This window comes from Brevundimonas sp., assembly GCF_036402095.1.
GTDB lineage: Bacteria > Pseudomonadota > Alphaproteobacteria > Caulobacterales > Caulobacteraceae > Brevundimonas.
This window is the reverse complement of sequence record NZ_DASWTO010000017.1, coordinates 1-55025: the sequence shown is the minus strand read 5'-3', so window position 1 is coordinate 55025 and position 55025 is coordinate 1. Positions and strand designations below refer to the sequence as shown.

Annotated in this window: 56 protein-coding genes and 2 pseudogenes; 32 read left to right on the top strand and 26 right to left on the bottom strand. The window is 69.7% G+C overall.

Features of this window, described 5'->3' with window-relative positions:
* Positions 1-18: 18 nt before the first annotated feature.
* The 6 genes from rplK (at position 19) to VGD32_RS01390 (ending at position 4035) form a co-directional block, all read left to right on the top strand.
* Positions 19-450, top strand: a complete 432-nt coding sequence (rplK, locus tag VGD32_RS01415; RefSeq protein ID WP_324777633.1) for a 50S ribosomal protein L11 — start codon at positions 19-21, stop codon at positions 448-450.
* 4 nt (positions 451-454) lie between these two features.
* A complete protein-coding gene (rplA, locus tag VGD32_RS01410; RefSeq protein WP_331030115.1) occupies positions 455-1144 on the top strand; it encodes a 50S ribosomal protein L1 in 690 nt (229 codons plus the stop codon).
* A gap of 108 nt (positions 1145-1252) precedes the next feature.
* Positions 1253-1756, top strand: a complete 504-nt coding sequence (locus VGD32_RS01405) for a DUF2059 domain-containing protein (protein ID WP_331030114.1) — start codon at positions 1253-1255, stop codon at positions 1754-1756.
* 90 nt (positions 1757-1846) lie between these two features.
* Entirely contained in the window at positions 1847-2491 is a 645-nt protein-coding gene (locus VGD32_RS01400; RefSeq protein ID WP_331030113.1) for a DUF47 domain-containing protein, read from the top strand.
* 9 nt (positions 2492-2500) lie between these two features.
* On the top strand, positions 2501-3502 hold the full coding sequence (locus VGD32_RS01395) for an inorganic phosphate transporter (protein ID WP_331030112.1): 1002 nt from the start codon (positions 2501-2503) through the stop codon (positions 3500-3502).
* Entirely contained in the window at positions 3499-4035 is a 537-nt protein-coding gene (locus VGD32_RS01390; protein WP_331030111.1) for an NUDIX hydrolase, read from the top strand. The genes VGD32_RS01395 and VGD32_RS01390 overlap by 4 nt, the downstream gene beginning before the upstream one ends.
* 5 nt (positions 4036-4040) lie before the next feature.
* Here the strand turns inward: VGD32_RS01390 and VGD32_RS01385 are convergent, their stop codons facing one another.
* Positions 4041-4511 (bottom strand): DUF1203 domain-containing protein, encoded by a 471-nt coding sequence (locus VGD32_RS01385; protein WP_331030110.1) that lies wholly within the window; start codon positions 4509-4511, stop codon positions 4041-4043.
* A 98-nt stretch (positions 4512-4609) separates the two neighbouring features.
* Here VGD32_RS01385 and VGD32_RS01380 point away from each other — a divergent pair, with 98 nt between their 5' ends.
* The 10 genes from VGD32_RS01380 to VGD32_RS01335 all read left to right on the top strand — a co-directional run bounded on the left by VGD32_RS01380 (position 4610) and on the right by VGD32_RS01335 (position 12689).
* Entirely contained in the window at positions 4610-6412 is a 1803-nt protein-coding gene (locus VGD32_RS01380; protein ID WP_331030109.1) for a M3 family oligoendopeptidase, read from the top strand.
* Positions 6413-6449: 37 nt separating this feature from the next.
* The gene (locus tag VGD32_RS01375; RefSeq protein WP_331030108.1) at positions 6450-7787 is read left to right on the top strand and encodes a serine hydrolase; all 1338 of its coding nucleotides are present in this window, start codon (positions 6450-6452) and stop codon (positions 7785-7787) included.
* A 90-nt stretch (positions 7788-7877) separates the two neighbouring features.
* Positions 7878-8132 (top strand): aa3-type cytochrome c oxidase subunit IV, encoded by a 255-nt coding sequence (locus tag VGD32_RS01370; RefSeq protein ID WP_331030107.1) that lies wholly within the window; start codon positions 7878-7880, stop codon positions 8130-8132.
* A gap of 105 nt (positions 8133-8237) precedes the next feature.
* Positions 8238-9371, top strand: coding sequence for a Re/Si-specific NAD(P)(+) transhydrogenase subunit alpha (locus VGD32_RS01365; RefSeq protein ID WP_331030106.1), 1134 nt, complete (start codon positions 8238-8240; stop codon positions 9369-9371).
* Positions 9371-9697 (top strand): NAD(P) transhydrogenase subunit alpha, encoded by a 327-nt coding sequence (locus VGD32_RS01360; RefSeq protein WP_331030105.1) that lies wholly within the window; start codon positions 9371-9373, stop codon positions 9695-9697. The genes VGD32_RS01365 and VGD32_RS01360 overlap by 1 nt, the downstream gene beginning before the upstream one ends.
* On the top strand, positions 9694-9996 hold the full coding sequence (locus VGD32_RS01355) for a hypothetical protein (RefSeq protein WP_331030104.1): 303 nt from the start codon (positions 9694-9696) through the stop codon (positions 9994-9996). The genes VGD32_RS01360 and VGD32_RS01355 overlap by 4 nt, the downstream gene beginning before the upstream one ends.
* Entirely contained in the window at positions 9993-10280 is a 288-nt protein-coding gene (locus tag VGD32_RS01350) for a hypothetical protein (RefSeq protein WP_331030103.1), read from the top strand. Before VGD32_RS01355 ends, VGD32_RS01350 begins: the two co-directional genes overlap by 4 nt.
* Positions 10281-10307: 27 nt before the next feature.
* Positions 10308-11735 carry an NAD(P)(+) transhydrogenase (Re/Si-specific) subunit beta gene (locus VGD32_RS01345; RefSeq protein ID WP_331030102.1) on the top strand — a complete coding sequence of 476 codons (1428 nt, stop codon included), beginning with the start codon at positions 10308-10310 and terminating at the stop codon, positions 11733-11735.
* Between the two features lie 2 nt (positions 11736-11737).
* Entirely contained in the window at positions 11738-12262 is a 525-nt protein-coding gene (locus VGD32_RS01340; protein ID WP_331030101.1) for a hypothetical protein, read from the top strand.
* A 4-nt stretch (positions 12263-12266) separates the two neighbouring features.
* A complete protein-coding gene (locus VGD32_RS01335) occupies positions 12267-12689 on the top strand; it encodes a DUF1801 domain-containing protein (protein ID WP_331030124.1) in 423 nt (140 codons plus the stop codon).
* A 151-nt stretch (positions 12690-12840) separates the two neighbouring features.
* On the opposite strand, the pseudogene VGD32_RS01330 reads toward VGD32_RS01335, so the two are convergent.
* Both VGD32_RS01330 and VGD32_RS01325 read right to left on the bottom strand, forming a co-directional pair.
* Positions 12841-14163: pseudogene (locus VGD32_RS01330) on the bottom strand (tetratricopeptide repeat-containing sulfotransferase family protein); the annotation flags it as partial.
* Between the two features lie 70 nt (positions 14164-14233).
* Positions 14234-14464 (bottom strand): hypothetical protein, encoded by a 231-nt coding sequence (locus tag VGD32_RS01325; RefSeq protein WP_331030100.1) that lies wholly within the window; start codon positions 14462-14464, stop codon positions 14234-14236.
* Positions 14465-14553: 89 nt separating this feature from the next.
* On the opposite strand from VGD32_RS01325, the gene VGD32_RS01320 reads away from it, so the two are divergent.
* The 3 genes from VGD32_RS01320 to VGD32_RS01310 all read left to right on the top strand — a co-directional run bounded on the left by VGD32_RS01320 (position 14554) and on the right by VGD32_RS01310 (position 19060).
* Positions 14554-15543 (top strand): WYL domain-containing protein, encoded by a 990-nt coding sequence (locus VGD32_RS01320; protein ID WP_331030099.1) that lies wholly within the window; start codon positions 14554-14556, stop codon positions 15541-15543.
* 78 nt (positions 15544-15621) lie between these two features.
* Positions 15622-17049, top strand: a complete 1428-nt coding sequence (locus tag VGD32_RS01315; RefSeq protein WP_331030098.1) for a hypothetical protein — start codon at positions 15622-15624, stop codon at positions 17047-17049.
* Positions 17050-17116: 67 nt separating this feature from the next.
* A complete protein-coding gene (locus VGD32_RS01310; protein WP_331030097.1) occupies positions 17117-19060 on the top strand; it encodes a PAS domain S-box protein in 1944 nt (647 codons plus the stop codon).
* A 2-nt stretch (positions 19061-19062) separates the two neighbouring features.
* On the opposite strand, the gene VGD32_RS01305 is transcribed toward VGD32_RS01310, so the two are convergent.
* Positions 19063-20508 carry a helix-turn-helix domain-containing protein gene (locus VGD32_RS01305; protein WP_331030096.1) on the bottom strand — a complete coding sequence of 482 codons (1446 nt, stop codon included), beginning with the start codon at positions 20506-20508 and terminating at the stop codon, positions 19063-19065.
* Positions 20509-20660: 152 nt separating this feature from the next.
* Here VGD32_RS01305 and aceA point away from each other — a divergent pair, with 152 nt between their 5' ends.
* Positions 20661-21941, top strand: a complete 1281-nt coding sequence (gene aceA / locus VGD32_RS01300) for an isocitrate lyase (RefSeq protein ID WP_331030095.1) — start codon at positions 20661-20663, stop codon at positions 21939-21941.
* A gap of 14 nt (positions 21942-21955) precedes the next feature.
* Entirely contained in the window at positions 21956-22165 is a 210-nt protein-coding gene (locus tag VGD32_RS01295) for a hypothetical protein (RefSeq protein ID WP_331030094.1), read from the top strand.
* A gap of 15 nt (positions 22166-22180) precedes the next feature.
* Here the strand turns inward: VGD32_RS01295 and VGD32_RS01290 are convergent, their stop codons facing one another.
* The 6 genes and pseudogenes from VGD32_RS01290 to VGD32_RS01265 all read right to left on the bottom strand — a co-directional run bounded on the left by VGD32_RS01290 (position 22181) and on the right by VGD32_RS01265 (position 31081).
* Positions 22181-24481 (bottom strand): hybrid sensor histidine kinase/response regulator, encoded by a 2301-nt coding sequence (locus tag VGD32_RS01290; RefSeq protein ID WP_331030093.1) that lies wholly within the window; start codon positions 24479-24481, stop codon positions 22181-22183.
* Positions 24482-24547: 66 nt separating this feature from the next.
* Positions 24548-25174, bottom strand: coding sequence for a M23 family metallopeptidase (locus VGD32_RS01285; protein ID WP_331030092.1), 627 nt, complete (start codon positions 25172-25174; stop codon positions 24548-24550).
* Between the two features lie 267 nt (positions 25175-25441).
* Positions 25442-27271: an autotransporter domain-containing protein gene (locus tag VGD32_RS01280; protein ID WP_331030091.1), complete on the bottom strand. Its 1830-nt coding sequence runs from the start codon at positions 27269-27271 to the stop codon at positions 25442-25444.
* An 89-nt stretch (positions 27272-27360) separates the two neighbouring features.
* Positions 27361-28590 carry a phosphoglycerate dehydrogenase gene (gene serA / locus VGD32_RS01275; RefSeq protein WP_331030123.1) on the bottom strand — a complete coding sequence of 410 codons (1230 nt, stop codon included), beginning with the start codon at positions 28588-28590 and terminating at the stop codon, positions 27361-27363.
* A gap of 135 nt (positions 28591-28725) precedes the next feature.
* Positions 28726-29244 (bottom strand): annotated as a pseudogene (locus tag VGD32_RS01270) (HAD family hydrolase); the annotation flags it as partial.
* Positions 29245-29674: 430 nt separating this feature from the next.
* Positions 29675-31081, bottom strand: a complete 1407-nt coding sequence (locus VGD32_RS01265; protein WP_331030090.1) for an SDR family oxidoreductase — start codon at positions 31079-31081, stop codon at positions 29675-29677.
* 150 nt (positions 31082-31231) lie between these two features.
* Here VGD32_RS01265 and VGD32_RS01260 point away from each other — a divergent pair, with 150 nt between their 5' ends.
* The 3 genes from VGD32_RS01260 (at position 31232) to VGD32_RS01250 (ending at position 35304) form a co-directional block, all read left to right on the top strand.
* Positions 31232-32158, top strand: a complete 927-nt coding sequence (locus tag VGD32_RS01260; RefSeq protein WP_331030089.1) for an Hsp33 family molecular chaperone — start codon at positions 31232-31234, stop codon at positions 32156-32158.
* 237 nt (positions 32159-32395) lie between these two features.
* Positions 32396-33970 carry a type II secretion system protein GspD gene (locus tag VGD32_RS01255; RefSeq protein ID WP_331030088.1) on the top strand — a complete coding sequence of 525 codons (1575 nt, stop codon included), beginning with the start codon at positions 32396-32398 and terminating at the stop codon, positions 33968-33970.
* Positions 33971-34185: 215 nt separating this feature from the next.
* Complete coding sequence (locus tag VGD32_RS01250) at positions 34186-35304, top strand: S8 family serine peptidase (protein ID WP_331030087.1); 1119 nt, start codon at positions 34186-34188, stop codon at positions 35302-35304.
* Between the two features lie 72 nt (positions 35305-35376).
* Here VGD32_RS01250 and phoB read toward each other — a convergent pair whose 3' ends face one another.
* From phoB to VGD32_RS01220, 6 genes are all read right to left on the bottom strand, one after another.
* A complete protein-coding gene (gene phoB / locus VGD32_RS01245; protein WP_331030086.1) occupies positions 35377-36066 on the bottom strand; it encodes a phosphate regulon transcriptional regulator PhoB in 690 nt (229 codons plus the stop codon).
* 16 nt (positions 36067-36082) lie between these two features.
* Positions 36083-36805, bottom strand: a complete 723-nt coding sequence (gene phoU, locus VGD32_RS01240) for a phosphate signaling complex protein PhoU (RefSeq protein ID WP_331030085.1) — start codon at positions 36803-36805, stop codon at positions 36083-36085.
* A 9-nt stretch (positions 36806-36814) separates the two neighbouring features.
* Positions 36815-37678, bottom strand: a complete 864-nt coding sequence (gene pstB / locus VGD32_RS01235) for a phosphate ABC transporter ATP-binding protein PstB (protein WP_331030084.1) — start codon at positions 37676-37678, stop codon at positions 36815-36817.
* Between the two features lie 4 nt (positions 37679-37682).
* Positions 37683-38993: a phosphate ABC transporter permease PstA gene (gene pstA / locus VGD32_RS01230; protein WP_331030083.1), complete on the bottom strand. Its 1311-nt coding sequence runs from the start codon at positions 38991-38993 to the stop codon at positions 37683-37685.
* The gene (gene pstC / locus VGD32_RS01225) at positions 38986-40230 is read right to left on the bottom strand and encodes a phosphate ABC transporter permease subunit PstC (protein ID WP_331030082.1); all 1245 of its coding nucleotides are present in this window, start codon (positions 40228-40230) and stop codon (positions 38986-38988) included. The genes pstA and pstC overlap by 8 nt, the downstream gene beginning before the upstream one ends.
* Positions 40231-40368: 138 nt before the next feature.
* Positions 40369-41787, bottom strand: a complete 1419-nt coding sequence (locus VGD32_RS01220; protein WP_331030122.1) for a sensor histidine kinase — start codon at positions 41785-41787, stop codon at positions 40369-40371.
* Between the two features lie 157 nt (positions 41788-41944).
* Here VGD32_RS01220 and VGD32_RS01215 point away from each other — a divergent pair, with 157 nt between their 5' ends.
* Together VGD32_RS01215 and VGD32_RS01210 are read left to right on the top strand one after the other, a co-directional pair.
* The gene (locus VGD32_RS01215) at positions 41945-42901 is read left to right on the top strand and encodes an ABC transporter ATP-binding protein (protein ID WP_331030081.1); all 957 of its coding nucleotides are present in this window, start codon (positions 41945-41947) and stop codon (positions 42899-42901) included.
* Entirely contained in the window at positions 42898-44289 is a 1392-nt protein-coding gene (locus VGD32_RS01210) for an ABC transporter permease (RefSeq protein ID WP_331030080.1), read from the top strand. The genes VGD32_RS01215 and VGD32_RS01210 overlap by 4 nt, the downstream gene beginning before the upstream one ends.
* A 23-nt stretch (positions 44290-44312) precedes the next feature.
* Here the strand turns inward: VGD32_RS01210 and VGD32_RS01205 are convergent, their stop codons facing one another.
* A complete protein-coding gene (locus tag VGD32_RS01205) occupies positions 44313-44708 on the bottom strand; it encodes a hypothetical protein (RefSeq protein ID WP_331030079.1) in 396 nt (131 codons plus the stop codon).
* 141 nt (positions 44709-44849) lie between these two features.
* Complete coding sequence (gene rpsU / locus VGD32_RS01200; RefSeq protein ID WP_168049186.1) at positions 44850-45104, bottom strand: 30S ribosomal protein S21; 255 nt, start codon at positions 45102-45104, stop codon at positions 44850-44852.
* Between the two features lie 188 nt (positions 45105-45292).
* Between rpsU and VGD32_RS01195 the strand changes: the two genes are divergently transcribed.
* Positions 45293-45988 carry a COQ9 family protein gene (locus VGD32_RS01195; RefSeq protein WP_331030078.1) on the top strand — a complete coding sequence of 232 codons (696 nt, stop codon included), beginning with the start codon at positions 45293-45295 and terminating at the stop codon, positions 45986-45988.
* A gap of 36 nt (positions 45989-46024) precedes the next feature.
* Here VGD32_RS01195 and VGD32_RS01190 read toward each other — a convergent pair whose 3' ends face one another.
* On the bottom strand, positions 46025-47104 hold the full coding sequence (locus VGD32_RS01190) for a 5-(carboxyamino)imidazole ribonucleotide synthase (protein WP_331030077.1): 1080 nt from the start codon (positions 47102-47104) through the stop codon (positions 46025-46027).
* A complete protein-coding gene (purE, locus tag VGD32_RS01185) occupies positions 47105-47608 on the bottom strand; it encodes a 5-(carboxyamino)imidazole ribonucleotide mutase (RefSeq protein WP_331030076.1) in 504 nt (167 codons plus the stop codon). It lies immediately after the preceding gene.
* A 122-nt stretch (positions 47609-47730) separates the two neighbouring features.
* On the opposite strand from purE, the gene VGD32_RS01180 reads away from it, so the two are divergent.
* Complete coding sequence (locus tag VGD32_RS01180) at positions 47731-48294, top strand: GGDEF domain-containing protein (RefSeq protein ID WP_331030075.1); 564 nt, start codon at positions 47731-47733, stop codon at positions 48292-48294.
* A gap of 3 nt (positions 48295-48297) precedes the next feature.
* On the opposite strand, the gene VGD32_RS01175 is transcribed toward VGD32_RS01180, so the two are convergent.
* From VGD32_RS01175 to VGD32_RS01165, 3 genes are read right to left on the bottom strand one after another with little or no spacing between them, the layout of a single operon-like run.
* Positions 48298-48522, bottom strand: coding sequence for a YdcH family protein (locus VGD32_RS01175; RefSeq protein WP_331030074.1), 225 nt, complete (start codon positions 48520-48522; stop codon positions 48298-48300).
* A gap of 38 nt (positions 48523-48560) precedes the next feature.
* Entirely contained in the window at positions 48561-49037 is a 477-nt protein-coding gene (locus VGD32_RS01170) for a TIGR02444 family protein (RefSeq protein ID WP_331030073.1), read from the bottom strand.
* Positions 49034-49648, bottom strand: a complete 615-nt coding sequence (locus tag VGD32_RS01165) for a UbiX family flavin prenyltransferase (protein WP_331030072.1) — start codon at positions 49646-49648, stop codon at positions 49034-49036. Before VGD32_RS01165 ends, VGD32_RS01170 begins: the two co-directional genes overlap by 4 nt.
* A 116-nt stretch (positions 49649-49764) precedes the next feature.
* Between VGD32_RS01165 and VGD32_RS01160 the strand changes: the two genes are divergently transcribed.
* The gene (locus VGD32_RS01160; protein WP_331030071.1) at positions 49765-49938 is read left to right on the top strand and encodes a YdcH family protein; all 174 of its coding nucleotides are present in this window, start codon (positions 49765-49767) and stop codon (positions 49936-49938) included.
* Between the two features lie 57 nt (positions 49939-49995).
* Here VGD32_RS01160 and VGD32_RS01155 read toward each other — a convergent pair whose 3' ends face one another.
* Positions 49996-50664 carry a DUF1013 domain-containing protein gene (locus VGD32_RS01155; RefSeq protein WP_331030070.1) on the bottom strand — a complete coding sequence of 223 codons (669 nt, stop codon included), beginning with the start codon at positions 50662-50664 and terminating at the stop codon, positions 49996-49998.
* A gap of 226 nt (positions 50665-50890) precedes the next feature.
* Here VGD32_RS01155 and VGD32_RS01150 point away from each other — a divergent pair, with 226 nt between their 5' ends.
* Positions 50891-51472: a beta/gamma crystallin-related protein gene (locus tag VGD32_RS01150; RefSeq protein WP_331030069.1), complete on the top strand. Its 582-nt coding sequence runs from the start codon at positions 50891-50893 to the stop codon at positions 51470-51472.
* On the opposite strand, the gene VGD32_RS01145 is transcribed toward VGD32_RS01150, so the two are convergent.
* Positions 51473-52444 (bottom strand): NAD(P)H-quinone oxidoreductase, encoded by a 972-nt coding sequence (locus VGD32_RS01145; protein ID WP_331030068.1) that lies wholly within the window; start codon positions 52442-52444, stop codon positions 51473-51475.
* Between the two features lie 81 nt (positions 52445-52525).
* On the opposite strand from VGD32_RS01145, the gene VGD32_RS01140 reads away from it, so the two are divergent.
* Both VGD32_RS01140 and VGD32_RS01135 read left to right on the top strand, forming a co-directional pair.
* Positions 52526-52729, top strand: coding sequence for a DUF1192 domain-containing protein (locus VGD32_RS01140; protein ID WP_324812194.1), 204 nt, complete (start codon positions 52526-52528; stop codon positions 52727-52729).
* A gap of 100 nt (positions 52730-52829) precedes the next feature.
* Entirely contained in the window at positions 52830-53348 is a 519-nt protein-coding gene (locus tag VGD32_RS01135; protein WP_331030121.1) for a DUF1465 family protein, read from the top strand.
* A gap of 4 nt (positions 53349-53352) precedes the next feature.
* Here VGD32_RS01135 and VGD32_RS01130 read toward each other — a convergent pair whose 3' ends face one another.
* Positions 53353-54915 carry a L,D-transpeptidase family protein gene (locus VGD32_RS01130; RefSeq protein WP_331030067.1) on the bottom strand — a complete coding sequence of 521 codons (1563 nt, stop codon included), beginning with the start codon at positions 54913-54915 and terminating at the stop codon, positions 53353-53355.
* Between the last annotated feature and the right edge of the window lie 110 nt (positions 54916-55025).

Below are 55025 nucleotides of genomic sequence, written 5' to 3'. Positions count from 1 at the left end.
CATTGTAAGGAGAGACCAATGGCCAAGAAGATTCTCGGCTACATCAAGCTGCAGGTGCCGGCCGGCAACGCCACGCCGTCGCCCCCGATCGGCCCGGCCCTGGGTCAGCGCGGCGTCAACATCATGGGCTTCGTCAAGGAGTTCAACGCGCGCACCGAGAAGGAAGTGAAGGGCACGCCCCTGCCGACGGTGATCACCGTCTATCAGGACAAGAGCTTCACCTTCGTCACCAAGACCCCGCCCGCGACCCACTACATCAAGCAGGCCGCCGGCATCACCTCGGGCTCGAAGATGACGGGCCGCGAAGTGGCCGGCAAGATCACGCGCGGCCAGCTGCGCGAGATCGCCGAAAAGAAGATGAAGGATCTGAACGCCAACGACCTGGACGCGGCGACCAAGATCATCGAAGGCTCGGCTCGCGCCATGGGCCTCAACGTCGTGGAGGGCTAAGCACATGGCCAAGCAAACCAAGCGCTTCAAGGCTCGCACCGGCGACGTCACCACGCCGCTGCCGTTCACCGACGCCATCGCCGCGGTGAAGTCCAACGCCTCGGCCAAGTTCGACGAGTCGATCGAGATCGCCGTCAACCTCGGCGTCGACCCGCGTCACGCCGACCAGCAGGTCCGCGGCGTGGTCAACCTGCCGTCGGGCACGGGCCGCGACGTTCGCGTCGCCGTCTTCGCCAAGGACGCCAAGGCGGCCGAGGCCCTCGCGGCCGGCGCCGACCTGGTGGGCGCCGAGGATCTGTACGAGAAGATCAACGGCGGCTTCATGGACTTCGACCGCGTCATCGCGTCCCCGGACATGATGGCCCTGGTCGGCCGTCTGGGTAAGGTGCTGGGCCCGCGCGGCCTGATGCCCAACCCCAAGGTCGGCACCGTGACCCCGAACGTCGCCCAGGCCGTCAAGGACGCCAAGGGCGGCGCGGTCGAGTTCCGCGTCGAGAAGGCCGGCATCGCCCACGGCGGCATCGGCAAGGCCTCCTTCACCCAGGAAGCCCTCGAAGCCAACGTGAAGGCCTATGTCGACGCCCTCAGCAAGGCCCGTCCGGCCGGCGCCAAGGGTACCTACATCAAGCGCATCACCCTGTCCTCGACCATGGGACCGGGCTTCAAGGTCGATCCGGCGTCGCTGAACGTCTGAACGGGCTGATCCCAAAGCGACAGCGGCGGCGGAGAGCGATCTCCGCCGCCGTTTTCGTTTGCACCCTGCCGTTGCAAGGGGGAGAGTGGCGGCTGAGGGGGGCGGACCATGCGGATCATCGCCATCATAGCGGCCGCGCTGGCCGTCGCGGCCGGACCGGCTTTCGCGCAGAGCGTCCCGGACGCCGCGCGGCAGAACCATCTCGACCTGGCCGAACGCTACCTGGTCCTCACCCAGGGCGGCGATCTGGTGAAGCAGATGCGCGGCCAGCTCGAGGAAAGCTACAACGCCTCGGGCATGCCCGCCGAACAGCGCGCCTGGCTGATCGAGACCGTGAGCGAGACGCTCGCCGAAGTGATGGACGCCACGGTGCAGGAGTTCCGCGACGACGTGGCCGACAGCTTCACCGTCCCGGAGCTGGAGAGCGCCATCGCCTTCTACGAGTCGCCGGTCGGCCGCTCGATCGTGCGCAAGCAGGTCGACATGAGCATGGAGATGCAGGAGACCATGTCGGCGCTGCTGATGCCCCGGCTGGAGGGGCTGACCGAGAAATTCTGCATCCGTTTCGACTGTTCCGCACTGGGCGGGGCGGCGCAGAAAGAGGCGCGCTGAGCGCCAGGCGAACCGTCAGCCTTCTGACGGGTTGACGCACCCGGGCGGACGCGGGAGTGACCGCACACGGAATTCTGCGGGAGATTCGCGATGCTGGGCTGGTTTCAGGCGCTGCTGCCCAAGGAAGACAATTTCTTCCGGCTGTTCGACGCGCACGCGGCGACGCTGATCAAGGGCGCCGAGGCGCTGCGCAAGGTGCTGGAGGGCGGCGACGAGACGCCGCGCTGGTGCCAGAGGATCGTCGATCACGAGCATGAGGCCGACGCCGTGGCCCGCGAGGTGCTGTTCGCGGTGCGCCGCAGCTTCATCACCCCGTTCGACCGGTCGGACATCCGCGGCCTGACCAACTCGCTCGACGACTCCATCGACCAGATGCAGAAGACGGCCAAGGTCATCACCCTGTACGAAATCCGCGACTTCGCCCCGCACATGCGCCAGCTGGGCGACATCGCGGTGGAGGCGGCGGCGCTCACGGTCGAGGCGGTGAGCCTGTTGCCCGATATGCGCAAGCACCGGGCGCGCCTGAACGAATTGACCGAGCAGATCGCGCGGCTGGAGAGCGACAGCGACACCCTGTACGACGCCGGCATGAAGGCGCTGTACGAGGCCCACCGGGACGGCGACGCCATGGCGTTCCTGATCGGCGGCGAGGTCTACGACCACCTCGAGAAGGTCGTCGACCGGTTCGAGGACGTGGCCAACCGCATCAGCGGCATTCTGGTCGAGCACCTGTAGGAGCGCCCCATGGACGGCGCCCTGCTGATCCTGATCTTCCTGATCGCCGTCGCCCTGCTGTTCGACTTCCTGAATGGCCTGCACGACGCGGCCAATTCGATCGCCACCATCGTGGCGACGCGGGTGCTGCCGCCGATCTACGCCGTCGGCTGGGCCGCGTTCTTCAACTTCATCGCCTTCCTGTTCTTCGGCCTGCATGTGGCCAACACCATCGGCAAGGGCATCATCGACCCGGCCATCATCTCCGATCAGGTGATCTTCGGGGCACTGATGGGGGCGATCAGCTGGAACGTGATCACCTGGCTGGCCGGAATTCCGTCGTCCAGCTCGCACGCCCTGATCGGCGGCCTGCTGGGCGCGGGCGTGGCCAAGGCCGGCACGGCCGCGATCGTCGTGGCCGGGGTGACCAAGACCGTGAGCGCCATCTTCCTGTCGCCGGCCGTCGGCTTCACCCTCGCCCTGTTGCTGGTCCTGATCGTGTCATGGGTCTTCGTAAGGGTGAATCCGTCGACGGCGGACAAGGTGTTCCGGCGGGCGCAGTTCGTCTCGGCCTCGGCCTATTCGCTGGGGCACGGCGGCAATGACGCGCAGAAGACGATGGGCATCATCGCCGTGCTGCTGTTCTCAAGGGCGCCGGCGGGGACGGAGTTCTCGGTGCCCTTCTGGGTGGTCATCACCTGTCAGGCGGCGATCGCCCTCGGCACGCTGTTCGGCGGCTGGCGCATCGTCCACACCATGGGCTCGCGAATCACGCGGCTGAGCCCGCAGCAGGGCTTCTGCGCCGAGACCGGCGGGGCCATCACCCTGTTCATGGCCACGGGCCTGGGCATACCGGTCTCCACGACCCACACCATCACCGGAGCCATCGTCGGCGTCGGCGCGGCCCGGCGGGCCTCGGCGGTGCGCTGGGGCGTCGCGCGCAGCATCGTCACGGCCTGGTTCATCACCATGCCGGCGGCGGCGGCCATCGGGGCCCTGTTCTACTGGGTGGGCGGAGCCTTCCTGACGTGACCGCGACGGCCGCCCCTCGCCCCGAACAGGCCGAGCGCCGCCAGGTCGCCGCCCTGCCGTGGCGTCGCGGGCAAGACGGCGTGGAAGTCCTGCTGATCACCTCGCGCGAGACCCGGCGCTGGGTCACGCCCAAGGGCGGCCGCATGTCCGGCAAGACCGACGCCGAAGCCGCCGCACAGGAGGCGCTGGAGGAGGCGGGCGTCGAGGGCGCGATCAGCGAACGGCCACTAGGCAGCTTCCACTATCTGAAGGTGCTGAAGCGGCGGGCGTCGCGCTGGTGCACCGTGGACCTCTACGGGCTGGAGGTGACCCTCGAACACCCGGACTGGCAGGAGCGGGACGAGCGGGAGCGCGTCTGGTTGACGCGCGAGGAGGCGGCGCGGCGCGTCGACGAGCCCGATCTGCGGGCGCTGATCGCCGGCTTCGAACCGGGGGTCGATCCGGCCTCTTCGCCGTCTGGGGGAACAGTCGCGAAGGGGGCTGCGCGGACCGGCTCAGGATGGCGGTCCTGGCGGCGGTGGCTGGGTCTCTGACCTGGTCAGGCCCTTTCCGCCGTCGCCATGAAGCAGCCGCGGCGCGCGGTATGCAGATGGATGATCGAGACGGCCGGGTCGGCGAACCAGTCCGACAGCCTGGCCGCAAGATCGCGCCCCTCGACCACATCGCCGTGGGTCATCATCCAGTCGGCGTCGTAGGCCCGCACCGAAAGCAGGCGGCGGCCCAGCATGTCCGGAACCTCGTCGGCCGAGAGCGCCGCCCCGACGGCCGCTTCGCGCACGAAGACCGGGCCTTCCGAGCGGTACGGGCTTTCCGGTGCGTCGAGGTGACGGTGGTTCAGCAGGATCAGCCGCTCGCCCGGTTCAGCGTCGTCGAGGCTGACCCGGCACGGAGCGGCGTGAGGGGCGTCGGCGATCATGCGGCGCGCGCCGAGCGCGGCCAGGGCGGCGTCGTCCATCGCGAACAGCGGACGGAACGGCGCCAGCGGCAGGGCGTGGATGCGAAAACTCATCGGGCTCTCCTTCGCCCTCCATCTGACAGGCGCAGCCGTGGACGTCTGGCGGTTTTCGGGCGTTGCGCACGGCGAGCCGCATCCCCAAAAGGAAAGCCATGAACGCGCCCTTCCAGACCCCCGCCGACCCCGCCGAAGCGCCGCTTTGGGACCTGACCGACCTTTACGCCTCGCGTGAGGACGCCCGTATCGAGGCGGACCTGGAGAGGGCCCGCGGCCTTGTCGCCGAGCTCACCGCCCTGCAGGGCCGGCTGGTCGGGGCGAGGGCGGACGCGGCCCTGCTGGGCGAACGGCTGGACCGGGCGGTGACGCTGTACGAGCAGGCGTCGGACCTGCTGGGCGCGCTGGGGGCCTACGCCTTCCTCGCCGCCTCGACCGATCGCAATGACGCCGGCGCCCAGGGCTTCGAGGCGACGGTGCGCGAGAGAGTCACCGCCATCGCCACCCCGGCCGTCTGGGTGACGCTGGAGATCAACCAGCTGGAGGAGGCGGAGATCGACGCCGCCCTCGCCGCCTCGTCGGCCGCCGCCCGCTGGCGACCGTGGCTGCGGCGGGTGCGGGCGATGAAGCCGCATGAGCTGTCGCACGACCTGGAGACCTTCCTCGCCGAGCGCGCCCCGATCAGCGCCCAGTGGCCGCGCCTGTTCGACGAGACCATGGCGGCGATGAAGGTGAAGGCGGGCAAGGACGAGCTGACCCTGTCCGAGGCGCTGAACCGGCTGGCCGATCCCAAGGCTGCGCGGCGCAAGGCGGCGGCCGAGGGGCTGAACGAGGCGCTCGGCGCCCGCAGCAAGACCATGGCCCTGGTACTCAACACCGTCGCCGCCGACAAGGCGCTGGAAGACAAATGGCGCGGCTTCAAACGTCCCGCCGACAGTCGCCATCTGGCCAATGAGGTGGATGGGGACGCCGTCGACGCCATGGCCGAGGCGGTGGCGGCGGCCTATCCGCGCCTGTCGCACCGCTATTACGCGCTCAAGGCCCGGGCCATGGGCAAGGCGAAGCTGGACCAGTGGGACCGCAACGCCCCGATCGAAACCAGCGCCCCCCGGGGTTATGACTGGACGCAGGGGCGCGAACTGGTGCTGGAGAGCTTCGGCGATCTGGGCGGCGAGTTCGCCGAACGGGCGCGGGGCTTCTTCGAGCGGCCGTGGATCGACGGACGGGCGCGGCCCGGGAAACAGTCGGGGGCCTATGCGCACCCGGTAACCTCAGACCGCCATCCCTATGTGTTCCTGAACTGGATGGGCGAGCGGCGTGACGTGCTGACCCTGGCGCACGAGCTGGGCCATGGGGTTCACCAGACGCTGGCGGCGGGGCAGGGCAGTCTGCTTGCCGACACGCCGCTGACCCTGGCCGAGACGGCTTCGATCTTCGCCGAGGGCCTGACCTTCGACCGGCTGCTGAAGACGGCTCCCCGGGCGGAGCAGCGCGGCCTGCTGGCCGGGCGGATCGAGGACGGGCTGAACACGGTGATCCGGCAGATCGCCTTCCACCGCTTCGAGACGCGGTTCCACGACGAGCGGGCGAGAGGCGAGCTGGCGGTCGACCGGATCAGCGAGATCTGGATGGAGGAGATGGGCGGCTCGCTGGGGCCGGCCGTGACCCTGAACCCCGGCTATGAGCACTGGTGGAGCTATGTCAGCCACTTCGTGCATTCGCCCTTCTACGTCTACGCCTATGCGTTCGGGGACCTGCTGGTGGCGGCGTTGATGGAGACGCGGGCGAAGGACCCCGAGGGGTTCACGCCGCTGTATCGCGAGCTGCTCGCGGGCGGAGGATCGAAGGGCTACGTCGAGGCGCTGGCGCCGTTCGGGCTGAACCCGCGCGACCCGGCCTTCTGGACCATCGGCACGAAGCGGCTGGAGGGGCTGATCGACCAGTTCGAGGCGCTGGCGTGAGTTGACGGAGCCGCGAGGGCGGGCGAGCGTCCGCCCCATGCGCATCCTGATCCTCGCCACCGCCGTGGTTCTCGCCGGCCCGTCATTCGCCCAGACGCCGCCGACGCCGCCGACGCCCGCCACGCGCGCCATGGCGGCGGGCTACAAGGCGCTGATGGTCTGCGGGGCGGTCAAGAACGCCGAGGCCGCGGGCGGCTCGCGCACCGTCGAGAGCGTCGAGGCCAACGAATTGGTCGGCGTCTATCCGGAACTGGACCCGCTGGTCCGCGAGATGCCGGTCGAGATGGGGGAGCGCACCGTCTCGGTGGCGTGGAATGATGCGATGCCGCCGCGGGTGGCGGTGTGGAGCCCCGGCCGGGGCTGCGCGATCATGCCGGTCGGCTGGTCCGGCGAGGTCGACGAGATTCTGCGGCCGGGTCTGCGGGTCAATGCGGAATTGCCGGCGGGCCAGATCGTGGACCAGGACTCCGCCCTCAGGGACGCGGTCGAGAGGGCGTTCGGGGATGGTTATGGCGAGGGCGCGAACACCACGGCGGTGGTGGTGCTCAAGGACGGCCTGCTGCTCAGCGAAAGGTATGCGCAGGGCTTCGACGTCGACACGCCCCAGCGGACCTGGTCAGTGGCCAAGTCACTCGCGGGCACGGTGATCGGCGCCGCCGTTCAGCGGGGAGACGTGGACGTGAACGGCCCGGCGGCGATCGCGGACTGGGCGACGCCCGGCGACCCGCGCGCGGCCATCACGCTGGACCAGCTGCTGCGCATGGCCTCGGGCCTGACCAGCGACACGGCGGGCAACCGCACCGACGCCCTGTATTTCGGCGGAGTCGGGGTGGACGAGCAGGCCACGACATGGCCGCTGATCGCGTCGCCGGGCAGCCGCTACCGCTACGCCAACAATGACATCCTGCTGGCTATCCTGAGCATCGCCCCGACCTTTCGGGAACACCCGCCTGCGGACCTGTTCCGGACCCTGGGCATGTACGATACCTGGGCCGAGACCGACTGGCGCGGGAACTACATGCTGTCGAGCCAGGTGTGGTCGACGGCGCGGGACCTGGCTCGCTTCGGGCAGCTGTACGTCGACGACGGGGTGGTCGACGGGGTCCGCGTCCTGCCCGAGGGCTGGCGCGACTACGTCTCGCGGCCGTCGGGACCGCAGCCGAGCGGGGAACAGGGCTACGGCGCCACCTTCTGGCTGTTCGACAAGTCGGAAGGCATCCCGGCCGATGCGATCTCCGCCAACGGCAACCGCGGCCAGTATGTGATCATCGTGCCGGGCCGGAGGGTCGTCATCGTGCGGCGGGGCGAGGATCCGGCGGGGCGCCGCTTCGATCACATCGCCTTCACCCGCGACGTGCTGGCGGCGCTGGACTGAGCGGGGCGCGAATTGTCGCCGCCCGCTTGAGCGCGCGCGCCGCGCCGCTATAAGGGCGCCAACGTCTCTTGCAGATTCCCGGACCCGACCATGGCCGACCCGCACCACGCCTCCGACGCGCACGACGACTACGTCCGGGGTTCGCAGCACATTGAGGAACAGTCAGCGACGTTCACGCTGTTCATCAACCTGGCCAAGTGGGGCTCGCTGCTGACCGCGGCGGTGCTGACCTTCCTGGTGCTGTGGTTCCAGCCGGACGGCAGCTTCATCGGTGGCGCCATCACGGCGGCGGTGGTCCTGATCGCCGGCTTCTTCTTCCTGAAGTCGGGCAAGAAGTCTCACTGAAGACTGCGGTCCTCCGCCCCGCAGGGGCGGGAAGGACTTCCTCTTTTGACGGGCTGTCCCGGATAAGCCTAACGTTCCCCGTCCAGTTCTGACGGAGGGATTCGCTTGGCCGTCGCCATCGCCGTGACCCGCGAACGCCGAGACGGCGAGACGCGCTGCGCCGTCACCCCGGAAACGGTGAAGAAGCTCATCGCGCTCGGCGCGACCGTCGCCATCGAGGCCGGAACCGGCGCGGGCTCGTCCATTCCGGACGCGGACTATGCGGCGGCCGGCGCGACGGTGGCCAAGGACATCAAGGCGGTGCTGGCCGGAGCCGACATCCTGCTGAAGGTGCGGGGCCCGACGGCGCAGGAGACCAGCGCCCTCAAGCCCGGCGCCGTGGTCGTGGCCCTGCTGGATGCGTATCGCGACAAGGAGACGGTGACGGCCCTGTCCGGACAGGGCGTCACCGCTTTCGCCATGGAGTTCGTGCCGCGGATCACCCGGGCGCAGGTCATGGACGCCCTGTCGTCGCAGGCCAATCTGGCCGGCTACCGGGCGGTGATCGAGGCGGCGTACGCCTTCGGCAAGGGCTTCCCGATGATGATGACGGCGGCGGGCACGGTGGCTCCGGCCAAGGTCTTCGTCATGGGCGCGGGCGTGGCCGGGCTGCAGGCCATCGCCACCGCCCGGCGGCTGGGAGCGGTGGTCACGGCCACCGACGTGCGACCGGCGTCGAAGGAGCAGGTCGAGAGCCTCGGAGCCAAATTCGTGGCCGTCGAGGACGAGGAGTTCAAGGCCGCCGAGACCGCCGCCGGCTACGCCAAGCCGATGTCGCCGGAATATCAGGCCAAGCAGGCCGAGCTGACCGCCTCGCACATCGTCAAGCAGGACATCGTCATCACCACCGCCCTGATCCCCGGCCGTCCCGCGCCGCGGCTGGTCACGGCGGCGCATGTGGCCTCGATGAAGCCCGGCAGCGTGCTGGTCGATCTCGCCATCGACAACGGCGGCAACGTCGAGGGGGCGAAGGCCGGCGAGGTGGTGACGACGGCGAACGGGGTGCAGATCGTCGGCTGGACGAACATGGCTGGCCGGATCGCGGCGGACGCCTCGGCCCTGTATGCGCGCAACCTCGCCGCCTTCGTCGGGCTGATGGTCAGGGACGGGGCGCTGGCGGTCGACCTCGAGGACGAGATTCTCAAGGCGGCGGCGGTGACCCACGGCGGGGCCGTGGTGCACGAAGGAGTCAAAGGCTGATGGAACACGTGGACCCCACCATCTTCCGCCTCGCCATCTTCGTGCTGGCGATCTTCGTCGGCTACTACGTCGTCTGGTCGGTGACTCCGGCGCTGCACACGCCGTTGATGGCGGTGACCAACGCCATTTCGTCGGTGATCGTGGTCGGCGGGCTGATCGCGGCGGCGGCGGCGAGCGGCGACGACGGCTGGATCGCCAAGGGCGCCGGCGTCGCGGCCGTGACCCTGGCCAGCGTCAATATCTTCGGCGGCTTCATGGTCACCCGGCGCATGCTGGCCATGTACCGCAAGAAGGAGAAGCCCAAGGCAGGGGAGTCCGTGTCGTGATCCAGGGACTTCTCTTCATGGCGATCGTGCCCTTCGCCCTGGCGATGGTGCTGGCCTTCGCGCACATCAGCGGCCGCATGAGCCAACGCCTGCGCACCCGTGTGGAGTGGGCCATGATGGCGACGCTCTATCCGCTGATGATTCTGTATTTCTTCTGGCGGGCGTGGGGAGCCTGGCAACGGGCGGACTGGATCGAGTTCAGCCTGCCTCTCGTTGCGGCTGTCATCCTCTCAGCCCAGTTCGTCCTGTCGCTTCGCTCAGGCTCCTTCTTCCCGAGAGTCCGGAACCAGAAGGGATGACCTTCGACCCGCAGCAGTTCGCGGTCGGCGCGTCCTGGATCGCCACGGCGATCGGGGCCGGGCTGTGGCTGTGGAGCTGGCTCGGCGAGAAGGACGCCATTCGCAAGCTGCGCTTCCTCGACTGCGGCGTGGTGCTGCTGTTTTCGTCGGTGCTTCTGCGCATCGTGGCGCAGGAGAAGACCATGGGCGTCTGGGACTGGGCGATGGCGTTGCTGGCCCCGCTGTTCATCGCCGCCGCCCTGTGGCGGCTGGCGCGGACGGCGTGTCCGCCGTCGGGGAATTGAACGCGACGATGAGGGGAAACTGACCGCATGAACGCATCGATCGCCGCCCTGGCCTATCTGGTCTCGGGCGTCCTGTTCATCCTCAGCCTGCGCGGGTTGTCGAGCCCGGAGACGAGCCGGCGCGGCAACACACTCGGCATGACCGGCATGGCCCTGGCGGTCGGTGTGACGCTGGCGACCCTGTGGTCGAGCGGGACGCTGGATCCGCTGACGCTGGCCCTGATCGGCGGCGGGGTGGTGGTCGGCGGTGGGGCCGGGGCCCTGATCGCGGCGCGGGTGCAGATGACCCAGATGCCGCAACTGGTCGCCGCCTTCCACAGCCTCGTCGGGATGGCCGCCTGTCTGGTTGCGGTGGGAGCGGTCTACGCGCCCGGCTCGTTCGGCATCCTCAACGACCCGCTGGACCTCGCCAGCGGCATCAAGACGATCTCGATCATCGAGCTCAGCCTCGGCGTGGCGATCGGGGCGATCACCTTCACCGGCTCGGTGATCGCCTTCGCCAAGCTGAACGGCAATATGAGCGGGGCGCCGATCATCCTGCCGGCCCGGCACCTGATCAACATCGCCCTGGCCCTGGGACTGGTGCTGCTGATCGGGGTGATGATCGGCTCGGGCGGGACGGCGGTCTGGGCCTTCTGGGGCGTGTTCATCATCGCCCTGATCCTGGGCGCGACCCTGATCATCCCCATCGGCGGGGCGGATATGCCGGTCGTGGTGTCGATGCTCAACTCCTACTCGGGCTGGGCCGCGGCGGCGCTCGGCTTCACGCTGGAGAACATCGCCCTGATCATCACCGGGGCGCTGGTCGGCAGCTCGGGCGCGATCCTGAGCTACATCATGTGCAAGGGGATGAACCGCAGCTTCATCTCGGTGATCCTGGGCGGCTTCGGCGGCGAGACCGCCGCGGCTGGCGGCGGCGCGGTTGAGACCCGGCCGGTCAAGCAGGGCTCGGCCGAGGATGCGGCCTTCATCATGAAGAACGCCTCGAAGGTGATCATCGTCCCCGGCTACGGCATGGCCGTGGCCCAGGCCCAGCATGCGCTGCGCGAGATGGCCGACAAGCTCAAGGAGGAGGGGGTCGAGGTGAAATACGCCATCCACCCCGTCGCCGGGCGGATGCCGGGGCACATGAACGTCCTGCTGGCCGAGGCCAACGTCCCCTATGACGAGGTGTTCGAGCTGGAGGACATCAACAGCGAGTTCTCGAGCTGCGACGTGGCCTTCGTCATCGGGGCCAACGACGTCACCAACCCGGCCGCCAAGACCGACCCGCAGAGCCCGATCTACGGCATGCCGGTGCTGGACGTGGAGAAGGCGGGGACGGTGCTGTTCATCAAGCGCGGCATGGGCAGCGGCTATGCCGGCGTGGAGAACGAGCTGTTCTTCCGCGACAACACCATGATGCTGTTCGCCGACGCCAAGAAGATGGTCGAGGGAATCGTGAAGGCGCTCTAGCCGTGACCACCGCCGCCGCCCTCGGTTTCCTCAAGCCGGAGAAATACGCCGCCGTCGAGCGGGAGCGGCGCTGGCTGTGCGCGGGCTTGCCGGATCTGCCGGTGCTGCGGGCCGAGGCGATCGAGGATCTGTATGTCGACAGTTCGCGGCTGCGGCTGAGGCGGGCGACGCCGATAGGCGGCGGGGAGCCGATCCTGAGGCTGTCGAAGAAGGCCGACCTGGCGCCGGACCGGCGGCTGATCACCACCCTGTATCTGAGTCCGGCGGAATACGCGCTGTTCGCGGGCCTGCCGGGGCGGATGTTGCGCAAGACGCGGCACTACTATGGAGCCGAAGGAGCGACCCTGTCGGTCGACCGGTTCGAGGGAGCGCTGGCGGGGTTGTTCCTGGCCGAGGCGGAGTTCGCCGACGACGCGGCCATGGCGGCCTTCCCCGATCCGGGCTTCGCCGTGCGTGAGGTCACGGGCGATCCGCGCTATACTGGCGGCGAACTGGTCAGGTCAGGCGCTCCTGACGAGGAGGGGTGAGGCGATGGCGTATGAACAGAAGACCAGGCCGGGCGCCACGTCCGCCGCTGACTTCATCGCCACCGTCGAGGATCCCAAGCGCCGGGCCGACGCCGAGGCGGCCTGCGCCTTGCTGGCCGAGGCGACCGGAGAGCCTCCGGTGATGTGGGGGCCGTCGATCGTCGGCTTCGGCGCATACCACTACCGCTACGCCAGCGGGCACGAGGGCGACGCGCCGCTGGTCGGCTTCTCGCCGCGCAAGGCCAATCTGGTCTTCTACCTGTCCGGCTGCGAGGAGCGGCGGGATGAGTTTCTGAGCCGGCTGGGCAAGCACAAGGCCGGCAAGGGCTGCGTCTATGTAAGCCGGCTGGGCGACGTTGACGCCGGGGTGCTGAAGGAGATGGCGGCGGCGTCCGCGGCCTCGCTGCGGACGCGCTATCCGGCCTGACGACCGTAGGCGTCGAAGAACGGCTTGAGCTGCGCCTCATACCGTTTCCACGCCTCCTTCGACGAGGCGTACATCGGCTTGCGGACCTGGGCGAAGCTGGCGGTGGTGACGGCGCGCTCGGTCTTGTGGAAGTCGGGACGCCGTCCTCCCATTCCAGCCCGGCGTGCTCGATGATGCGCCGCATCCAGGTCTCGGGATCGTCGACCAGCGCCTCGTAGGGCACGGTCAGCAGGCTGTCGCCCAGCACCGCCGACCAGTGGGCGTGCAGCCGGTCCTCGCCCTTGAAATAGGCGGCGATGTCCGTCAGCGAGCGGGTCCAGTCGACGCCCTTGGCGAAGCGGGTGCGGTAGCAGGACCAGGCGATGCCGGCCGGGTCGCGGCGCAGCCAGATCAGCTTCGCCTTCGGCAGCACCTGATGGATCAGGCCGAGGTAGCGGGTCTGGTTCAGGGTCTTGTCGACCACCCGCCCGGTCTTGCCGAAGCGCTCGTCGACCAGGTGCAGGTAGGCGCGGCCGATCCGGGTCGGCAGCGCAGCCGCGTCCGCCCGGTCGAACGAGGCGCGCACCTCGTCCGGCGTATAGCCCTTGATGGCCATGGCCGCGGGGCGGAACAGATTGGCCTCGGCGCCGTCGACGACCTGGGAATGGCTGACCAGTATCTGCTCGACGAGGGTCGTGCCGGAGCGCGGCAGGCCGAGCACGAAGATCGGCCGGTCGCTGTCGACGGTGCTCTTCGGCAGGCTGTCGATGAAGGCGCGGTCGTAGCCGCCGACCACGGCGTCGACGAAGGCGTCGGCCTGGCCGGCGTCGAAGGTGCTGTCGATCTTCTGCAGCTTCGCCGCCTCGTCGAAGCAGGCGAAGGCGCGGTCGACCTGGCCGGCGTCGTCCAGCGCCTTTCCCAGCGCATAGAGCATGACGATGCGGCTCTGGCGGTTGGCGTCCGAGGCGCCGATCCGATCCAGCATCGCCTCCATCTGCGCGATGTCGGGGTCGTCGGGAGAGAATTTCTTGATGTCGGCGAGCACGTGCCAGGCGTTCTCAGCCCCCAGCGCCACGGTCGGCAGGGCGATGATCCGGCGCAGATTGGCGATGGCCGCGTCGTGATCGCCCAGTTGCACCTGGCAGGTGGCGAGGAAATGCAGGGCGGCCGGATCATTGGGTCGTTCGCGGGCGAGGGCCGCGCCCTCGCGCAGGGCATCCTGCGTCCGCCCGCTCTGGATCAGCAGCTGGGCGTAGGCCAGCCGGGCCTCGGCGGTCGGACTGGCGGCGACGTGCTTGCGCGCCGCCGCCAGCGCCAGGGTGATTTCCCCAAGAGTGGCGGCGAGCCGCGAGACCGAGGCCCAGCGCGCGCCGAGCGGCGGGTTGGCCTGCACGGCCTTGGCCAGCAGATAGGCGGCGTCATCGCGCTCGCGGGCCTGGAATGCGGCCAGCGCGCCGTTGACCAGCTGCGCTCCATCCACCGTCTGCGTCGTCATCGTCCTGCATCCTCCCGAGCCAGAGGAGGGCTAGCCGCCCATGGCCGTCGCCGCAAGCCGGACGGGGCGTTCAGGCGGCGATGCGGAAGTCTTCGGCCGGGTCGAAGGCCGGGCGGGCCTCGTCCCACAGGGCGTCCTCATCGGCGTAGCGGGTCGACAGGCCGGCGTCGATGACGTCGATCACCTGTTCCTCGAGCCGGTCCCAGATCACGGCCAGGTCGCCGCAGCCCTCGGCCTCGCAGGGAACGATCAGATAGCGGGAGGCGGCGACGGCGGCTTGGGGGACGAAAGCGCGGGCCATGGAAGGAACTCCTGAAGCGGTGTTTCTGTCGATGATGGGACTGTGAGGCAGCGTTGCGTCAAAATCGGACGTATGCTTCAGTGGCGGGCATGAGACATGACAAGGCGGCCCTCGTCATCGACCTCGCCCGGCGCATGGCGGCCAGCGCCGAGGGGCTGACGCTGGGCGAGATCGAGCGTGAACTCGACGTCGGCCGGCGCACCGCCGAACGGCTGCGCGACGCGGTGATCATGCTGTTCCCGCAGACGGAGGAGGTGTCGGACCCGCCGAACAAGCGCTGGCGCATCCGCGGCGGCCTCTCCGCCTTCGAACAGGCGCCCACGACCGAGGAACTGGTCGAACTGACCAAGGCGGCGCAGGGATTGCGGGCCAGTGGCGAACCGGGGCGCGCGGCGGCGCTGGAGGGGCTGGAACGCAAGCTGAAGTCGGCCATGCGCTCGACGACGCTGAACCGGCTGGCTCCCGACCTGGAGGCGCTGGTCCGGGCCGAAACCATCGCGGTGCAGGCCGGGCCGCGTCCGTCGGCGGACGAGGCCGTGCTGGCCCAAATCCGTCAGGCCATTCTGGCGGGACGGCCGCTGGGCTTTATCTACAGCCGGCCGGGGGCCGAGGCGCGCCGGCGCAGCGTGGCCCCGTGCGGCGTCATGTTCGGCCGAGCCAACTATCTGGTCGCCGCCGACCGCGAGAGCGGCCGCATCCAGACCTTTCGCCTCGATCGCATGAGCGCCGTGCGGGCCGAGCAGGGGATGGCGCCGCCTCCGGCGGACTTCGACCTGCAGTCCTTCGCCAGCCAGTCCTTTGGCATCTATCAGGACGAGATCGAGGACGTGGTGCTGAAAGTCTCTCCAGACGGGGCGGCGGAGGCCCGGGCCTGGCGCTGGCACCCGACCCAGAGCCTTGAAGACCAGCCGGACGGGGGCGTTGTCGTCCGGTTCCGCGCCTCGGGCATGCGCGAACTGGCCTGGCACCTGTTCACCTGGGGGAGGCAGGTCCAGATCGTGGCCCCCGAACGGTTGAAGGCCGTCATGGCGGGAGAACTGGAGGCGGCGCGCCAGGCGCTTGAGGCGGCGCGCCTTTGATCCGGCTGAAGCCTGACCAAAGCTTAAGCTGACCCCGGCGATCCGGTCGCGCTATGGCGCGGTGGAAGGGGACTTCTGATGTTCAGACCAGGAATGGCCGCGCTGGCGGCCTTGACGCTCACGCTCGGCGCCTGCGCCGCGGGCCAGCCGGTCGAACCGGCCGGGGTGGCGGCGGCGTCGCGGCCGGCGGTGGCCGTCACGCGCGATGGAGATCGCTGGACCGCGGACTACAGCCTCGACCGGGACGCTCCCGTCTGGGCCTTCTTCCGCTCGTCGCTGATCCAGGAGACCCGGCGTCCGTGGCGGCTCGAGCAATGGCGCGTGCTGACGCCGGGCGTGGTGCTGGAGCGGGTGGGCAGTTACGACATCCTGCGCGCCGCCGACGGCGGACCGGTCCCCCGCCGGGTCCAGATCGCCTTCACGCCGCGGGGCGAAAACCTCGAGGCCGACTATGGCGTGCTGGTGTTCACCGACGGCTCCGTGGCCCTGCCCAGCGCACAGTTCGACGTCTTCCCCCTGCCGTCGCCGGAAGCGGCGGCGGCGGTTCCGAACGACCTGAACGGTTATCCACTCGAGGCGGGGCCGGCGCTGGTCACCTGGCGGGACGCCGGCGGACCGATCCTGTTCCGCGGCCGCCGCCTGCCTGAGGTCACGGAGGCTGAAGCCGACACCTATGTGCTGTTCGGCCGGGCCAGCATCGTGGAGGGCGCGCGGCTGACCACGGTGGCCGATCCTCAGCTGCCCGGCTGGATCGGCGAGGCGATCGAGGACTTCGCCCCGCGCGTGGCCGACTACTACACGCGCCGGCTTGGAGCCGGACAGACCGAACACCCGACAATCATGATGAGCTGGGCCGGCCCGACGCGCGGACTCACCTCCATGGGCGGCAGCGTGATGCCCGGGCTGGTGGTGATGGCGTTCGAGGGCGAGGGCGTGGTCGAACCGTCGGCTCAGGTCCTCGGCATGGCGCGCTGGTTCATTGGCCACGAGAGCGCCCATTTCTGGCTGGGGCAGACCGTCCGCTACGAGCGCGAGCGCGACGCCTGGATCACCGAGGGCGGGGCCGACCTGATGGCCATCCGGGCCCTGACGTTCATCGACGACGCATGGGACGAGCGCCGCGAGCTGCAGAAGGAAGTCGACGACTGCGTCCGTCTGGCCGGTCAACCCGTGGCTGAAGCGGGCGGCCGCGGCGAGCACCGTGCCTATTACGCCTGCGGCGCGGTCTTCGCCCTCGCGGCCGAGGCGGCGCAGAAGCGCGCGACCGGCGGGGACTGGTTCGACTTTCTCCAGCCGCTGATCGCCGCCAACCGCGCCGACGGCGTGCTCACCGGCGATGAATGGCTGACCGCCCTCGACGTGACATCGGGCGACCCCGCCCTGCGGCGGGACATCGAACGGCTGCTGGACGAGGGGGCGACCGACCCCGCCGCCGCGATCGCCGGCTTGCTGGAGCGCGCCGGCGTGGCCTGCACACGGGAAGGTTCGCGCGTCATTCTCGCCTGACGGAACCGCTACGGTTCTTCCGGCGTTATCGGCAGTTCCCTGACATACGGGGCCGGGGGGCGGACGCATGGATGTCGCCGAAGTGTCGGGTTCGGTACCTGTCGTGGAGGATCGTTACCGGCTGCTGGTCGACGCGATCACCGACTACGCCATCTACATGCTCGACCCGCAGGGCCACATCACCAGCTGGAACGCCGGAGCGCAGCGATTCAAGGGGTATGAGCCGGCGGAGATCCTCGGCGAGCATTTCTCGCGTTTCTATACCGAACGGGAGCGGGCCGCCGGCACGCCGGAGCGGGCGCTGCGGACGGCCGCGGAGGAGGGCCGGTTCGAGCAGGAGGGCTGGCGGGTTCGCAAGGACGGCGGCCAGTTCTGGGCCCATGTCGTCATCGATCCGGTGCGCTCGCCCACCGGTGAGCTGGTCGGTTTCGCCAAGATCACGCGCGACCTGACCGAACGAAAGGCCGCGGAGGAGTCGCTGCGCCGCAGTCAGGAGCAGTTCCGGCTGCTGGTCCAGGGCGTGACGGATTACGCCATCTACATGCTTGACCCGTCGGGGCGGGTGAGCAGCTGGAACGCCGGAGCCGCCCGGATCAAGGGCTACGCGCCGGAGGAGATCATCGGCGAGCACTTCTCCCGCTTCTACACCGAAGAAGACAGGGCGGCCGGCGAGCCGGCGAAGGCCCTCGAAACGGCCGCCCGCACCGGCCGGTTCGAAAAGGAGGCCTGGCGCGTCCGCAAGGACGGCAGCCGCTTCATGGCCCATGTGGTGCTCGACGCCATCCGCGACGACGACGGTCAGGTGATCGGCTTCGCCAAGGTGACCCGCGACGTCACCGAACGCATGGAGGCCCAGCGGGCGCTGGAGGAAGCCCGCGAGGCCCTGTTCCAGTCCCAGAAAATGGAGGCGATCGGCCAGCTCACCGGCGGCATCGCCCACGACTTCAACAACCTGCTGATGGCGGTGCTGGGGAGCCTCGAACTGGTCAGGAAGCGGGTTCCCTACGACCCGCGCATCACCCCCCTGATCGACAACGCCATGCAGGGGGCGCAGCGGGGAGCGGTCCTGACTCAGCGAATGCTGGCCTTCGCGCGCAAGCAGGAGCTGAAGATGGAGGCGGTCGACGTGCCGTCGCTGGTCCGTGGCCTGATGAATTTCCTCGACCGGACCATCGGGCCGAACATCGAGGTCAACATGCGCTTTTCCGGCGAACTGCCCCGGGCGCACACCGATCCCTGGCAGCTCGAGGCCGCCCTGATGAATCTGGCGGTCAACGCGCGTGACGCCATGCCTCGCGGCGGAGCCATCACCATCAGCGCCACGCCCGAACGGATCCGGGATCACGCAACGCTCGCGCCCGGCGACTACATCCGGCTCGTGGTGTCCGACACCGGCGAGGGTATGGACGAAGAGACGCTGGCCCGCGCGACCGAGCCCTTTTTCACCACCAAGGGCGTCGGCAAGGGGACGGGGCTGGGTCTGTCGATGGTGCACGGCCTCGCGGCTCAATCGGGGGGCTGGCTGTCCATGAAGAGCCGTCCGGGAGCCGGCACGCAGGTGGAGCTCTGGCTGCCGGTGGTCGCCCGGGAAACTTTGCAGGCGGCGGCCAACGACGGCGATCGGCTGGCGGAGACCGGCCGGCGGCTGCTTATCCTCGCCGTGGACGACGACAATCTGGTTCTGACCAACACCGCCGCCATGCTCGACGACCTGGGCCACGAGGTCATCGTCGCCTCGTCGGGCAAGGAAGGACTTGAGGCGCTGCGCAGCCGGCCCGATGTCGATCTGATCATCAGCGACGAGGTGATGCCCAATATGACGGGTTCCCAGTTCGCCGGAGCGGTGCGGCGCAGCCACCCGGATCTGCCGGTGATCATCACCTCCGGCTACGCGGAGCACGCATCCGGTTCAGCCGGCGCCGGCGTGCTGCGTCTGGCCAAGCCCTTCACCCAGAACGACCTGGCGCTGTTTGTCCACGAAGCCGTCGAGGGGGCGGCGCCCGCCGCCTGAGGTCAGGTCCGCGGGACATCCTCGAACGGGTAGGGGCTGACCGACTTCGACCAGTCGTCGACCTTCAGCGGCCGGTCAACCGGCGGCGCGGCCCGTTCGGCGCAGGGGTGGCGGTGGCACAGACGACAGGCGGGCCCGATCGGCGTGACCTCGGGCGCGGCGAGGTCGAGGCCGCGGGCGTAGACCAGCCGATGGGCGTGCCTCAACTCACAGCCGAGGCCGATGGCGAGGTCATGCCCCTCGGTGTAGGCGCCAGAGGAGGATTCCGCGCCCTGACGGTCAACGGTGCGGGCGAGCGTGAACCAGCGCTGGCTGTCCGGGGTCTCGATGATCTGGGTCACGATGCGTCCCGGAGTGCGAAAGGCGCTGTGAAGACGCCAGCGCGGGCAGGCCCCGCCGAAGCGCGAGAAGGGGAAGGCGCCCGACGCGAACCGCTTGGAGATGTTCCCCGCCTGATCGACCCGCATCAGGAAGAAGGGCACGCCTCTGGCTGTCGGCCGCGAAAGGGTGGTCAGCCGGTGGGCCGCCTGCTCGAATGAGACGCCGAACCGGGCCTGCAGCCGGGCCAGATCGTAATGGGCGGCCTCGGCCGTGCTGTGGAAAGCGCCGTAGGGCATCACCATGGCGGCCGCGAGGGTGTTGGTCAGGGAGACCTTGAGCAGGCGGCGGGTCGGCTCGTCGGGCGGGGCAGCGGCGTCGGTGAGGGCGGTCAGTTCGGCGTCATGTTCGGACAAGGCCAGCTGGAAGGCGACGGCGAAGGCGCGGGACGACGGGCCGAGCGCTTCCGACAGCAGCAATCTCTTGCGATGGGGATCGTAGCGGCGGGTCCATTCGACCATGACCTCGGCCGGGAGGGTGCGGACCGTGAGACCGTGTCGGACCAGCAGCCGCGCCCGCGCGCGGGTCTCGAAGGTCTCTCCCGGCGACGCGGCCTCGAGGACCCCGGACAGCGCCTCGCCCAAGGCGTCCAGTTCCGGGAAGTGGTTGCGTCGGCCCTGCACGTATTCACGGACCCAGTCGGCGGGCGTCTCGTCGCCCGCGCCCCCGGACAGGTCGGCCTCGGCCTGGTCGCGGGCGCGGCGGTCGGCGAAGGCCCGGTAGAGCTTCAGCAGGGCGTCAGCGGCGGCGGGCTGGTCCTCGGCCAGCTGGACGATTTCGTGGCGCGGAACGGTCAGGCCCTGGAACAGGGGATCGGCGAAAGCTTCGGCCAGCTCCGACTCCGTCGCCGGCCCCCCCGTTTGGCCAAGGGTGCGCAGGTCGACGTCGTAGGTGTCGGCCAGCCGCAACAGCAGCTGCGCCGACACCGGCCGCTGGTTGCGCTCTATGTGGTTGAGATAGCTGGGAGACACGCCGAGGTCAGCGGCCATCGCCGTCTGCGTCAGGCCCAAGTCCCGCCGCAGCCGCTTGAGGCGGCCTCCGAGAAACAGTTTGCGGTCAGCGGCTTCCATTTTGACAGGATGTCACAAACCGACTTAACAACAAGTGTCATTATGTGACTTCACGACACGAAACGTAGTGTCGTGGCTGTATCAGTTATGACTGCTGCGTGTTCTTCTGCACATCACGGCGGCGAACAGGCCGCTCCGCGCAGAGACCCACGATGACCACGTTCGCCGATCTCGTTCCGTCGCCCGCAGGCCGCTTCGAGGGTGTGGAGCGGCCCTATACGCCGGAGGATGTCGTCCGGCTGCGCGGTTCGCTGCCGATCACCCATACGCTGGCCGAGCGCGGCGCCAACCGCCTGTGGCAGCTGTTGCATGAGGAACCGTTCGTGAACGCGCTCGGCGCGGTCACAGGCAACCAGGCCATGCAGATGGTCCGTGCGGGGCTCAAGGCCATCTACCTGTCGGGCTGGCAGGTCGCCGCCGACGCCAACACCGCCGGCGCCATGTACCCGGACCAGTCGCTCTATCCCGCCAACGCCGCGCCCGAGCTGTGCCGCCGTATCAATCGCACCCTGCAGCGCGCCGACCAGATCGAGCACGCAGAAGGCGGCGCGCGGCGCGACTGGTTCGCGCCCATCGTCGCCGACGCCGAGGCTGGCTTCGGCGGGCCGCTGAACAGCTTCGAGATCATGAAGGCCTTCATCGAGGCGGGCGCGGCGGGCGTCCATTTCGAGGACCAGCTGGCCTCCGAGAAGAAGTGCGGCCATCTCGGGGGCAAGGTTCTGATCCCGACCCAGGCCCATGAGCGCAATCTGATCGCCGCGCGCCTCGCCGCCGATGTCATGGGCACGCCGACCCTGATCGTGGCGCGGACAGACGCGGAGAGCGCCCAGCTGATCACGTCGGATATCGACGAGCGGGACCATCCGTTCATCCGGCGCGATGACCGGACTCCGGAAGGCTTTTTCCGACTCGAGGCGGGGACGGGCCTCGAGCACTGCATCGCCCGCGGCCTGTCCTACGCCCGTTACGCCGACGTGCTGTGGTGGGAAACCTCCCATCCCGATCTGGACGACGCCCGCCGCTTCGCCGAGGCGATCCAGCGGGAGCATCCCGGCAAGCTGATGGCCTACAACTGCTCGCCGTCCTTCAACTGGAAGGCCAAACTGGACGACGCCACCATCGCCCGCTTCCAGCGTGAGCTGGGCGCCATGGGGTACAAATTCCAGTTCGTGACCCTGGCCGGCTTCCACAGCCTGAACAACGCCATGTTCGAACTGGCCGACGGCTATCGCGAGCGCGGCATGGCCGCCTATTCCGAGCTGCAGCAGCGCGAATTCGCCAACGAGGCCGCCGGCTACACCGCCACCCGCCACCAGCGCGAGGTCGGCACCGGCTATTTCGACCAGGTCGCCACGGTCATTTCGAGCGGCCGTTCGTCGACCACGGCCATGAAGCAATCCACCGAAACCGCGCAGTTCGTCGCGGCGGAATAAGCAGGAGCCTCCCCATGGAACCGATGTCCCGCCCGCAGGCCATCATCGATTTTTGCCTGGAGCCGCTGAAGCTCGACACCGGCTCCGAGGCCGAGCGCGAGGTGCGGCGCCGGCTGGAGCACGTCATCAGAACCTTCCAGCGCAAGCTGGCCCAGCCGGTCGCCGTCGACTTCTCGTCGATGCCCTCGCAGGTGATCAACGAAGCCGCGCACGGCTACGAATAGGCCCGGAGCGCCTCGTCAGGCGGCCAGAGACCTGGCCGAGCTCCGGGGCAGGGTGACGATCAGGTTCAGCAGCTCGGCCGCGTCGAACGGCTTGGCCAGGTGCAGGTCCGCGCCGGCGGCCTCGGCGGCGACGATATGTTCCGGCAGGGCGTTGGCCGTCAGCATGACGACCGGCGTGGGCTCGAGGCCCATGGCCGCCTCGTGCAGGCGGATTTCCCGGGTGGCGGTCAGGCCGTCCATGACCGGCATCTGCATGTCCATCAGGATCAGGTCGTAGTCGGCGCCACGCATCGACTCGAGGGCCTGGGCGCCATCCTCGACGGAGGTCAGGGTCACATCGGCCTGGGCCAGGATCATCTCGACCACGCGGCGGTTGACCGGGTGATCGTCGGCCAGCAGCACCCGCACGGTGCGTTGCGGGTCCGCCATCTCGTCAGCCAGCCGGCCAGCCGGTACGGCCGGCGCCTCCGCCCCTCTGACAGGGATGGTGAGAATGAAGGCTGAACCGCCGCCGGGTTCGCTTTCGCAGTCCAGTTCTCCCCCCATCATCTCGGCCAGCTGGCGCGAGATGGCGAGGCCGAGGCCCGAACCGCCGAATTTGCGGGTGATGGCTCCATCCGCCTGCTCGAAGCGGCTGAACAGCCGGTCCCGGGTCTGCGAATCGAAGCCGATGCCGGTGTCCTCGACCGAGAAGCGCAGGGTCGGCCCTCCGTCCCGGTCGGGGCCCGCGGCGGCCGTCAGGCTGACGAAGCCCTCGCTGGTGAACTTGACGGCGTTGGAGACGAGGTTGGTCAGGATCTGTTTCAGGCGCACTACGTCGCCGGCGATCCAGCGGTCGGCTTCGGGCGTGATCTCGACGAAGAACTGCAGCCCTTTATCGCGCGCCGAGGTCTCGTAGAGCTGGGCCGCCTCGCGCACGGCGCGCCCGAGGTCGAAGGGCTCGTCCGCCAGCTCCAGCCGGCCGGACTCGACCCGCGCGAGGTCGAGGATGTCGCTGAGCAGGACCTGCAGCGTTCGGCCGGAGGACTGGATCAGCTCCAGCATCTCGGTCTGCTGGGGCGACAGGTCGGTCCCGGACAGCGCCTGGGCCACGCCGATGACGCCGTTCAGGGGCGTGCGGATTTCGTGGCTCATGTTGGCGAGGAACTGGCTCTTGGCGGCGTTGGCCGCCTGGGCGGCGTCGCGCGCCTCCGCCAGGGCCCTGGCGTCGTTCTTGAGGTCGGTGATGTCGGTGCAGACGGTGACGATGCCGCCCGCGGCCGTGCGGCGGTCCGCCACGCGCAGCCACCGATCGCCGGCGATCCGCTGCTCCATCATGGCCGAGAGGGCGCGGCGGGACTCGATGCGCTCGCTGATCCACTCTTCCTCGCGGCCCCGGGCCTCGGCGTAGAGGCCCTCGTCCAGGCCGATCTGGATGATCTCGCGGAAGGTCATGCCGGCCTGAAGATTCGACGACAGTTCCGGGTTCACCTCGTCGTAGCGGTTGTTCCACAGCACCAGCCGGTCCTCGGCGTCGAAGAAGGCGAGGCCGTCGGGCATGGCGTCGATGGCTTCGCGGATCTGGTTCAGGGCGCCCGCCCGCGAGACATAGCCCAACCACGCGACCACGCCCGCGGCCGCAATGATAGTCATCACCATGACAGCGAGAACGGCCAGCATCGTCGAGGCGGGGAAGGTCGGACCCAGCAGGCCGGGGGCCGTGACCGCGGCGGTCTCGGGCGTGACGGTCATCGCGCTCATGGCGACGAAATGCAGGACGATGATCGACAGGGCGCCGGACAGGCAGGTCGCCGCGAACCGAACAGGGCCCCGGCCGTAGACGAGGGCTCCCGTGGCCACGGCCATGACCAGCCCGCCGGCGACGGCGAGGCCCGCCAGCAGGGCGTCCCACCCGATGACGCGTCCGGGAAGATCGAGCGCGGCGATGCCCACGAAATGCATCGCGGCCACGCCGGACAGGCCGACCATGCCGCCAAGTCCGCGATAGAGGCGGTCGCCCCTGATCATCAGGATGGCCGCGCCGAGGGCGACTCCGCCGACCCCCAGGACGAGCGACACGAGCGTCAGCAGCAGGCCGTAGCGGACCTCGCCGCCGGCGTCGTAACCCTGCATCGCCACGAAATGGGTGGAAAAGGCGGCCACTCCGCCGACCATCGCGCCCAGCAGGGCGACCTCGCGCCGCCGGGCGCGCTGAAGGCCGCGAGCCTCCACCAGCAGCCGGAACGCCGTTCCGACCCCGAAAATGCACAGCACGGCGGCCGCCAGCGTCCAGCGCAGGTCATGCTCAACCGTCAGGCAGTACAGGATCCGGTCCAAGTCGCCCCCTTTTCACCGAACAGCATCCGGTAAAGGGGTGAACAAACCGTGGGCGTACGGCGCAGCCTAGACGGCGGCGGGGTCGACGACGATCTCGAACGCCTGTCCGAGCACCGAGGTCGGGTTGACCTGGGCCTGGTCGCGGCGGACCTCGAAATGCAGGTGCGGTCCGGTCGAGCGGCCGGTCGAGCCGACCAGGCCAATCTGCTCGTCCGCGGCCACGCGATCGCCGCGGGCGACATCGATCCGGCTGAGGTGGGCGTAGAGCGTGCTCATGCCATTGGGGTGGCGGACCTCGATGAAACGGCCGTAGCCGTCGGCGTCATAGCCGGTGCGCAGCACCTCGCCCTCGCAGGCCACGAAGACGCTCGTGCCTTGCGGCGCGGCCATGTCGACGCCCTTGTGCTGGCGCGCCCGGGCCTCTCCGGCGAGACGGCGCAGACCGAAGGCCGAGTTGATGGCGTAGCCGCGCAACGGCGCGACGAAGGCGATCAGCCGGGTGATCGCCCCGGCCGGCTGGGCGACGGCGGTCACCGGCGGCGCCTCGGGCACGGCCAGTTCGGCTTCGGCGGGAGCATAATAGGGCTCCGGGGCGGGGGCGAAGGCCATGGCGAGCACGGCGACCGAGGCCAGCGCGGCGGCCTGGCCGGAATGGAAAAGGAACGACCGGGCGGTCGGCAACAGGCGTCGCATGGGCGGCGTCAGCTCCGTCTTGGCGGCTCAAATTGAGCAGTGAAGGCGCCGACGGGCCGCCACCAGGCGACGCTCTCGGCCGGCGACCGGGAGGACGGCTGTTCTAGGGGCCGGGCTGGGCGACTTTGGGGCCGAAAAGGTTCCCCCGGGGTGACAGGAGGTCGCAGCGGAGCGGTAAAAAAGCGCGCAAAATCAACGAAATCGAACGCGCACGAAAAAGGCGCGCCGCCCGAAAGCGACGCGCCCGATCCGGAAAGCCGGCGGTCGCTACTGGAGCGGCAGGCTGAAGGTGATGGCCCCGACGTGGCTGGTCGCCTCGTCGCCGAAGCGCCCGCGGTAGCCGATGGTCACCTTGCCGGGACCGACGTCGGCCTCGAGCCCGGCCGAGGCGATCATCGAGCCGCCGAAAGGCGCTTCGACGTCCCGTTCGAGGATCTGGGCCGGGTTGCCGGCGATGCCGACCCGGACCGCGTCGCTGCTCTCGCCGAAGCTGTCGCGATAGCCGCCCTCGATCCAGAAATGCATCCCGTCGCCGCCGCCCTCAGCCCGCAACGCCACCTCGCCGCTCGCCTCCTGCACCGTCCGGTTCTCGTACTGGTACTGGGCCGCGATGCCCTGTTCGACGTAGCCGTTGACGTCGGTCGAGACGAAGTTGACCGCGACTCGGGGCGACAGGGCGATGCCGCCCATGTCGAACCAGGTCCCGGCCTGCAGCCGCGCGCCCACGCTGCCGCCGTCGGTTTCGCCGCTGTGAACGACCGGCGCGAGGGAGGTGAGGCGGGTGATTTCATCATAGTGGTCGATCGAGCCGCCGACGGTCGCATTGACGAACATGTCGCCCGCCCGCCAGCCGGCGTAGATGTCGAGGGCATAGGTCTCGACATCGAAATTCATCGGTCCGGCCTCGACGTCGGCGGTGCGGAAGGTTCCCGCCAGGCCGAAGCGCATGGTGTCGGAGATGACGTGGTCCAGACCCAGACGACCGCCCCAGCCGGTGGCCTCGGCGGCGGCCACGACGCCGCGGGTGTCGGTCTCGACACTGTCGTACAGGGCGCCGAAGGTCATGCGGGTGCCCGCTTCCCACGACCCGCGCGCCGAAAGGCCCTCGCTGGCGAGGTCGAGCAGGTCCTCGCGCTGGCGGAAGCCGGTCTCGGCCTGGACCGCCGACTGGGCGCCGAGGTCGCCGTAGTAGAGATAGTCGTTGGCCAGGGCCGCGATCAGCTGGTGGCCCGCGGCCGTCGGGTGGACGCTGTCCCAGTACAGGTAGCTGTCGGGATCGGCGCAGACCGTCACGCCGTTGAAGCAGGCGTTGCTGGCGTTGGTCAGGCCGAAGGCGCCCGGATTGCCGGCCAGGGTGTCGCTGATCTTGTACAGGTCCATCAGGATGATGTTGCTGTTCGGATTGTTCGCGGCGACCGTGAACAGGCCCGCGGAGAGGGCCGAGTTGAAGGTCGTGCCCGAAAAGTCCGCGAGCGCCGAGCCGCTGGCGCCGACGCTGCCGGGCGAGAACTGCGGCGTGAGCCCCAGCCGGGGCAGGTTGGTGACGAGGATCGTGCCGGCGCCGGCCGAGGCCACGCTGTTGACGATGAAATTGATGTCGGCGGCGGCGCCGGTGGCCGCGGCCTGCATGGTCGATTGCGCCGTCAGCGGGTTGGCCGCGGCGATCGGGAAGGCCTGGAAGAGGTTGTTGGCCCCGCCGAGGACGCTGACCAGGTCATTGGCCCCGAAGGTTCCGCCGCCGGCCGTGTAGGCCAGCAGCTGGTTGCGCATGCCGGGAGGGCTGGCCGCGTTGTCGGTGCGGGCGCCGCCGAAGGCGTAGTTGACGCTGCCGGTGACCGGGGCGCCGGCGGTGAAGCGGCCGGCGTTGAAGCCGAGCAGTTCCGTGAACACCGGCCCGTTCGAGAAGCGGCCCTGGTAGTAGGGCGGGGAGAGGGGCGTGGTTCCGCCGGTGACGGCGTACAGGTTGCCGTTGTCGCTCAGGCTGTCGCCGAAGACGACCAGACGGCCGTAGGTCTGGGCGTTGGCGGCGGACGCGAACGCGCCGACGGCGGCGACGGCCAGCGCGGCGGCGGCCGCGTTGCGCAGGAAACGAGACATCGATGATCCTCCCTCGGTCGTCATCATGCGACCGTTGCGGGCACTCTGCGCCGGATTTTCGCGCGTGCAAGATGCCGTCGGGGAAGCTTTCAGTGCAGCATGCGGAAGCGCAGCGTCCCGGCCACACTCCGCAGCGCCTTGAGGGCCGCCGGATCGTAGTCGCGATCGACGTCGGTGATGACGTAGCCGGTGCGTTCGTCGGTCTTCAGGTGCTGGCCGAGGATGTTCAGCCCCGCCGCCGCGAGCGTGCGGTTCAGCTCGGCCAGCACGCCGGGCTGGTTGCGGTGGATGTGCAGGATGCGGTGGGCCCCGGACACCTCGGCGAGCTGCACGTTCGGCAGGTTGACACAGAAGGTGGTGTCGCCCCGGTTCAGATAGCCCAGCAGCCGCTCGGCCGCGAACTCGGCGATGGCCTCCTGCGCCTCCTCGGTGGAGCCGCCGATGTGCGGGGTGAGGATGACGTTCCTCAGGCCGCGCAGGGGACTGTCGAAGGGCTCGGCGTTGCTCGCCGGCTCGTCGGGGAAGACATCCAGCGCCGCGCCGCCGATCCGGCCGGAGCCCAGCGCCTGGGCGAGGGCCCCGACATCGACGACGTGACCGCGCGACAGGTTGAGCAGCAGGGCGCCGGTCTTCATCCGCGCCAGTTCGGCGGCGCCGATGAGGGCGGTGTTGTCGCGGCGTCCGTCGACATGCAGGCTGACCACGTCGCTCTCGGCCAGCAGGGCCTCCAGCGACGGCATCCGGCGCGCGTTGCCCAGCGCCAGCCGTTCGGACAGGTCGTGGAAGATCACCCGCATGCCCAGCGCCTCGGCCAGCACCGACAGCTGGGAGCCGATGGCGCCATAGCCGACGACGCCCAGGGTCTTGCCGCGCAGTTCCCGCGACCCGGCCGCGGACTTGTTCCATTCGCCGCGGTGCATGGCCGCCGACTTGTCGGTGACGTCGCGCAGCAGGGCGATGGTCAGGCCGACCGCCAGCTCCACCACGGAGCGGGTGTTTGACCAGGGGGCGTTGAACACCGCCACGCCGCGTTCGGCGGCGGCGTCGAGGTCGATCTGGTTGACGCCGATGCAGAAGGCGGCCACGGCCATCAGCCTGTCGGCGGCGTCGAGAACGCGGGCGCTGACCTGGGTCTTGGAGCGGACGCCCAGCACGTGCACGCCCTTGATGCGCTCGATCAGGGCGTCCTCGCCCAAGGCGCCCGTCACGGTCTCGACCTGGTAGCCCGCGCTCTCCAGCCGCTCGACCGCGGCGGGGTGCACGGCCTCCAGCAGCAGAATCCGCATCCGGCTGCGCGGATAGGACCAGCGGCCGGCCAGGCCTTCCAGATGCAGCAGTTCGTCGATCGAGCGGACCTCGGCGTCCGCGGCGGCCACCGCCCGCTCCCGGCGCACGATCTCGGTGAAGGCGTAGAAGCGGTCGGCCACGCCGGCCTGCTTCACCTCGGCGTCGGTCCAGCCGTCGCCGACCATGACGACCGGGCGGGGCAGGAGGAGGGCTTTCAGCGCCCCGGCCTTGCCGAACGGGGCGAGCAGGGGGCTGTCGGCGACGCCGGCGACCCGCTCGCCGTCGTAGACGAGGTCATTGGCGATGACCCGCCCGGGCGGAACGCCGAGGCTCCCGGCGACACCCGCTATGACCTCGCGGAAGCCGCCGGAGACGATGACCAGCCGGTCGGCGTTGTCGCGGAAGAAGGTCCGGTTCCGCTCCACGGATGGGGTCAGGCGGCGGACGGCCTCCTCCGCCAGTTGGTCGATATGGCCGCGGGTGAGGGGCAGCAGGGCGAGGCGCTGCGTCAGGGCCTCGGCGAACGGGAGGTCGCCGGCCATGGCGAGATCCGTCAGCCGTTCGATTTCAAGCTGGACGGCGGCGGCGTCGGGCCGGCCCTCAAGGGCGATCTCGGCGAGGCGCTCCAGCGTCTCGAAGTCGACGAGCGTGGAGTCGAAATCGAAAACCCAGATCGCGTCAGCCATGGCCGGGAGCTTGGCTCACCTTCGCACGTGCAGCAACGGCCGTATTCCGCCCGGGTGAAATCCGGAAAAAAGGGTGGGGCGCCGTCGGCAGTGTCGGCAGGGTCGGCGGGAATCCACGGGGGCGGAGTCGGCAGAGTCGGCATCGACGCGCCTGTGGCGGTGCGGCGGGGATGCGGTTGTCAAAGACCCGGCGCCTGCCGGAGCGACAGGACGAGCGCATTATGCGCCCGCTCTCCGCCCACGCGGGAAGATTGGCTCGAGAAAAGACGATGTGTCTGGAAAGGCGGAGGATTGTCGGCGCAATCCGACTATAGATCCGGGAATTGCGAGCCGGGCGACCGGGCTTCTGCGGGCCGCGGGTTTCATCACCGATACGAAGACGGCCCTGCGGCCGACCTGCGCCTGCGCCGCAGACCCTTCCGTCCGACGGTCAGAAGCGTCCGAGGCTGCGCAGCCGGCTGTCCGGCCGCCGGGCGTCGAGCGCCGCCGCACCCACCGCGGCCGCGATGGTGGCCAGGGCGAGAATCGCGCCGCCTTCCCGGGCGTGTTCGCGGGCGTAGGTCCCGGCTTCGGACGCGTAGTGACGGGCGCGTTTGCCGTGCTTCTTCAGCGCCTTGCGCGAGGAATGGCGGGTGTCGTGAAGAAAGCGCCGCGAGCGGTGGCCGGCCTCGTCGCCAAACTCGGCGGCGCGTTCGCCGGCTTCGCTGACGCCGCGGCGGACCGTCTCGGCCAGATCGTCGATGCGGGTGCGCAGGCCGGAGGTGTCGACCCACCGGCCGGGGTGGAAGCGGCCGCGCAGGCTTTCCAGCCGCGTCGGGCCGGTGCGCTGGTTCAGCAGCAGGGTGGCCAGACCGACGCCCGCGAGGATGGCGACGACGCCGGCGGTGATGCCGGGGTGCTTGCGAACCTCGGCGAGGGCGGAGAACTGTCGGACCATGGGATAGTAGACCTCTTCGTCGAGACCGTCCTCGGTCGGGTCGTAGAGCCCGTCCTCGTCCGGCTGCCACGCGGAACGCCTGTCCCGCATCAGGCTAGGAGCGAACCGGGCGAAAAGAGGTTCCGCCAGGCCGGGCAGGGCGGAATAGAAACTGGCGATCAGCCGGCTGCCGCCGCCGACGGTGATCTCGCGGATCGGATGCTCGGCGCAGTACAGGATTGTGTCGGCCACCACATGGGTCGCATAGACCGGCTGCGGGTTCTGCATGGCCTGGCCGGTCAGGTTGCGCGCATGGCGGTTGTAGGGCGTGTCGATGGCGCCCGGCTTGACCAGGCTGACGGTGATCGGCGCCTGCTCGCGCATCAGCTCCATACGCAGGGCGTTGGTGAAGCCCTTCACCGCGTGTTTCGAGGCTGAGTAGACGCCCTGGACCGGGATCGGCGCGTCGGACAGGATCGAGCCGACGTTGATGATGGCGCCGCCGTCGGGGCGCTCGCGCAGATGCTCGGCGGCCACCAGCGAGCCGTTGACCACGCCCCAGTAGTTGGTCTCGAACAGCCGCCGCTGGTCCTCGAGCGTGGTCTCGCGGATGGCCCCGAAGATCGATATGCCGGCGTTGTTGACCCAGGTGTCGAAGCCGCCGAACAGGCGCCGACACTTGTCCGCCGCCTCGGCCAGCGCGTCGTAGTCGGCCACGTCGGCGACCGCCCAGGCCGCCCGCGCGCCGGTGGCCTGAAGCTCCTCGGTCAGCTGCTTGAGGTCGTTTTCGCCACGCGCGATCAGGAAGACGCAGGCCCCCGCCCGCGCCGCCCGCCGCGCCACCGCCAGGCCGATGCCCGAGGTCGCGCCGGTGACCACGATGGCTTGCTGTTTCAGGGGCTTGAGCGTCGCTTTGGTCATGAAACCGCCGGCTGGATAGCGTCTGGAAGGGCCTTGAGGAACGGGGCCGCGACCCCGCCGGTTCCTGCTCTAGCACGCCGCTCTTACCAATCACGATACGGGCGCCTATCTTGCGGCGCTTCCACACAATCACCCCTTTCGAGGATCGCCGTGACCGATCACGCGCCCGCGCCCTCCGGCGCTCCACTGGCCGACAATCTCGCCGCCGCCTTCCAGATCGAGGGCTGGCCGGTGCGCGGCCGGCTGGTCCGGCTGGGCGAGACGATCGACGCCATACTGTCGGCCCACGCCTATCCCGAGCCGGTCGCGGCCCTGCTCGGCGAGGCCTGCGCCCTGGCGGCCCTGATCGGGTCCAGCCTGAAGTTCGAGGGCCGGCTGATCGTGCAGGCCCAGGGCGACGGTCCGGTCCGCTATGTCGTCGCCGACTACGACACCCAGGGCCATCTTCGCGGCTATTGCCGTTTCGACGAGGCAGAGGTCGCCGCCGTTTCGCAGGGCTTCTCGCGGCCGGGGGCCAGGACCCTGCTGGGTGAAGGCCTGTTCGTGATGACGCTGGACCGGGGTCCCGACTTCGAGCGCACCCAGGGCATCACCCCGATCGAGGGCGAGAGCCTGTCGCTGGCCGCCGAACACTATTTCCAGCAGTCGGAACAGATCCCGACCAAGGTCCGGCTGGCGGTCGGGGCCGTGACCACGGACGCGGGCACGGTCTGGCGCGCCGGCGGGGCCCTGATCCAGCTGATCGCCGGCGACGCCGCCCGCGGCTCGACCGAGGAGGCGTGGGACCGGTCGCGCGCCCTGTTCCAGACCCTGGGCGACGACGAACTGATCGATCCGACCGTCTCGCCAGAGACCCTGCTGTTCCGCCTGTTCCACGAGGATGGCGTGCGGCTGGAGGACGCCCGCGCGCTTCAGGCCGTGTGCCGCTGTTCGAAGGACCGCATCGGCACGGTGCTGGCCTCGTTCAGCCCGGAAGAGCGGGCGGAGATGGTCGAGGACGACGGCCTGATCCGGGTGACCTGCGAATACTGCGCCACGGTGTACGAGCTGGAGCCCGAGGACGTCGGAGAGGGGTGAGCGGCGGGCCGCCCGCGACCGCGGGCCCCGCCCGGCGCGAGACGCTCGGTGGAAGAATAGAATTGCGATGTATCTGCTACCGGACAGTCTAAACAGTCATGGTTACAGCGAAGCCGGTGCGCCGGCACACCTCGCCCAATAGCCAAGCTTCACTGTTGCATCGCACTACAATCGAGGGGTTGATTTCGATCCTGCGTGCCCTAGGCTGCTTTTCCGAGGCGTGGGTAAAGGGTCGTTTTGCAAGCGTATAGTTCGGTATTTCTGCGCTGGGCCGCCAGTGTGTTCATGGTGGTCAGCGTGCTCTTCGGCGCCGGCCAGGCCTCGGCTCAGGCGCCGTCGGTGCTCGAGGAAATGACGCTGGTCACGCAGGACGCCGACCAGGCCGCCTTCCTGCTGCGCTTCTCGCCGGCCGAGCCGCAGTCCGCGGCGGTGAACACCAACCCGCGACGGCCCGAACTGCTGCTGCGTTCGACCCTGCGGGCGCCGCGCGTGGCCCTTCCCCGACTCCCGAACGGCCTTGTGCGACAGGTCAATTTCGACACCGCGGACGGCGATCTGCGCGTCGGGTTCAACACCTCGGAGCCGTCGCGCATCAAGATCGAACCGGCCGGAGACCGGGGCATCCAGGTCACGCTGACGACGATCAGCGAGGACGAGGTCACGGGGGCCCGCCCCTTGGGCTCGACCGGCGAACCGGTGGTGCCCGCGACGGACCTTCCGGCCTATGCCCAGGGCGCCCCGGCGGGCGGCGACGTCTTCGGCGATGCGTCGGAGCTCGTGCCGTTGCGGTACGCCGATGTCAGCGAAGTGATCGGCCTGCTCATCGAGGGCCAGACGATCCAGCCCAACAACGTCTTCATCCGCCGGGAGCCTGGCTTCGGATCCGTCGGGTCGAACACGCAGCAGAATTTCAACAACGGCGGCGATCAGGCGCAGCGCGACGCCGTGCCGCTGGGCGAGTCCTTTCCGGGTCAGGGCCTGGCCATCGACCGGCGCCTCAACGCCATCTGGATCACCGGAACGCCGGAGCGGATCGCCCGCGTGAAGGAGCAGATCGCGCTGATCGACATCCCGGTGGACTCGGTGATCCTCGAGACCCAGTTCGTCGAACTGACCGAACAGGGCGTGCGCAATCTGGGCATCGATCTGAACAACCCGGCGGGTCAGATCGCGGTTGGAACCCTGCAGACCGGGTCCAACCTCCCGTTCGGGCTCGATCCCGAGATGACGCTGCCCTCGGGCGCCTTGCAGGCCAGCATCTACGCGCAGGTGCAACTCGGCGAGGGGCGGATCGTCTCGCGCCCCCGCATCGCCGCGCAAAGCGGAGCGACGGCCAAGATCATCACCGGCGACGCCCTGCCGATCCTGACGTCTATCGCCCTGTCCGGCGTCAACGCCGTGTCGCAGCAGGTCCAGTATGTGAATGTCGGGGTGACCCTGCAGATCGCGCCGCGGGTCAGCTCCGACGGCTTTGTGACGTCGCAAATCTACTGCGTGGTCTCGTCGGTGACGGGATTCTCGCAGGGCTATCCGACCATCAGCCAGCGCGAAGCCGAAACCTCGGCCTCCGTCCGGGACGGCGAGACCTTCGTCATCGGCGGTCTGACGCAGGAGAATACGCTCACCACCACCTCCAGGGTGCCCCTGCTCGGCGACGTTCCGGTGCTGGGGAATCTGTTCCGTGTCGACCGCTCGACCCGGTCGAAGACCGAGCTCTACATCATCATCACCCCGCGCATCGTTCGGCACCGCCGATTTGAAGCCCAGCCCGACGCGCGCCTCCTGACCAGTGAGACGCCGGCGACGCAGTAGTCCGAGTTCAATAGATCTGTCCCACTCTACTCAGACGCGCGAAGCGTATTGCTTCGTCGTGTATCGGCTCGCCGTAAGTATACTGCAAATCGGCGGATAATATTCTTATTGTGGCGCGAACTTTTCGTCGACAAGGCGAAAAGTTGTTCATAGCATCATCCCAGTTGTGACCGGCGAGCTTGACCGTATTCACAACGTTAGAGGGAGTTGATGTGTTGAAACTTACAGTTCTAGGTATTGCGAGTGTTTCACTGCTGGCCCTGGCCGTTCCGGCCCAGGCCCAGGTTGCCGGGGATGTGGTTCCGGGCAGCTACGTCTGCGTCTTCAAGAAGGGCACGGTGTCTCGCGGGAACGCCCAGGCGGAAGCCAACCGGGCGGCCCAGGCCGGCGGTGGCCGGGTGAAGCACGTCTACAGCGTGGCCATCCAGGGCTTCGCGGCCGATCTGCCGCCGCAGGCGCTCGAGCGCGTCACGGCGTCCAACCCCAACATCGCCTATTGCGAGCAGGACCGCGTATTCTCGATTCCGCCGGTCAGGGCCGAAGCCCGTCCGGGCGGCGGCGGCGGCGTTCAGCCGGCCCAGGAGACCCCGTGGGGCATCGCGCGCGTCAACGGCGGCGCCGCCGGCACGTTCGCCACGGCGTGGGTGATCGACTCGGGCGTCGACCTCGACCACCCGGATCTGCGGGTCGACGTGGCGCGCAGCCGCAGCTTCCTCTCCAACGACAGCTCGCCGGACGACCTGAACGGCCACGGCACCCATGTCGCGGGGACCATCGCCGCGCTGGACAACACCATCGGCGTGATCGGGGTCGCCCCGGGAGCCCCGGTGGTTTCGGTCCGCGTGCTGGATCGGCGCGGCAGCGGCACCACCTCGGGCGTCATCGCCGGCGTCGACTACGTGGCCCAGTACGGCCGCGCCGGCGACGTCGCCAACATGAGCCTGGGCGGCGGCGTCAGCCAGGCGCTGGACTCCGCGGTCGTCTCGGCCGCCTCGGGCGGGGTTCGCTTCGCCCTCGCGGCCGGCAACGAGAGCGACAACGCCAACAACCACTCGCCCGCCCGGGCGAACGGTCCGAACGTCTACACCGTCTCGGCCTTCGCGGTCGGCGACCGGTGGGCGTCGTACTCGAACTTCGGCAATCCGCCGATCGACTACGCGGAGCCGGGCTCGTCGATCAAATCGACCTGGAAGGACGCGGGGTACAACACCATCAGCGGCACCTCGATGGCCACGCCCCACCTCGCCGGCCTGCTGCTGGCCGGGGCGGTCCGCAACGGCGGCGCGGTCGCCGGGGACCCGGACGGCAACGCCGATCCGATCGGCGTCAGATAGGCGCCGTCCGACGCGTTGAACCCACAGAAGGGGCGGCCGCCCGGCCGCCCCTTCGCCATGCCGGCCGGCGGCCTAGCCGCCCAGATCCAGCGAATAGCCCGCCGAGCGGACGGTGCGGATCGGGTTGACGGTGCCCTCGAGGTTCAGGGCCTTGCGCAGGCGGCCGACGTGGACGTCGACCGTGCGGGCCTCGACATAGACGTCCGAGCCCCAGACGGCGTCCAGCAGCTGTTCACGGCTGAAGACGCGGCCGGGGTGCTGCATCAGATGGTCCAGCAGGCGGAATTCGGTGGGGCCGAGGTGGATTTCCTGACCGGCCCGGCGGACGCGGTGGGCCACCCGGTCGATGACGATGTCGCCGTGGTTCAGCCGGTCGTCGGCCAGCCCCGGACGGATGCGGCGCAGGACGGCGCGGATGCGGGCGTTCAGCTCGACCATCGAGAAGGGCTTGGTCATATAGTCGTCGGCGCCGGTGTCGAGGCCGCGCACGCGGTCCGTTTCCTCGGCGCGGGCGGTGACCATGATGATCGGCAGGTTGCGGGTCTCGGCCTTGCCGCGGATGCGCCGGCAGACCTCGATGCCGGAGAGTTTCGGCAGCATCCAGTCCAGCAGCACCAGGTCGGGCATCCGCTCCTCGATCTGCAGCATGCCCTCCTCGCCGTCGGAGGCGACGACGACGCGGTAGCCTTCCTTCTCGAGATTGTACTGGACGAGGGTCGCCAGGGCGTCCTCGTCTTCCATCACCAGAACATAGGGTTGCACGGCGGTTCTCCGGAAATCAGGCGGACGGCGGCGGTTCCGAGGTGTCTTCGGCGACGTCGGGATGCCAGCGCGGGCGTTCGCCGGTGAACTCCTGGCCGGTGACCTCGTAATAGATGGTCTCGGCGATGTTGGTGGCGTGGTCGCCGATCCGCTCGAGGTTCTTGGCCATGAACAGCAGGTGGGTGCAGGCGCCGATCGTGCGCGGATCGCCCATCATGTAGGTCAGCAGCTCGCGGAACAGGGCGTTGTAGTGCTCGTCGACCTCGTCGTCGGTGTTCCAGACGGCGACCGCGCGGTCGATCTCGCCGGCGGCGTAGGCGTCGAGCACGTCGCGCAGACGGGTGGAGACGAGCTTGCCCATCCGCTCGATCGAGCGGGTCAGCGGCTGCATCGGCTCGCCCTCGGCCAGGACCAGGCCGCGCTTGGCGATGTTCTTGCCCAGATCGCCGGTGCGTTCGAGGTCGGTGGCCAGTTTCATGGCCGCGAGGGTGCGGCGCAGATCGGAGGCGACCGGCTGGCGCAGGGCGATCAGGCGGATGGCCTTCTTCTCGATCTCGCGGTGCAGGGCGTCCAGCTTGTGGTCGCGCTCGATCACGGCGCGGCCGAGGGCCACGTCGCGGCGGGCGACGGATTCGATGGCGTCGGCGACCTGGGCCTCGGCGAGGCCGCCCATACGGGCCACCTCGGCGGTCAGTTGGTCCAGTTCGTCGCCATAGGCTTTGACGATGTGCTCGGTCATGGGCGGGTCCTAGCCGAAGCGGCCGGTGATGTAGTCGAGCGTGCGCCGCTCGCGCGGGTTGGTGAAGATGTCCTCGGTGTCGCCCATCTCGACCAGCCGGCCGAGATGGAAGAAGGCGGTGCGCTGGCTGACCCGGGCGGCCTGGGCCATGGAGTGGGTGACGATGACGATGCAGTAGCGTTCGCGCAGTTCGTCGATCAGCTCCTCGATCCGCGCCGTGGCGATGGGGTCCAGCGCCGAGCAGGGCTCGTCCATCAGGATGACCTCCGGCTCGACCGCGATGGCGCGGGCGATGACCAGCCGCTGCTGCTGGCCGCCGGACAGGCCGGTGCCGGGCGAGTGCAGGCGGTCGGCGACCTCGTCCCACAGGCCGGCCCGCTTCAGCGACGCCTCGACGATGCCGTCGAGCTCGGCCTTGCCCTCGGCGAGGCCGTGGATGCGCGGTCCGTAGGCAACGTTCTCATAGATGGTCTTGGGGAAGGGATTCGGCTTCTGGAACACCATGCCGACGCGGGCGCGCAGCAGCACCGGGTCGACCGACCGGGCGTTGACGTCCTCGCCGTCGATCTCGATCCGGCCGGCGACGCGGGCGCCGGGGATGGTGTCGTTCATGCGGTTCATGGTCCGCAGGAAGGTCGACTTGCCGCAGCCCGACGGGCCGATCAGCGCCGTCACCGTCTTGTCGGCGATGTCCATCGAGACATCGAACAGCGCCTGTTTGCCGCCATAGAAGACGGACACGTCGCGGGCGGCGATCTTGACCGGCGCGTTTGGGTCGGCGCTGTGCAGGACGGCGGGGCGGGCAATCACCTCAGCCTCGGCCGGCGCGCCGCCCTGGGTTCCGTCAGGAGCTCGAAACAACTTGAATTTCATTTCATTACCACCGGCGTTCGAAACGGCGCCGCAGGACGACGGCGGCGGCGTTCATGACGACCATGAAGGCGAGGAGGACGAGGATGGCCGCGGCGGTGCGCTCGTGGAACGCGCGCTCCGAGGCGTTTTCCCAGATGTAGACCAGCGAGGGCAGGGCGCCGGTGGGCTCGGTCAGGCCGTGCGGCACGCCGGGGACGAAACTGACCATGCCGATCAGCAGCAGGGGGGCGGTCTCGCCCAGGGCGTGGGCCATGGAGATGATGGCGCCGGTCATCACGCCGGGCATGGCCAGAGGCAGGGTATGCTGGAACACGGTCTGCGTCCGCGACGCGCCCACGGCCAGCGCCGCCTGACGGATCGAGGGCGGCACAGCCTTCAGCGACGAGCGGGTGGCGATGATGATGGTCGGCAGGGCCATCAGGGCCAGCACCAGTCCCCCGACCAGCGGGCTGGCGCGCGGCAGGTGCATCCAGTTGATGAACAGGGCCAGGCCGAGCAGGCCGTAGATGATCGACGGCACGGCGGCCAGGTTGTTGATGTTGACCTCGATCAGGTTGGTCAGCCGCCCCTTGGGCGCGAACTCCTCGAGGTAGAGCGCCGCGCCCACGCCCAGCGGAATGGCGATGACGGCGGTGACCAGCAACATCAGGGCCGAGCCGATCACGGCGCCGAGCACGCCGGCCAGTTCGGGTTCGGTCGAGTCTCCCTTGGTGAACAGGGCGCTGTTGAAGTGACTCTCGATCTGCCCTTCTGCGCGCATCCGCTCCAGCCAGCCGATCTGCTCGTCGGACAGGCGGCGCTGTTCGGCCGGGGTGTCGAGCGATATCTCGCCCTTGAAGTAGAGATCGGCGTCGTCCGACAGGGGCGCGGCGATCGGCACGGTCCGGCCGATCAGCTCCGGCTGGCGCTGCACGCGATCGGCGGCGATGAATTTCAGTTCCGACGAGAACAGGCCGCGCATGGCCTGGGACTTCGTGCCCTCGGCATCGTCGGCGAGGCCCAGGCGCGCCAGCGCCTGCTCGGCGGCCAGAAGCTCGAAATTGGTCCCCTGCGGATAGGCCCGGTCGACGCGGGCGGGGTCCATGTAGACCGGCACGGTCACCGTGTGGGCGTAGAAGGCCGTATGGCCCTGCTCGACGATCCGGCCGAGCAGCAGCAGCAGGAAGCCCACGGCGACGCCGATGGCCAGCAGGCCGTACAGCTTGAAGCGCCGCTCGCGCGCATAGCGGCGCTTCAGGCCGGTGCGCATCCGGTCGACGCGGCCGGGCGCGCCGGCGGGCGGGGCGGCGGGCTGGGGAAGGACCGCGTCAGTCATACTGCTGCCGATAGGTGTGGACGATGCGCTGGGCGATGATGTTCAGGCCCAGGGTGATCAGGAACAGCGTCAGGCCGAGTCCGAAGGCCGCCAGCGTCTTGGGGCTGTCGAATTCCTGGTCGCCGGTCAGCAGGGTCACGATCTGGACGGTGACCGTGGTCACGGTGTCGAGCGGATTGAAGGTCAGTTTCGCGGCCAGGCCGGCGGCCATGGTGACGATCATGGTCTCGCCGATGGCGCGCGACATGGCCAGCAGCATGGCCCCGGCCACGCCCGGCAGGGCGGCGGGCAGCAGCACCCGCGTCACCGTCTCGGACTTCGTCGCGCCCATGGCGTAGGAACCGTCGCGCAGGCTCTGCGGCACGGCGTTGATGATGTCGTCCGACAGGGAGCTGACGAACGGGATCAGCATGATCCCCATCACCCCGCCGGCGACGAGCGCCATCTGGTTCTGGACCAGCATCAGATACTGGCCGAGCCCGTCCAGCGGCCCGCCGACCAGCTGGGCGCCGATGCCGTTGAAGAACTCGCGGAAGGCCGGACCCACGGTCAGGGCGGCGAAGAAGCCATAGACGACGGTCGGCACCCCGGCGAGAATCTCCAGCACCGGCTTGACCGTCGCCCGGAACACCGGCCCCGCGTACTCGGACAGATAGATGGCCGCGAACAGGCCGACCGGCGCGGCGACCGTCATGGCGATGAACATGATCAGGAAGGTGCCCGCGAACAGGGGTAGCGCGCCGAACGCGCCGCTGGATCCGACCTGATCGGCGCGGATGGCGGTCTGGGGGCTCCACTGGGTTCCGAACAGGAACTCGCCGACCGGCACCGAGGCGAAGAAGCGCAGGGAGTCGAACACCAGCGAGGCGATGATGCCGACGGTGGTCAGGATGGCGATGACCGAACTGGCGAACAGCAGGCCGACGATCCAGCCCTCGACCCGGTTGCGCGCCCGCAGTCCGGGCCGGATCCGGCTGAAGGCGAAGAGGGCGCCGAGCACGGCCGCCAGCGCCGCGCCCGCGGCCGCCGCGCCGGCTCCGAGGGAGGGCGCCAGGACGGCCGCGCCGATCAGCACCGCCAGCGCGGGGACCAGGCTCCAGATCAGGGCGTAGGCCCCGTGCTGGCCCGGCCGCGAGTGGGCCTTGATCCCCTGATGACGCCGGCGCGCCAAGGCCCGGCCGCCCGTATAGGCGGCCGCGGCTGCGACGATCAGGATCGGCAGGTAGAGCCAGGTCATGCGGGTCCGGAACCGGTGAATCAGGACGCGCCGGTCGCCCGGTCGTCCGCGGGGCGGAACCTGCCCGCGAATGGTCAGCGGATTAAGACGACTGCGTGACAGTTCTGTAACGGCGATCAGCCCGCCGGGGCGCCGCTGTCACAGACTTTCCGGGGAGCCTTTCGGCGCGGCGACGGGGAAGTAGGCCGTGAACACGGCGCCCTGGCCAGGCGCGCTTTCCACCGTCAGGCCGCCGCGGTGGCGGTTGACGATGTGTTTGACGATGGCGAGGCCCAGGCCCGTGCCCGAGCGTTCGCCGCTCTTCTGACCCTCGACGCGGTAGAAGCGTTCCGTCAGCCGCGGCAGGTGCTCGCGCGCCATGCCCGGGCCGCGGTCGCGCACCGTGACGGCGGCGTAGAGCAGGCCCGGTTCGCGGTCCGGCGTCACCAGCGGCAGGCGTGTGGCCCCGTCGCCGCGGTTGCCGCCCGACCATGGAGCCGAGGCCTGATCCAGCGTCACCGCGGACTGGATGACGACCTCGACCGTATCTCCGGCCGCGGAGTATTTGATGGCGTTGTCGACGAGGTTCTGGATCACCTGAACGATCTCGTCGCGGTCGCCGTGCACGGGCGCGCTGCCCGTCCGGTCCTGCAGCACCACCCGCACCTGGCGCTCGGCCGACAGAACGCTGACGGCGTCGATCACGTCCGAGGCCGCCCGCGCCAGATCGACCCGGCCGGCCGGCGGGACGTGCTCGTTCAGCTCGATCCGGCTCAGCGACAGCAGATCGGCCACCAGACGTCCCATCCGCTCGGCCTGCGCCGCCATGATGTCGAGGAATTTGTCGCGCGCCCTCGGGTCGTCGCGGGCGTGGCCCTTCAGCGTCTCGATGAAGCCCGACAGCGAGGCCAGCGGGGTGCGCAGCTCGTGGCTGGCGTTGGCGAGGAAGTCGACACGCATCATTTCCATGCGCCGGACGTCGGTCTCGTCCCGCAGCATCGTCAGGGCGAGGGGTCGTCCGTCGGCGGACGGCAGGGGCCGGGTCAGCGCCCGCCAGTGCCGCGTCTGCGCCCCGACGCCGGCGTAGTCCGTGGATCGCTCGACCCCGCCGAACAACGCCTCGTCGACCGCCTCCAGCACCGCCGGATCGCGCACGGCCGATACCAGCAGCGCCCCCTCGCGGGGAATCCGCAACAACTCCCGCGCGGCGGCGTTGGCGAGTATCACGCGCCGGCTCGCCATGTCGTCGGCCTCGCCTCCGGAGACCACCAGCACGGGGTCGGTCAGGGCCTCGAATAGATCGTCCAGCAGGGCCCGGTCCGCGGCCGGCCGGGCCGGGTCCGCCGCGCGGGCGGCCTTGACCGCGCCGCGCGCCGGCGCGGGCCCGGACCTGCGGTTCAAGGCCCAGGCGGTCAGCGCCACCAGCGCCGCTCCCGCCAGCAGCGGTCCGGCGATCTCCCGATGCAGCACGGCCAGGCCCAGCAGCACCACCACCGCGACGCCGGCGCTGGCCCCGGCCGTCCACAGGCGGGAGCCGACGGGCGGCGCGACGGGCGAGGGCGGGAATTCGTACGGCATCGGGCGCATTCGGATTTTCGGCCGGCTCGCCGACTCTATCCGCCGAACATGACACGGAATTCATGACAAAGGCACGGCGGCGAGGCGCGGCGGTGTTGTCAAACGTCCTTTACAGACCTACCAATGTCGCCGGAGACCGGTATCCGGTGGAGGGCATATGACGGCGGCATTGACGCTTGACGGGGTCAGCAAGCGCTACGGCGATTTCCAGGCCGTGCGCGACCTGAGCTTCCAGGTCGAGAAGGGCTCGATCTGCGGCTTCCTCGGCCCGAACGGCGCGGGCAAGACCTCGACCATCCGCATGATCCTCGGCCTGCAGCCGGCGAGCGCGGGCCGGATCACCATTCTGGGCGCCGACGACGGCCGCAAGGTGCGCGACCGGATCGGCTTCCTCCCGGAAGAGCGGGGCCTCTACAAGAAGATGACGCCGGTGGACGCCATCGCCTTCTTCGGCGCGCTGAAGGGCCTGCCGACCGGCGAGGGCCGCCGCCGCGCCCGCGAGATGCTCGACGCCCAGGGGCTGGGCGACGCCAAGCGCAAGAAGATGAAGGAGCTGTCCAAGGGCATGTCCCAGAAGGTGCAGCTGATCGCCTCGGTGGTGCACCGGCCGGAGTTCGTGATCCTCGACGAGCCGTTCTCGGGTCTCGACCCGGTCAATCAGCAGGGGCTGGAGGCGATGATCCGCGGCCTCGCCGCCGACGGGGCCACCGTGCTGTTCTCGACCCACGTGATGCAGCACGCCGAACGGCTGTGCGACAAGGTGGTGCTGCTGGCCCGCGGCCGGAAGGCGTTCGAGGGCACGGTCGCCGAGGCCCGGGCGACCACGCCGCGCTTCCTCGAACTGGAGGGCGCCATCGCGCCCGAACAGGCGGCGGGTTTGCCCGGCGTCAGCGCCGTCGAGGTGGTCTCGGAGGCCGACGGCGTGCGCGTGCTCAAGGCGGCGCTGGCCGCCGGGGTGCGGGGGCAGGACGCCCTCAAGGCCGCCTTCCTGAACGGCCTGGACGTGCGTCGCTTCGAACTGCGCGAGCCCAGCCTGCACGACGCCTTCATCGGCCTGACCGGCGACAACCCGGATCAGGATCAGTCCGTCAAAGCCGCGGAGGCCGCCCGATGAACCGCACCCTGCTGATCGCCCGGCGCGAGTTCGCCGCCTACGCCAAGACCGTCGGCTTCTGGCTGTCGCTGCTGGCGTTTCCGCTGTTCGCCCTCGTCGGCGGCGCCGTCCCCATCCTGATCAAGTCGTCCGAGCCGGTCCGCGCGGTCGCGATCATCGAGGACGGCTCGCGGGCCACCGGCCTCGCCGCCTCCGTCCAGGACGCCCTGCGCCGCGACGCCGAACGCCAGCGCGAGCGTCAGCGCCTCGCCATGGAGAAGGCGGCCGAGACGACCGGAACCCAGGCCGCCGGGGCCGGCGCCGCCCAGGGGGCCCTGGCCTCGCTGTCGCGGCAGCGCCTGCGCATCGTCGGGACGCCGCCCGAAATCCTCGCCGCCGCCCCGGGACCGGCGCGCGACGCCGCCGTGCGCCGCTTCCTGACCGACGAGACGCCGAAGGATCGCCGTCTGGACGCCGTGGTCTTCCTCGACCGGGACGCCAACGGCCCGGCGGCTCGCGTCTGGACGGCGCGCGCCACCGACGACGCGGTCGAGGACTTCATCCGCGACGCCCTCCGCGCCGCCAACCGCAAGGTCGTGTTCGAGAGCGCCGGCATCGATCCTTCGGTGGTCGAGGAAACCGAGAAATTCCGCCCGACCATCGGCGTCTTCTCGCCGAAGTCCGCCAGCGGCGGCGAGGTGTCCCTGCGCGACAAGCTCCCGGCCATCATCGGCATGGCGGGCGGCTTCCTGCTGTGGTCGCTGATCATCACCGGCGCCTCGATCCTGCTGAACAGCGTGATGGAGGAGAAGTCGAACAAGATCCTCGAGGTGCTGCTGTCGTCGGCGTCGGCGACGGAGATCCTGACCGGCAAGGTGCTGGGGGTGGCCCTGCTGACCGTCACCGTGCTGCTGGGCTGGGGCGTCATCGGCGCCGCGGGGCTGGCGTCGTTCGCGCCGGAACAGGCGGCCATGGTCGGCGACATCCTGCTGTCCGGCGGGATGCTGGTCTGGTTCGCCGCCTTCATGGTCGGCGGCTATCTGATGTACGCGGTCCTGTTCGCCGCCATCGGAGCCTTCTGCGAGACCCCGCGCGACGCCCAGACCCTGATGGGGCCGATCATGATGGTGCTGGTCATCCCGATCATGACCATGACGATGGCCATGACCTCGCCCGACGCGCCGGCGGTGAAGATCCTGTCGTGGATCCCCTTCTTCACGCCGTTCCTGATGATGGCCCGCCTGCCGTCCGATCCGCCGATGATCGAGCTGGCGGCCTCCATGGCCGGCATGTTCGCCTTCGCCCTGCTGATGGTGTGGGTCGCCGGCCGGGCCTTCCGGGCCGGGGCGCTGTCCGACGTGAAGCTGAGCTGGAAGGCGTTCGGCGCGGCGATCGGCCGGGGACGGTAGGCCGCCGCCGCCGCCTTCGACGGTCAGGCGTCCGCGGCGGAGGCGGGGCGCCGGCCGCGGACCAGCGCCGTCAGAAAGGCGAGGGCGAAGGCGAGGTGGACGACCACGAACACCCGGGCCAGGTCCCGCGCCTCGCCCGTCGCCACGCCGTGGACGTCGTTGAGCGCGACCGCCCCGAAGCCGATGGCGTTGGCGATGAGCACGGCGCGCAGCCAGTCCCCGGCCGGGGCGCTGCGCGACAGGGCGTTCAGCGCCGCGATGCCGAGGAACGGCCCGCCCAGCAGCCTCAGCAGGGCGAGGAGCGCCGGCGAGGCGTCCGCCGGCACGGCCCCGACGCCGAACTTCAGCGGGGCGAACATCAGCGCCAGGCCGATCACGGCCAGGTAGAGGGATGAGATCGTCAGCGTCCAGCGAGCCATCAGCGCCTCCCAGGTCTTCGCTACGGGGATGCGCAGCATAACGGGCGCGGCGAACGGCGTGAATCGGCGACGGAAGACAGGAAAAAGGCCGCTCCGGTTTGCCCGGAGCGGCCTTTCTGATCTCTGTTCGGAACGTCGGCTTTAGCCGCGGGCCGGACCGGCGCCCGGGACGCGGGGCTTCGGCGGCGGCAGCAGGCCTTCGCGCTGGGCGCGCTTGCGGGCCAGCTTGCGGGCGCGGCGCACGGCCTCGGCCTTCTGGCGGGCACGCTTCTCCGAGGGCTTCTCGTAGTGCACGTGGCGCTTCATCTCGCGGAAGCTGCCTTCGCGCTGCATCTTCTTCTTGAGGGCCTTCAGCGCTTGATCGACGTTATTATCGCGAACGAAAATCTGTACCAGGTTGAACTCTCCTTTGGCCGCCCGCCGCGTCCTGTGAGGGAGACGGGCAGACAAATAAATCTCATCCTCGCCAGACGGGGGTCCGCGAGTGAAGGCGGGCTGATACACGAGCGGCCCCGCTCTGTCCAGATCGTCGCGGCAAGATGTGAAGGCTCGAAACGCCCGCCAGACGGGCTTATGCTGCCCCCATGACCGAGGCGCCACACCTGTCGAACGACCCCCCGGGGGGAGAGGCTCCCAAAGCCGATTGGGCCGACCGCATGGAGCAGAGGGTGCTGGACGCCGCCGTCGCGCGCGCGCCGGCGCTGGGCTGGAACGGCCGCATGGTGCGCGCCGCCTGCGAGGCCGAGGGCCTGTCGCAGGGGGACGAGGAGCTGCTGTTTCCCAACGGGGCGCGGGATCTGGCCGCCCTGCTGTCGCGCCGCCATGACGACTGGGCGCTGGCCTCGCTGGCCGGGATCGATCCGAAGACGCTGAAGATCCGCGAGCGAATCGCCCGGGCCGTCTCCGCCCGCATGGAGGCGGGGGCTGACGATCTGGAGGCCACGCGCCGCTGCGCCGCCTTCCTGGCCCTGCCCACCAACGCCGACCTGGGCCTGAAGCTGGCTTGGGAGACCGCCGACCTGCTGTGGAACTGGGCGGGCGACACGGCCACGGACTGGAACCACTATTCCAAGCGGGCGATCCTGTCGGGCATCCTGATCCCGGCCCTGACCATGCGCTGGTTCGACGGCAAGGACGCCGCCGACGCCTTCGTCGCCCGCCGCATCGACAACGTCATGACCTTCGAGAAGTGGAAGGCCGGCAAGGATTTCGACGCGCCGCTGCGGAAGGTGACGGACGTGCTGAGCCGGATGAGATACGGGGCGAAGGCTCCCCAATAGCCCGCCCATCCCGGCTTTCGCCGGGATGGGCGGAAATTAAAGAGATCTCACCCGGTTCACATGGCCCATCTTGCGGCCGGGGCGGGCCTCGGCCTTGCCGTAGAGGTGGAGGCGGGCGTCGGGGCGGGCGGACAGGGCCCTCCACTGATCGACCTCGTCGCCGAGCAGATTGGTCATCTCCACCCGGGCGTGGGCGGCGGTCGGACCCAGGGGCCAGCCGGCGATGGCGCGGATGTGCTGCTCGAACTGGTCGCAGACGCAGCCGTCCTGGGTCCAGTGGCCGGTGTTGTGGACCCGCGGCGCGATCTCGTTGACCAGCAGCCTGCCGTTCCCGAGGTCGAACAGCTCGACGCCGAGCACCCCGACGTAGTCCAGACCCTCGAGCACCGCCCGGGCGACGGCCTTCGCCCGCTTTTCCGTCTTCGCATCGACGGCGGCGGGGGCGACCGTGGTCTTCAGCACCCCGCCCTTGTGAGTGTTCTCGCCCAGCGGATAGACGGCGATCCGTCCGTCGCGGCCCCGCGCGGCGATCACCGACAGCTCGCGGGCGAAGTCGGCCTTCGCCTCCAGAATGGCGGGCCGCCCGCCGATCGCGTTCCAGGCGTCAGCGGCCATCTTCGGCGAGCGGATCCAGACCTGACCCTTGCCGTCATAGCCCTCGCGGCGCGTCTTCAGCAGGGCGGGGGCTCCAAGGCGCTCCAGCCCCGCCAGCAGGTCGTCGAGGCTGTCGACCGGGACGAAGTCCACGGTGGTCGCGCCGACGCCGTTGAGGAAGGTCTTCTCGTCGACCCTGTCCTGGGCCACGGCCAGCGCCTTGGGACCGGGGGAGACGAGGGCGCCGCCTTCGGCCAGCCGGGCCACCGAGGCGGCCGGAACATTCTCGAATTCGAACGTCACCGCGGCGCAGGTCTGGCCCAGAACGCCCAGCGCGGTGGCGTTGTCGTAGGCGGCGACGATCTGCCCCTGGGATACGCGCCCGGCCGGGCTGTTCTCTTCGGGATCGAGGATGACGACGTTGAAGCCCAGCCGCGACGCCGCCTGGCTGAGCATCCGCCCCAGCTGGCCGCCGCCGAGTATGCCGAGGGTCGATCCGGGGGGCAGCGGAAGCGTGGTCACTCAGTCCTCGACCGTCTCGTGGACCGCCTCGGTCTGGGCCTCGCGGAAGGCGGTCAGCCGCCCGGCCAGGGTCTCGTCCGACAGGGCCAGGATCTGCGCCGCGAGGATGCCGGCGTTCTTCGCCCCCGCCTCGCCGATCGCGAGGGTGGCCACGGGGACGCCGCCGGGCATCTGGGCGATCGACAGCAGGCTGTCCATGCCCTTGAGCGCCTTCGATTCGACCGGCACGCCCAGCACCGGCAGTTCGGTCATCGAGGCGGCCATGCCCGGCAGGTGGGCGGCGCCCCCGGCGCCAGCGATGATCACCTTGTAGCCCGCGGCCTTCGCGCCGGTGGCGAAGTCGAACAGGCGTTGCGGCGTGCGGTGCGCGCTGACGACCTTGGCCTCCCAGGTCACGCCCAGCCGGTCCAGCGCGTCGGCGGCGTGCTTCATGGTCGGCCAGTCGGAACGGCTGCCCATGATGATCGCCACCGGCGGAGTCCTTGGCGGTGTCTGAGTCGCCATGCTGAGCACTTTCGCGGGAAAGCGGCGCGATACAGGACTCGCGTTGCGCCCGCAACCGACGGCGTTAGGCTGAACATGCGCCGGAACCGAGTGAGTCGCCGGCCGGGGAGCCCTTTTCTTCTGTGACCGACGCGGCCGTCATTGATCCCATCGCCGAGATCGAGCGCCTCCGCGCCGAGGTCGAGGCCCTGCGCCGCCGCGCCGAGGCGGCCGAGGCGGCGGCGGATCACGACGTGCTGACCCCGGCGCTGAACCGGCGCGGCTTCGTGGCGGCGATGAAGAGCGCCATGGCCTTCTGCCAGCGCCATGAGGTGCCGGCAGTGCTGCTCTACCTCGACCTCGACGGCTTCAAGGGCGTCAACGACAGTCTGGGCCACGCCGCCGGCGACGCGGCTCTCGTCCATGTGGCCGAGATGATGCGGGCCAACCTGCGCGAGTCCGACGCCGTCGGGCGGCTGGGCGGCGACGAGTTCGGCCTGCTGATGCTCAACGCCGGCCTCGACGAGGGCCGGGAGAAGGCCCGGCGGCTGGCCGAGGCGCTTGAGACGACGCCGTTCGAATGGGAGGGCCGCTCGGCCGGTCTCGGCGGCTCCTTCGGAGTCCGCGCCTTCGCCGCCCACACCGACCCGGAGGTCTGGCTGGCCGAGGCCGACGCCGCCATGTGGGTGCGAAAGAAGGGCCGCTAATTCTCAGGCGATGATGTCGGGGAGGACGATGGCCTCGATCTTCACGATCTCGTCCCGCAGGGTCAGCTTCTTGCGCTTCAGGCGCGCTATGGTCAGCTGGTCCGGAAGCGGCATCCGCGACAGGGCCTCGATCGATGCGTCGAGGTCGGCGTGCTCTTGGCGCAGTTCCTTGAGCCGGGCGTGCAGCGCCAGCTCTTCCTCGCTCAGAAACGGATCGTCGTCGTTCATCGTATGGCCCCGGAGGCGGGCTTATAGCCTGCGTCGGCTCAGGCCGGAAGCCGTTCGGCGAGCTGGACCAGCCCCGCCCGCGGCGTCATCGGCGACCACTGCCGGGCGACGGCGACGAGGGCGTCCAGCACCGGTCGGCGTGCGTCCTCCGGCGGCGGCGACAGCGCCTCCAGCGCGGTGAGCAGCCGGCGCTCCGCCTCCAGTTCGACGGCCTTGACCTGGGCCCGCACCGCCTCCCGGTCGGCGTCGTCCAGATCAGGATTGCGGCCCTTGAGCGTGCGCCGGACGGCTCTCAGCGGCGCGATGGCCGCCTCCTGCCAGGCCCGCGCGACATCGCAGGCGGCCTCCAGGACGTCGGCGTCCGGATTGCGCCCCGTGTTGGCGGCCCAGGCGGCCCACAGCAGCAGCGGCACGTTCTGGCCGGCGGCGTCTTGGAGGTGCAGGCAGGCCTCGCTGACGCCTTCGGAGGTGTAGGCCCGCACCGCCCAGTCCCACAGCCGGTCGGCGGGGCTCATTCGCTTGTGGCGGGCTTCAGGCCGGCCCAGCGCTTCACGCCGGACCATTCCAGGCCGAACAGGTCCAGGGCGCGGCCCACGGACTGGTCGATCATCGCCTCGATCGAGGCGGGCCGGGCGTAGAGGGCGGGCAGGGGCGGCGCGATGATCGCCCCCATCTCGGTGAGGGCGGTCATGGTGCGCAGATGCCCCAGGTGCAGAGGCGTCTCGCGCACCATCAGCACCAGCGGCCGGCGCTCCTTGAGCACCACGTCGGCGGCGCGGGTCAGCAGGGTCGAGGTCACGCCGGTGGCGATCTCGCTCATGGTGCGGACCGAGCAGGGGGCGACGATCATGCCCATGGTGCGGAACGAGCCCGAGGCGATCGAGGCGCCGACGTCGTTCAGCCGGTGCGTCACGTCGGCGCGGCCCATCAGGTCGTCGGCCGACAGCTCGGTCTCCTGCGACAGGGTCAGCAGGGCGGCGCGGGTGACGACGAGGTGGCTTTCGACGCCCAGGTCGCGCAACGCGTCCAGCGTCCGCACCCCGTAGGCCGCGCCCGACGCCCCGGAAATCCCGACGACAAGTCGGAGAAGCGAGGCGCGTACGGCTCCGTTCACATCATCGGCCATATTCGGGTCCACGGTCGGCGGGTCCGGACGGCCGGCGGCCTCACCGGAAAGTGATTCCACAGCCGGTCAAGCCGGGCGCTCAATCTAGTGGTCCCTTAGACATGGAGGCGCAAGCCATGACCATCGAAGCTCGTATCCGCGAACTGGGAAACCGTCACCGCACCCTGGATGAGACCATCCGGCGCGAGATGATCCACCCGGCCACGGACTCGCTTCGCGTAAGGGAGCTCAAGCAGCAGAAGCTCCGGCTCAAGGAACAGATCACCAGTCTGGAGGCGCGGGCCCACTAGCTACCGCCTCCCGAAAGAAACGACGGCCCCGGAGAGGCGCTCCGGGGCCGTTTTTCGTCAGTCCTTCTTGCCGAAGACCGATTCGGCGGTCGGCTCGGCCCCGCGGCGCTCGCGGGCCTCCGGCACGAACTCCGGCTCGGCGGGCTCGGGCGCGTCGACCGGCTGCAGGGTGGCGCCGCCCTTCTTCGCGTCGTCGCGGGCCTTCTTGTCGGCGGCCTTCTTGACCAGTTCGTCGAGGGCCAGCTGGCCGACAAGTCCCAGCGTCACCGGGTCGACCGGCTTGATGTTGGCGCTGTTCCAGTGGGTGCGGTTGCGCACGCTCTCGATGGTCGACTTGGTCGTGCCCAAGAGTTTGGCGATCTGGGCGTCGGTCACCTCGGGGTGGTTGCGTACGAACCAGGCGATGGCGTCCGGACGGTCCTGGCGGCGCGACACCGGCGTGTATTTCGGCGCCGGCTTGTGGCTCTTCATCAGTTCGGCGTGGCGGCTCACCACGGCCTGCATGCGGTAGTTTTCGTCGTTCTGGGCCTTGTCCAGCTCCTCGCGGGTCAGCTGGCCGTTGACCAGCGGATCGGCGCCCCGGATGTCGCGGGCCACGTCGCCGTCGGCGATGCCGCGCACTTCCAGCGGATGCAGGCCGCAGAAGTCGGCGATCTGCTCGAAGGTGAGGGAGGTGTTGTCGACCAGCCAGACCGCGGTGGCCTTGGGCATCAGGATGTCGGTCATGAGCGTCTTTGCTTCTGTTTTTGGCCCGCCCCAACACGAGGCCTGGCGGGTTCCGGATACGACGGCGCCCGACCTTTCGGCCGGGCGCGTATGCCGTCGATATAGGCCCATTCGCGGCAAAAGAAAACGAAAGCCGACAACGTCGTACAGCCAAGGTTCATCCAGCCTGCTGAACAGTGGTTCCACAGACGCGTTGTGCGTCGATGAAACCCGATGGGAGGGACCCATGCTGATCGAAACCCTTGCCGCCATGACGATGATGTCCGGCCCCCTTCAGGAAGCCGCCCCCTACGGCGGCGGTCAGGAGCGCGTGGCGCCGCGCGGCGACTATCGCGACACCTGCAGCGGCGAGTACGTCAACCGCGGGCGGCTGTACGCCGACTGCCGCGACCGGCGCGGAAACATCCGCGGCACCTCGATCGAGCTGAACCGCTGTTCCGACTATGAGATCCGCAACGACAACGGCCTGCTGGCCTGCGGCCCGCATCGCGGGACGTGGGAGGACCGGCCGGGCGGCGGCGGAGACGGCGGCTGGGGTGGCGGCCGCGGCTCCATCACGGTCTACCGCGACTCGAATTTCCGCGGCGCCAGCACCCGCTTCCAGGGCGCCGTGCCGAACCTGCAGAACAGCGGCTTCAACGACGCCATCAGCTCGATGGAGTTTCGCGGCGAGTGGGTGGCCTGCACCGACGCCTATTTCCGCGGCCAGTGCCAGACGTTCCGTGACGACGTGGCGAACCTGCAGCGTTGGGGCATGAACGACCGCATTTCCTCCCTTCGGCCCGTGGGCCGCGGCGGACGCGGGTAGTCAGGCCGTCAGCACGATCTTGCCGACGTGGTCGCCCGCCTCAAGCCTGAGGTGGGCGGCCGACGCCTGTTCAAGAGGGAAGGTCGCCTCGACCGGCGGCCGCACCCGCCCCGCCGCGACCCAGGGCCAGGCGGTCGCCTCCACCGCCGCGATCAGACGCGCCTTCTCGTCCGCCGGACGGGCCCGCAGGGTCGAGCCGGTCAGGACGATGCGCTTCATCATCAGCCGGGCCAGGTCGACCTGCGCCAACGATCCCGAAAGGGTGGCGATGACCACCCAGCGGCCGAGCGGCTTCAGCACCCTCTGATGCAGGGCGGCGTATTCGGCGCCGACCATGTCCAGCACCACGTCGACGCCGCCGAAGGCGGTGATGGCCGCCTCCAGATCGTCGGACCGGGCGTCGAGGCTCAGGTCCGCCCCGAGCGCCGTGGCGGCCTTCGCCTTGTCCGGCCCGCGCGAGGTGGCGATCACCCGCGCACCGGCCGCCCGGGCCATCTGGATGGCGGTGACGCCGATGCCGCTGGTGGCGCCGTGGATCAGCAGCGTCTCGCCGGTCTTCAGGGCGCCGGCCTCGAAGACGTTGGCGAAGACGGTGCAGACGGTCTCGGGCAGCGCCGCCGCCTGAACGAGGTCAAGGCCGTCGGGAACGGGCAGGGCGTGGCGGGCGTCGACCACCGCGTAGCCTGCATAGCCACCGCCGCCCAGCAGGGCGCAGACGCGATCGCCGACGGCCCAGCGGGCGGCGCCCGGGCCGATCTGGTCCACCTCGCCGGCGACCTCGAGGCCGAGGACGTCCGATGCGCCGGGCGGAGGGGGATAGCGGCCCTGCCGCTGCAGCAGGTCGGGGCGGTTGATCCCGGCGGCGCGCACCCGGATGCGGATCTGGCCCGGGCCGGCGACAGGATCGGGCCTTTCGACGAGCGCGAGCGCTTCCGCGGGACCTGATCCGCCGGTGATTTCGACAGCCCGCATCGGCTCCCCGTTCTTGCAATCGTCCCTGTCCGGGCGTTCAGATAGGCGCTTGCCCGTGGATTGGCCAAGAAGGAGGCGGCGATGTTCGAGGATCTGGAGCCCCGTCCGGCGCGGGGCGCGCCCCTGATCGCCCTGACGCGCGAGGATCTGGACGGCTATTCGGTCGAGGACCTCAAACAGCGCATCGCCGGGCTCGAGGCGGAGATCGCGCGGTCGAAGGCGGCCATCGACGGCAAGTCGTCGCAGCGCAACGCGGCCGACGCCATGTTCAACTTCCGCTCCTGAATCAGCCTGTTGGCATGGCCGTTGCAGACGGCTCAGACACCGCGCGAAACCGTGCCGGTCGTGATACGGATGCGCCTGCCACATGAGTCTGACCGAGTTGATGCCCAGCGACGACCTCAACATTCCCACGCCCGGCGGACGCAATCGCGCGGCGGTGGTCGACGACTTCGCGCGGTCGGAGCTGTTCGACCGCACCTTCCGCGAGGGCATGGAACTGGTCGAGGAGACCGCCGCCTATCTGGACGGCGACGGGCGGCGGGAATCCAAGCTGCTGTCGCGGGCCACGGCCCTGGCCTACGCCGGCGAGAGCATGAAGCTGACCACGCGGCTGATGCAGATCGCCTCGTGGCTGCTGGTCCAGCGGGCGGTGCGCGAGGGCGACATGACGGCCGCGGCCGCCTGCGACGCGCGCTACCGGCTGGCCGAGCGCAAGATCGAGGCCGAGCCGACGCATCCCGAACTGCCGATCGCCCTGATCGAATACGTCGTCCGGGCCGAGAAGCTGTACGACCGCGTGCTGCACCTCGACCGCCGCATGTATCTGGACGGGCCCGAGGAAGAGGCGGTCAATCCGGTGCAGAGCCAGCTGGACCGGCTGGCCGCGGCGTTCCGGAACTAGGCCTCTACGGGCCGACGTCGTTGGCGACGTTGCGGCCGTCGTCCACGGGCTTGGGCAGGCTGACGGCGATGCCGAGGGCCTCGGCCAGCTTGTCGTCGCGGCCGTAGACGTCCTCGCGGAAGGCGACCCGGCCCTGACCGTCGACGAACGCCGTCCAGTAGAGCAGGCGCACGGTGATCTCGCGGCCCGTCTGGATGCGTTTGGTCTCGCGGCTGTCCTGGGCCGCGTCGAACTGGGCCAGCAGCGAGGGATCGGGCGACAGCAGCAGGCGGGCGAATTCGACGGCGCCCTGGACCCGGACGCAGCCGTGGCTGCGCTGGCGCATGGCCAGGTTGAAGACGGCCTTGGCCGGCGTGTCGTGCAGGAAGATGGCGTAGCTGTCGCGCAGTTCGAACTTCACATAGCCGAGCGCCGCCGTCGGCCCGGCGCGTTGCACGACCGTGCCGGACTCGGTGATGAACATGTTCTGGCTGGCAAGATAGCCCGGTCCGCGCGGCAGGATCTCGTTTCGGGCGATCGAGGCCGGGACGTACCAAGGCGGATTGGCCACGACCGAGGCGAACTGCTTTTCGAGGCTGGGGGTCTGGTTGTCCGGCGAGCCGACGACGACGCGGTTGGAGTGAACCGGCTTGCCGTCCTTCCAGTAGACCATGATGGCGGCGGCGGTGTTGACCTCGATCCGCTCCGGGGCGAGGTCGCGCTTCAGCCAGCGGCGGCGTTCGAGGTTCAGCGCGATCTGGCGGGCGCGGTCCTCGGCCGAGGCCGAGAGCGAGCGCTGGGTGCCCGTGCCGATGCGGCCGTCCGAACCCAGGCCGTGCCGGACCTGGAAGCCCTTCACGGCCTCGATCAGTTCGGGACCATAGAAGGTTCCGGCCGACGCGAGGCGGGCGCCGTCGGCGGCGGACAGATCGCCCTCGGCGACCAGGCGCTGGATCAGGACGGGAATGCGGGGGTCGCTGGTTTCCGGCTCGATGGTCGGACCGGTCTGGAAGGTCGGCCAGCCGCGGCCGTCGCGGATCATCCGGCGATAGCGCACATAGCCGGCCGACAGGTTGGAATAGCCGATGTCGGTCGGGGCCAGCGCCTCGAACCAGTCCACCAGCCGGTTCTGGGCCAGGGCGTCGTTCAACCCGACGGGCAGGTCGACGCGGTTCTTCTGCATCTCCCACAGGTCTTCGACGGTCTCGGGCCGAACCCGGCCCTCGGCCAGGACGCGGCCATAGCCGAGCGCGGCGGCCGTGGTGCGCATCTCGGCCGCCGCCGGAACGGAGGCGAGGGCGTCGAAGTCGAAGAAGTCGCCCTGCGACAGGCCGTGGCGTTCGGCGCGGCCGGCCGCGCCGCGCAGGGCCTGGAGACGCTCTGACGTCCACACCGGCCGCCAGCCGTTCAGCTCGTAGAAGGCGCGGACGTCGGGCTGGATGGTCGCAGGGAGCCGGGCCAGCTGGTCGTTGAAGCTGTCGTAGAAGGCAATCGACGCCGGGTCGCGGGTCTGCGCCCTCGCGGCGACCCCGCTTGCCGACGCGATGGCCGCCGCCGCCGCGCCCAGACCCAGTTGCCGTCGATTCATCACTGCTGCTCTTCGCCCGATTCCGCGCAGGACCCTGCGCTCACGCCCCGGTGGTCCAACGCCGCCATGTTATCGGCGTTCCGGGCAAACAGAAAGGCGTCGGTCCCGGG

Excerpts from the sequence above, each read along its gene's own strand:
- VGD32_RS01345 (WP_331030102.1), top strand. The coding sequence starts at position 10,308 with ATGAACGCATCGATCGCCGCCCTGGCCTATCTGGTCTCGGGCGTCCTG.
- VGD32_RS01400 (WP_331030113.1), top strand. The coding sequence starts at position 1,847 with ATGCTGGGCTGGTTTCAGGCGCTGCTGCCCAAGGAAGACAATTTCTTC.
- VGD32_RS01215 (WP_331030081.1), top strand. The coding sequence starts at position 41,945 with ATGACGGCGGCATTGACGCTTGACGGGGTCAGCAAGCGCTACGGCGAT.
- VGD32_RS01150 (WP_331030069.1), top strand. The coding sequence starts at position 50,891 with ATGCTGATCGAAACCCTTGCCGCCATGACGATGATGTCCGGCCCCCTT.
- VGD32_RS01135 (WP_331030121.1), top strand. The coding sequence starts at position 52,830 with ATGCCCAGCGACGACCTCAACATTCCCACGCCCGGCGGACGCAATCGC.
- VGD32_RS01405 (WP_331030114.1), top strand. The coding sequence starts at position 1,253 with ATGCGGATCATCGCCATCATAGCGGCCGCGCTGGCCGTCGCGGCCGGA.
- VGD32_RS01325 (WP_331030100.1), bottom strand. The coding sequence starts at position 14,464 with ATGGCCCGCGCTTTCGTCCCCCAAGCCGCCGTCGCCGCCTCCCGCTAT.
- VGD32_RS01315 (WP_331030098.1), top strand. The coding sequence starts at position 15,622 with ATGTTCAGACCAGGAATGGCCGCGCTGGCGGCCTTGACGCTCACGCTC.
- VGD32_RS01285 (WP_331030092.1), bottom strand. The coding sequence starts at position 25,174 with ATGCGACGCCTGTTGCCGACCGCCCGGTCGTTCCTTTTCCATTCCGGC.
- pstA (WP_331030083.1), bottom strand. The coding sequence starts at position 38,993 with ATGACTGACGCGGTCCTTCCCCAGCCCGCCGCCCCGCCCGCCGGCGCG.
- pstB (WP_331030084.1), bottom strand. The coding sequence starts at position 37,678 with ATGAAATTCAAGTTGTTTCGAGCTCCTGACGGAACCCAGGGCGGCGCG.
- VGD32_RS01295 (WP_331030094.1), top strand. The coding sequence starts at position 21,956 with ATGGAACCGATGTCCCGCCCGCAGGCCATCATCGATTTTTGCCTGGAG.
- VGD32_RS01210 (WP_331030080.1), top strand. The coding sequence starts at position 42,898 with ATGAACCGCACCCTGCTGATCGCCCGGCGCGAGTTCGCCGCCTACGCC.
- VGD32_RS01375 (WP_331030108.1), top strand. The coding sequence starts at position 6,450 with ATGCGCATCCTGATCCTCGCCACCGCCGTGGTTCTCGCCGGCCCGTCA.
- VGD32_RS01385 (WP_331030110.1), bottom strand. The coding sequence starts at position 4,511 with ATGAGTTTTCGCATCCACGCCCTGCCGCTGGCGCCGTTCCGTCCGCTG.
- VGD32_RS01380 (WP_331030109.1), top strand. The coding sequence starts at position 4,610 with ATGAACGCGCCCTTCCAGACCCCCGCCGACCCCGCCGAAGCGCCGCTT.
- rplK (WP_324777633.1), top strand. The coding sequence starts at position 19 with ATGGCCAAGAAGATTCTCGGCTACATCAAGCTGCAGGTGCCGGCCGGC.
- VGD32_RS01175 (WP_331030074.1), bottom strand. The coding sequence starts at position 48,522 with ATGAACGACGACGATCCGTTTCTGAGCGAGGAAGAGCTGGCGCTGCAC.
- VGD32_RS01395 (WP_331030112.1), top strand. The coding sequence starts at position 2,501 with ATGGACGGCGCCCTGCTGATCCTGATCTTCCTGATCGCCGTCGCCCTG.
- VGD32_RS01220 (WP_331030122.1), bottom strand. The coding sequence starts at position 41,787 with ATGCCGTACGAATTCCCGCCCTCGCCCGTCGCGCCGCCCGTCGGCTCC.
- VGD32_RS01350 (WP_331030103.1), top strand. The coding sequence starts at position 9,993 with ATGACCTTCGACCCGCAGCAGTTCGCGGTCGGCGCGTCCTGGATCGCC.
- VGD32_RS01370 (WP_331030107.1), top strand. The coding sequence starts at position 7,878 with ATGGCCGACCCGCACCACGCCTCCGACGCGCACGACGACTACGTCCGG.
- VGD32_RS01155 (WP_331030070.1), bottom strand. The coding sequence starts at position 50,664 with ATGACCGACATCCTGATGCCCAAGGCCACCGCGGTCTGGCTGGTCGAC.
- VGD32_RS01160 (WP_331030071.1), top strand. The coding sequence starts at position 49,765 with ATGACCATCGAAGCTCGTATCCGCGAACTGGGAAACCGTCACCGCACC.
- VGD32_RS01310 (WP_331030097.1), top strand. The coding sequence starts at position 17,117 with ATGGATGTCGCCGAAGTGTCGGGTTCGGTACCTGTCGTGGAGGATCGT.
- VGD32_RS01140 (WP_324812194.1), top strand. The coding sequence starts at position 52,526 with ATGTTCGAGGATCTGGAGCCCCGTCCGGCGCGGGGCGCGCCCCTGATC.
- rplA (WP_331030115.1), top strand. The coding sequence starts at position 455 with ATGGCCAAGCAAACCAAGCGCTTCAAGGCTCGCACCGGCGACGTCACC.
- VGD32_RS01165 (WP_331030072.1), bottom strand. The coding sequence starts at position 49,648 with ATGGCCGATGATGTGAACGGAGCCGTACGCGCCTCGCTTCTCCGACTT.
- phoU (WP_331030085.1), bottom strand. The coding sequence starts at position 36,805 with ATGACCGAGCACATCGTCAAAGCCTATGGCGACGAACTGGACCAACTG.
- VGD32_RS01205 (WP_331030079.1), bottom strand. The coding sequence starts at position 44,708 with ATGGCTCGCTGGACGCTGACGATCTCATCCCTCTACCTGGCCGTGATC.
- VGD32_RS01265 (WP_331030090.1), bottom strand. The coding sequence starts at position 31,081 with ATGACCAAAGCGACGCTCAAGCCCCTGAAACAGCAAGCCATCGTGGTC.
- VGD32_RS01335 (WP_331030124.1), top strand. The coding sequence starts at position 12,267 with ATGGCGTATGAACAGAAGACCAGGCCGGGCGCCACGTCCGCCGCTGAC.
- aceA (WP_331030095.1), top strand. The coding sequence starts at position 20,661 with ATGACCACGTTCGCCGATCTCGTTCCGTCGCCCGCAGGCCGCTTCGAG.
- VGD32_RS01280 (WP_331030091.1), bottom strand. The coding sequence starts at position 27,271 with ATGTCTCGTTTCCTGCGCAACGCGGCCGCCGCCGCGCTGGCCGTCGCC.
- VGD32_RS01195 (WP_331030078.1), top strand. The coding sequence starts at position 45,293 with ATGACCGAGGCGCCACACCTGTCGAACGACCCCCCGGGGGGAGAGGCT.
- pstC (WP_331030082.1), bottom strand. The coding sequence starts at position 40,230 with ATGACCTGGCTCTACCTGCCGATCCTGATCGTCGCAGCCGCGGCCGCC.
- purE (WP_331030076.1), bottom strand. The coding sequence starts at position 47,608 with ATGGCGACTCAGACACCGCCAAGGACTCCGCCGGTGGCGATCATCATG.
- VGD32_RS01305 (WP_331030096.1), bottom strand. The coding sequence starts at position 20,508 with ATGGAAGCCGCTGACCGCAAACTGTTTCTCGGAGGCCGCCTCAAGCGG.
- VGD32_RS01130 (WP_331030067.1), bottom strand. The coding sequence starts at position 54,915 with ATGAATCGACGGCAACTGGGTCTGGGCGCGGCGGCGGCGGCCATCGCG.
- VGD32_RS01170 (WP_331030073.1), bottom strand. The coding sequence starts at position 49,037 with ATGAGCCCCGCCGACCGGCTGTGGGACTGGGCGGTGCGGGCCTACACC.
- VGD32_RS01145 (WP_331030068.1), bottom strand. The coding sequence starts at position 52,444 with ATGCGGGCTGTCGAAATCACCGGCGGATCAGGTCCCGCGGAAGCGCTC.
- VGD32_RS01320 (WP_331030099.1), top strand. The coding sequence starts at position 14,554 with ATGAGACATGACAAGGCGGCCCTCGTCATCGACCTCGCCCGGCGCATG.
- VGD32_RS01360 (WP_331030105.1), top strand. The coding sequence starts at position 9,371 with ATGGAACACGTGGACCCCACCATCTTCCGCCTCGCCATCTTCGTGCTG.